We start from the raw sequence: 57,671 nt of genomic DNA, 5'->3' as shown, positions 1-57,671 counted from the left end.
CGGAGGCTAAGATTTTTATAGATGATACAGCTGCGCTGAATATTTTCGAATTGCGCGCCAAATGCCGCCGTCTGAAAAACAAACACGACCTCGGATTGATTATCATCGACTACCTCCAGTTAATGAGCGGTGCCGGTGGCAATACCAACCGGGAACAGGAGATTTCCCAGATTTCCCGCTCGCTAAAACAACTGGCGAAAGAACTGGAAGTACCAATCATTGCTCTTTCACAGTTGAGCCGGGCGGTAGAAACCCGAAAGGAAGGAAATAAGATGCCGCAGTTGAGTGATCTCCGGGAATCAGGTGCTATCGAGCAGGATGCAGATATGGTAATGTTTATTTATCGTCCTGAATATTATGATCTCAATGCGAATGAAAACGGTGAGAGTGTGAAAGGTGAAACCCATGTGCGGATTGCGAAACACCGGAACGGTTCACTGGAAACGATTAAACTACGCGCCATGTTGCATATTCAGAAATTTGTGGATGAGGGCATTGAAGGCGGAGATGGCGCACCTGCTGGTCAGTTACCGACCGGCTGGAAACCCATTGGTTCTGCCGGTGGTGGAGGTGCAATGGGGGCAGGCCCGGATATGGGAAGCGGTTATCGCCAGATCGGCAGCCGTATGAACGATGTTCCCTTTGATGACGATGAAACACCGTTCTAATGGCGCTTCCCTTTTTTTATCTCAGCACGTATGATGGGGCTACACAGTTTCAGCTGGATGAAAGCAATTCACGGCATGCGATCGCAGTATTGCGTATGCAGGAAGGAGAAGAATTGCTGTTAACCAATGGAAAAGGACTTGTTTTACGGTGTCGTATAACCGAAGCACATAAAAAGAGAGCGGGTGTTGAGGTTCTTCATGCAGATCAGGAGCCTGATCAGCGACTCAATGTAACCATTGCTATTTCTCCTGTAAAAAATAGTACGCGTTTTGAATGGTTCCTGGAGAAAGTAACGGAGATTGGTATACGAAGAATCATTCCAGTTATTGCACATCGAACAGAAAAGCAGCAATTCCGGCAGGAACGAATGCAGCAAATCCTGATAAGCGCGATGCTGCAGAGCCAACAGGCATGGATACCCGAACTTACCCAGTCTTTCCGCTATAATGACCTGCTTCAACTGGATGGTTACAATCGGAAATGGATTGCACATTGCCTTGAAACAGAGCGAACATCGCTGCGTTCAGCTGCTGTATCCGGAGATAGCCAGCTCCTGTTGATTGGCCCGGAAGGAGATTTTACGCCGGAAGAAATTGAATTGGCATTGCAATCCGGTTTTGTTCCTGTAACATTGGGTAAGACCCGGCTCCGAACGGAAACCGCCGGAGTGGTTGGCGCCACCCTGCTTTGTATTACCTAGTATTACCTCGCCATATCGGAATAATCATCAGCAGTCCCTTTATCAGTTGGCAATTTGGGCTCACGAAGGGAAACCGGCGCCAATTTGGTCTTTTTCCGCATTGCCATGTTCAGCATTTCAACTCCCACAGAAAACGCCATTCCGAAATAGATATAGTTTTTTAGATGCAGCTCATGGGCTGCTTCACTATCCCATCCTTCGATAACAAGGCTAAGGCCAATCATCACCAGGAAGGATAATGCCAGCATTTTTAAAGTTGGGTGTTTGTGTATGAAACCCGAAATATTGGGACTAAACCGGAACATCACAAACATAGCGATAACCACTGCAGCAATCATGATCTCGATGTGTTTGGCAGTACCTCCTGCTGTAAGGATACTATCAAAGGAAAACACGGCATCCAGAATAATAATTTGTGCCATTGCCTGTGCAAATCCTAGTCCGGCTTTTTTTTCAGCTTTCTCTGTGGGATCATCTCCCTCCAGTTTGTGGTGTATTTCCTTTACGGATTTATAAATCAGGAACAGGCCCCCAAACAGCATTACCAGGCTGGCCAGGTCAAATCCTTTACTGCCAATGGAAAAAAGGTTTTTGCCTTTCTGCCCCAATAACCAGGTCAAACCAAACAAAAGGGCGCTGCGCATGATGATACCAACGATCATCCAGTATCTTCTCGCTTTTTTCTGGTCTTTTTCCTCCGGCAATCGGTTCATGATGATACTTACAAAGATCACATTGTCGATTCCGAGTACTACTTCCAAAACAACCAGTATGATAAAACTGATGATGCTTTCGGTGGTTAACAGGTGTTCCATATCTGGGTTGAATAATTATTTAAATTGATTTACAGATCTGCTTTGCAATAGTTGGGCCTGCATAGATAAAACCAGTCCATACCTGTACCAGGCAGGCGCCTGCCTGGATTTTCTCAAGGGCATCTGCTCCTGAAAAAATACCTCCACTGGCAATTACGGGAATTTCATTCTCGGATTGCTGGCAAATATAACGCACCAATTCAGTAGCCCGCTCTCGTATGGGTGCACCGCTCAATCCACCCGCGCCGATGTTTTCCAGTTCCTTCGGATTGGTTTGCAAACCATCTCTGGATATGGTCGTATTGCTCACTACTAAACCATCCAGTTGGATTTCCCTGGCCAGGTCCACCACATCATCCACCTGCTCGCGCGTTAAATCAGGAGCAATTTTCAGGAAAAGGGGTTTGGGGTGCGGCTGTTGTGCATTGATGGTTTGCAGATGAGATAAGATTTTGTGCAACGCGTCTTTCTCCTGCAGCGCTCTTAAGCCGGGAGTGTTGGGAGAACTTACATTCACCACAAAATAATCAACCACATCAAATAATTCCCGGAAACAGATTTCATAATCTTTCCAGGCATCTTCATTCGGGGTGACTTTATTTTTGCCAATATTACCACCTACAATCAGCCGGGATATTCCTTCTTTGGTAAAGGACTGAGCTAATTTCCAGTTCTTCAACCGCTCAGCTACTACTTTTACGCCGTCGTTATTAAATCCCATGCGGTTGATGAGTGCCTTGTCTTTAGGCAGGCGAAAGAGGCGGGGTTTGGGATTTCCTTCCTGAGGTTGTGGGGTAACTGTTCCGATCTCCACAAATCCGAAACCCAGTAATTCCAATTCTCTCAGGTATCTGGCATTTTTATCAAAGCCAGCCGCGAGTCCAACTCCATTTCTGAATTCCAGCCCGAATGCTTTAACCGGTTTGGCCAGCTCATAAGAAAAGTTCCGTCGTACCAGGCTGCGGACAAACGGTATCCCACAGAAAAATTGCAGGCTGTTCATCGAGAAATAATGTGCTGTTTCAGCAGGTAGCCAGAAAAGAAGGGTGCGTATAAAAGAATACATAAATCAAAAAAAAACCATTGCAGGGGGATTGCAAAAAAATCTTTTCCATCTACGCGGATTCTCCTAAATTTGATGAAGAAGGTTGTCTATGCAACCAATTTGAAGGTAGAAGTATGAATTCTGAAGTATGAATTGATACTTCTTCCTGATTCACAATTTCTAATTCCTAATTTCATGCAAGACGCTTACATCGTAGCTGGCTTTCGCACAGCAGTGACAAAATCCAAACGGGGAGGCTTTCGGTTTTACAGGCCGGATGACCTGGCGGTTGATCTGATCAAAGGGTTAATGGCCAGTGTGCCGCAACTGGATCCCAAGCGGGTGGATGATCTGATTGTTGGAAATGCTGTACCGGAAGCTGAACAGGGTTTACAGGTGGGCAGAATGATTTCGGTTCGTGCCCTGGGTATTGAAGTTCCGGGTATGACCGTCAACCGCTATTGTGCAAGTGGATTGGAAACCATCGCTATAGCAACGGCAAAGATCCGGTCGGGGCAAGCTTCCTGCATTATTGCGGGAGGTACAGAGAGTATGAGTATGGTTCCAACAGCAGGCTGGAAAACAGTTCCGGCGTATAGTGTGGCAACTGAAAATCCCGATTATTATCTGAGCATGGGCTTAACGGCAGAAGCAGTGGCCAAAGAATTTTCAGTGAGCCGGGAAGCGCAGGATGAATTCTCTTATAACAGCCATCGCAAAGCCATTCACGCGATAGAAAACGGCTTTTTCAAACCAGGTATTCTGCCCATGAAAGTGGAACAGGTTTACCTGGATGCCAAAGGCAAAAAACAGAAAAAAGAATACGTGGTGGATACGGATGAAGGCCCACGTGCTGATACCAGCCTGGAAGCACTTGCCAAACTCAAACCTGCTTTCGCTGCAGGTGGAGTTGTTACGGCCGGTAATTCCTCTCAAACCAGTGATGGTGCAGCATTTGTGGTAGTTATGAGTGAATCCATGGTGAAGGAACTGGGGTTACAACCACTAGCCAGACTGGTAAGTTGTGCAAGTGCCGGTGTGCATCCCCGAATTATGGGAATCGGTCCGGTTGCTGCTATTCCTAAAGCAGTTCAGCAGGCAGGCCTGTCACTTTCCCAGGTAGATCTCGTCGAATTAAACGAAGCATTCGCCAGTCAGGCGCTGGCAGTTATTCGTGAAGCCGGTCTGGATCCTGAGAAAGTTAATATCAATGGCGGAGCTATTGCCCTCGGGCATCCGTTGGGTTGCACGGGTGCTAAATTAAGTATTCAATTAATTCATGATATGAAGCGCCTCAATAAAAAATATGGAATGGTAACGGCCTGTGTAGGTGGAGGGCAGGGAATAGCCGGGATCATTGAAAATTTGTAAACAGGTAAGGCTGTCCAGGTAGCTTTTTATTGAAAACGTCGGATTCTATCCGGCGTTTTCGTTTTAAGTAAGGGTAAAATATAGTTTCTTTGTAATAGGTGACTTATCTGTAAAGCAATATTTATTAAACATATTTTCAAGCATGACCAGGGTTTTTATAGTAGATGATCATGAGATGTATCTGGAGGGACTTTCCCTGTTATTAGCGAAACAACCGACCCTGCAGGTAGTAGGATCCTGTCAGCTTGCCAGCCAGCTGCTGCAGCAGCTTCCGAATTTATCAACGGAGGATATACTGTTACTGGATGTCAACCTGCCGGATATGGAAGAAGATGTACTATTGCGTGAGATAAGAAAGATTCGGCCTGAGCAAAAAATTTTGTACCTGACACTGATGCGGGGAACGCGGTATGTTCATCGTTTATCCAAATTCAATATCCAGGGTTACATTCTGAAAAACGCTTCTATTGAAGAGTTGTTGCTGGCTTTGAAAACTGTACAGGAAGGCGGAACTTATTTTAGTAAGGAAGTCGATATTTTGGGAGGAGAAAATTTTCGCAATACCCTGACTATTGAGGATCGCAAAGTAGATGAAATATTATCCAGGCGGGAAATTGAAGTGTTGCGACTCGTATGCAGGGAATACAGCAACGCTGAAATTGCGCAGCAACTTTTTTTGAGTGTCAGCACTATTGAAACCCATCGTAAAAATCTGATTTCCAAACTGGGGGTACAGAATACGGTGGGACTTGTAAAATTTGCACTGAGGAATAATCTCATTGATTAGCTACCGGTTCATATTAGCAGTTCTGTTATCCGTTTATGGTGGACTTTTACAGGCGCAGCAGCCTGACACCAATGCCATCAAAAATTTGTACGATCTTTCTCTTGATTTTCCAGATGACCGCGTAACTGATTTAAGGGGGAATGCAGATAAAATCGAAACGCAATCATCTAAGACAGGATTCACTAAGGGGCGTTTGCTAGCCAATCGCCTGAGAGGTCTGGCAGAGGAATATTCCGGAAATTACGAAGCTGCCATTGCATTCTACTTACAAACTTTGAATGATGCAAGAGCCGGTAAATGGATTGAATATGAAATTGCGGCCTTAAGTGATCTTGCTATTGCATACAGTGAAGTCAAACAATATGAAAAAGCAAGGGATGTATACAAACAATCCCTTCAATTGTCCTTAGACAGGGGCGAAGTATCCAGCATTATATCTGGATTAGGTAACCTGGGGGCGATTTACAATCTGTTGGATAAACCTGATAGTGCCCGGCTCTTTCTGGAAGAGGGTCTTCGACTTTCGAACGAATACAATACCAGCCAGTCTCTGTCCAGTATTTACAATAACCTGGGTAATGTTTTTTTTAAAAAAAGGGATTACCAAAAAGCGTTGAATTATTTCATTACCAATAAAGCGCTGCACCAGGGAGAAGGGCAGGAGACACTCCTCTGGACGGATTATCTGAACCTGGGTGACGTTTACATTGAACTGGGACGAATGGATTCAGCACGGTTTTATTGCGGGGAGGCATTACGACTGGCAAAGCTTTTGAATTCCAGAAGTAAGGAGGCCGATTCCTACGCACTGTTGGCCAAACTGTATGAGCGATTGGGGCGATACCGCGAAGCGTATAAGTTCCAGCAAAACTGGTACCAGCTGGACACAGCGCTTGTCAACCAGGAGACTGCTGCTTCCATTGCAGAAATGCAGGAACGATTCAATGCCCGCGACCGCGAAAAACAAAACCAGTTGCTACAGGCCGCCATTGAAAAAGAAAAATTGCAGAACCGGAACCTCCGATCACTCAGTCTTGCCGCATTTTTGATCCTGGTGTTGAGTGTCGTTCTGCTTATAGTTTACCGCAAATCCAACCGCCAACTGGTAAAAGTTAATGCTGTTATTAATCGCCAGAAAGAGGCTTTGTCAGAATTGAACCAGGAGAAAAACAACCTGATGAGTATTGTATCGCATGACCTGAGTACACCTTTCTCGAGCATTCATTTGTGGAGCCGGTTGCTGGAAACGGATGAGCACATGAATGAGGAGCAGAAAAAAGCCACACAGAATATCCGGAAAGCAGCAGAAAATGGCGAACGGTTGATACGGCAGATACTGGAAGTGGAAAGAGCCGGCACAACTCAGGAAAAACTGGAACTGGAGGAAATTAATCTTACTGCTTTTCTGCATCATGTTGTGGACCAGTTTCAGCCGGTTGCAAATGAGAAAAAGATCCGGCTATATGGCCCGTCCAGCGAATCGGAGGTCTACCTGCTGACAGATCAGCAGCTCCTGCAGCGTATTGTAGAGAATTTGCTCTCGAATGCCATTAAATTCAGTGAGCCGGGTCAGCCAGTAAGGGTTTTAATTGAGGCCGGACCTGTTTTTACTGATCTTATTGTGGAAGATAATGGTCCTGGTATTAGTAAGCAGGAGCAGCAGCAGCTGTTTAGCCGATATGGTCGCCTTTCTCCAAAACCCACAGCCGGTGAAGCCTCTACCGGCCTCGGTTTGTCCATTGTAAAACGATTGGCCAACGAACTCAGTGCCACCCTTCACTATGTGGGAGAACCAGGCAAAGGCAGCCGGTTTTTGGTCCGGTTTAAAAAATAAAAAAGAAACATTGTTGCAAATTTTCAGAATTCCCTAGTTTTGTTCTCACAACAGAACATGGTGGTTGCAATACGAAGAATTTTAGGAATCCTGCTATTGGGGCTGGTTGTCAACAGCAGCCAGGCACAATGTATTTTACGTTTCAGCGGTGTAGTAACTGATTCGGATACCCGCGAACGCTTATCTGGAGCAACCGTGCGTATCAAGGATATCCGGCTCGAAGTGAAAACAGATGAGCAGGGCAGGTTTCTGTTTGAAGGTCTTTGTCCGGGTAGTTATAATATACTTATTACACATATAGGATGTCAGCCAGTGGAATCACATATCCACCTGAAAGATGATCTGACCCAGGATTTTGTATTACCGCATACCCACAGTGAACTGGAAGAAGTTGTGGTAGTGGGAGCGACCCACAAACATGGTACGGCTATAACTGAAGAACTAAAGGGCAGACAATTGGCTGCTACCAGAGGAGCCAGCCTTGGTGAATCCCTTCGTAGTATTAGTGGCGTGAATGTGTTACAGACAGGTGCTACGATATTCAAACCCGTAATTCATGGCCTTCACAGTAACCGGGTTTTAATATTGAACAATGGGATCCGGCAGGAATCACAGCAATGGGGAAGTGAACATGCACCGGAAGTGGATCCGTATATTGCAAATCGCTTAACGGTGATCAAAGGGGCTAGCAGCATCCGGTATGGAAGTGATGCCATTGGTGGAGTGGTATTGGTGGAGCCTCGTTTGTTACCGGCAGCACCCGGTCTGTATGGTGAAATCAATACTGCCTTCTTTACCAATAACCGGCAGGGCGTCTTATCCGGTATCATCGAAAACAATTCAGCTAAACATCCGGCATTTGCCTGGCGATTGCAGGGTACCCTGAAAAAAGGCGGCAATTCCCGGACGCCTGATTATTGGCTGATGAATACCGGTATCGAAGAATATAATTTTTCTGCAGCAGCAGGCTGGCAGCAATCACACCGGGGACTTGAACTTTTCTATAGCAATTTCAATACCCGTCTTGGTATCTTCAGAGGGGCGCATATCGGAAATGTAACCGACCTGGAAACTGCTATTGAACGGGGAGAGCCATCTGAAGAAATCAAATCTGCTCCCTTCAGCTATACAATCGATCGTCCTTATCAGCAGGTACACCATCATTTATTTAAACTGAAAGCGCATCATACCACGGGTACAGCAGGAAAGTTAAATCTGGTGTTGTCAGGTCAGTACAATAACCGGATGGAATTTGATGTAAAACGATTTGCTTCCAGTTCAGATGCACCTCAGCTGGATCTTAGCATCAGCACGGTTGGAACCGATCTTGTTTGGGATCATAACAACTGGAATAATTTTCGTGGAACCATTGGTGTTAGTGGCTCCTTTCAATTGAACGACAGTTACAAGCAGCGGGTTTTTATTCCGAATTACCGGGCATGGAACGGAGCGGTTTTCTGGATTGAAAAGTGGACAAAAGGGAAATGGATGCTCGAAGGTGGATTGCGGTACGACTGGCGGAAATTATTCGACATAGAAAATAACAATAGTGAGCGATTTGCGGATCAGCAATTCAGCAGTGTGAGTGGTTCATTGGGCGGAACTTACAGATGGAGTCCGGAGTTGACAACCACCCTGAATTTTTCATCGGCCTGGAGAGCACCACAGATTAATGAATTGTACAGTGATGGCCTGCACCATAGTTCAGCCCGGATTGAAACGGGTAATCCCTCGCTGGTTCCGGAAAGAGCAAACAGCTGGATGCTGAATATGGATTACCAGCCATTCCGCTGGCGATTTGATATCGGATTTTATTATAAGGATATTTCCAATTTCATATACCTGGCGCCTGATTATCCTCCGGTGTTAACAATCCGGGGTGCTTTTCCTTCTTTTTCATTTCGGCAAACTGATGCCCGCTTGCACGGACTGGATGCTACAGTTGGGTATGTGCTTACCGCACACTGGAAAGCAGAAGCAAAGGCGTCCATCTTAAGAGCATGGGATAAAACAGCCGATGACTGGTTGATCCAGATGCCGGCCGATCGGTATGAACTCGGATTGCAATATGAATTTGGAAATGCAAAACACTGGCAGGATAGTTATGTAAAACTGAGTGGACAGCAGGTGATGAGGCAAACAAGGGTACCTGTTACGGGAAATATTGAAAAACCACAACCAGATGGTTCTATCCGAATGGAGTCCGATTATGCACCACCTCCACCAGCGTATTTTTTGCTGAACCTGGAAGCTGGTACCAAACTGTTCTGGGGAAAGCAGCCCATTCAGTTGAGCCTGACGGCTACGAATTTGCTGAACACTGCCTATCGCGATTACATGAATGCATTCCGGTATTTTGCCTGGGAAACTGGCAGAAATATTGGCCTGCGTATTATGCTGCCACTGGGCAAACAACATTGAGTTTTTACTACTTAAAATAGATACTATGAAACAAAAATGGGTGAAATTGTTAAGCGGTTTTGGTCTTCTTGCACTTACGCTGGCTGGTTGTTCGAAAGACAAAGATGAAGTAAGTAATGAAGAGGAGTTGATAACTACTGTATCGCTTCGGTTTCAGGAAATTGGAACAGCAAATGTTTTTGTTGCAACTTTTCGCGACACAGATGGTGAAGGAGGAAATCCGCCTTCCATCGATGAAATTGTATTGAAACCCAATGCAAACTATTCCTGTTCTGTCGAGCTCTTAAACGAAAGTGTTTCCCCTGCAGAAGATATTACGGAAGAGGTGCAGGAAGAGGCAGATGATCATGAACTATATTTCATTCCCGCTGGTGCCAATATTACTATTAATAGGGTTGATCTGGACAGTAAAAGTCTTCCCGTTGGTTTGAGTTCAACCTGGCAAACCGGAGCCGCTTCTACCGGAACTGTTCGTGTTGTTTTAAAACATAAGCCTGGTACCAAAGCAGCTGGTGATCCGGTTACCAAAGGCGAAACCGATATTGATCTGAACTTTACGACGAAGCTTCAGTAAGAGTGGGTGAAGCAGTAGCTTTTCTTTCTCCGATCTGCTGCCTCCACATGGCATAGTAGAGACCTTTATCTTCCAGTAATTGCTGATGGGTACCGGTCTCTGCTATTTCTCCTTTCTCCAGCACATATATTTTATCGGCATGCATAATCGTACTTAACCGGTGTGCAATTAGTACAGTAATCTGTGAGCGTAAGGCGGAAATTTTCCGAATGGTAGAAGTAATCTCTTCTTCAGTCAATGAATCCAGCGCAGAAGTGGCTTCGTCGAAGATCAGTAATTTAGGTTGGCGTAATAGAGATCTGGCTATGGAGAGGCGCTGTTTTTCACCCCCACTTAATTTTAACCCACTTTCACCAATCAGTGTGTCCAATCCTTTATCCGCTTTTTGCAAAAGGGTCTGGCAGCTTGCTTTTTGAAGCGCATCGAGTAATTCTTCCTCTGTGCCATCCGGTTTTACGAATAGCAAATTTTCCCGTATAGTTCCGGCGAACAGTTGAGTGTCCTGTGTAACAAAGCCGATCTGTTTGCGAAGCTCATCATAGTCTACTTCATTTTCATTGGTTTCATTGTAGGATATACTGCCTTCCTGTGGCCGGTATAACCCAACCAATAATTTCACGAGCGTTGTTTTACCGGATCCGGATGGCCCAACAAACGCGATGGTTTCTCCTTTACTTACTTCAAAACTGATGCCTTGTAATGCATGCTGCTGTGCCGTTTTATGTTTGAAATGAACATTATCAAACCGGAGTCGCTCTATTGCATCCAATACTACCGGATGTTCCGGTCGGGGCTCCGGTTTCTTCTGCATCAGGTTTTTGAAATTATTCAGGGAGGCTTCTGCTTCCCGATAACTTAAAATGATATTCCCGATATCCTGTAAGGGACCAAAAATGAAAAAGGAAAAAAATTGCATGGTTACCAGTTGCTCAGGACCCATATGCTCCCGGTAGATCAACCACATCAGGATAAAGAGGATTGCCTGCCTTAGCGTGTTCACAAAAGTTCCCTGAATAAAACTCAGACTGCGAATCCGCTTTACCTTGGTAAGTTCAAGTCCCAATATTTTGTAGGTATTCTTATTCAACCGGTCTACTTCCTGGTTGGTGAGCCCTAAACTTTTGATCAGCTCAATGTTTCTCAGGGATTCAGTGGTACTGCCCGCCAGTGAAGTTGTTTGGCTCACAATATTCCGCTGTATGGTTTTGATTCGTTTACTTAAAGCATTGGTAAGCAGGGTAAGCAGTATGATACCGCCAAAATAGGTGAGGGGTAATGACCAGTGAATCTGGAAGGCATAAATGGATACAAACAATATGCCTACAAACACTCCAAATAATACGTTGATGAAGTTGGATATGAATTTTTCCGTATCGGTTTCAACCTTCTGCAAAATGCTAAGGGTTTCTCCGCTTCGCTGGTCTTCAAACTCATGGTAGGGGAGCTTCATCGCATGCTGTAATCCATCGGTAAAAACCTTTGCTCCAAACTTTTGCGTAATTACGTTGAAGAAATAATCCTGGAAGGCTTTGGCAATCCGGCTCACCATGGCCACGCTGATAGATGCCAATAACAGCCAGCCGATGGATTGTGCAAATTTGGGCCAGCTCTCATACTTTTTATAAGTAAAAGCGGCTTTTGTAATCTTTCCGAATATTATGGGGTCCAACAGGGAAAAACCACTGTTGATACCGGCTAATAACAAGGTGAGAAGTACCAGCCATTTATAAGGCTTGAGGTACTGAAGTAGTAATTGCATAAAATAATGGTAGAACACTAAATTAAGACAATCCCTACTTCCAGCCCCAATTATCCCGATCCAGGCTGCGGAACTGGATAGCTTCAGCGATATGTTCCGGTAAAATCAATTCGTTTTGAGAGAGGTCGGCAATGGTTCTGGCCATTTTGAGGATGCGGTCATAGGCCCGGGCGGATAATTTGAGTCGCTCCATGGCAGTTTTTAACAACTGGCACGAGGAGGTGCCAAGCGCACAAGTTTGTTCCAGCAACCGACTGCTCATTTGGGCATTACAATAGATTCCCTTGATTTCTTTATATCGCCTGGCCTGAACTTGCCTGGCTTGTATGACTCTTTTCCGGATTTCACGGGAGGATTCAGTACGGGAGGTGCTACTCAGGTTTTGAAACGGTACCGGTGTTACTTCAAGCTGCAGATCAATCCTGTCCAGCAGTGGCCCTGAGATTTTCTGCAGGTATTTCTGAACGGCACCAGGGGGACAACTGCATTCTTTTTCTGGATGGTTGTAGTAGCCACAGGGGCAGGGGTTCATGGAGGCCACCAACATAAAGGCGGCTGGAAATTCTACACTTATTCGTGCCCGTGAGATAGTGAGTTTTCGTTCTTCCATGGGTTGTCGCATCACTTCGAGCACAGATCGGTTGAATTCAGGTAATTCATCCAGGAAAAGTACGCCGTTGTGAGCCAGGGATATTTCTCCTGGTAAAGGATTGCTGCCACCGCCTGCCATGGCCATATGAGATGTCGTATGATGCGGTTGCCGGAAAGGTCGTTGTTGTACCAATGCTGTTCCGGTTGTCAACTTGCCAGCTACACTGTGAATACGGGTTGTTTCCAGTGCCTCGTCCAGTGTCAGGGGGGGCAGAATACCTGGCAATCTTCTTGCCAGCATAGTTTTGCCGGCACCAGGCGGACCAATCAATAATAGATTATGCCCGCCTGCCGCCGCGATCTCCATAGCCCGTTTGATATTTTCCTGTCCCTTTACGTCCGAAAAATCTCCTGTTTCTAAACCAGGTGGTTCATTGAACCATTGTTCAATGCCTGATTCGTGTGGTTTCGCTCGTAGAGGATCTTCAACTAATTGAATGGCTTCTGTTAATGAGCGTATGCCCATTACCGGTAGGCTGTCTACCACTGCAGCTTCAGCAGCATTCTGAATAGGAACCACAATGCCACTAAACTTTTCTTTTCTCGCTGTTAGTGCCATGGGAAGAGCTCCCCGAATCGGCTGAAGGCTGCCGTCCAGGCCAAGTTCCCCACAGAATATCCAATTTTGAAGGGGTTCCAGGTTAATGAGCTGTTCTGTAGCAGCCAGTATACCGATCGCAATGGGCAAATCAAATGCAGTACCTGTTTTGCGAATATCTGCCGGTGCCATATTGATTACTACCCGGGTTCTGGGCATGAAGTAACCAATAGCTTTAATCGCGGTTTCTACGCGCAGCATACTTTCCTTCACTGCATTGTCTGGTAACCCTACCAGGAAGGTTTGTGTTCCGTTGGTGACATTGACCTCAATGGAAATGGTGATAGCTTCCACTCCGTTTACTGCTGAACCATATGTTTTCACTAACATAGAACCAAGGTAAAGCAGCGAAGCTGGCAGGTCAACCGTTCTTTAACCCATTTGAATCAGGGATTTGCTCCAGTAATTCCACCACTTTTTCGCGCTTCAGGATGAGGTAACCTAACCGGTCGTTACTGATGCCCTCCTTAAGCTGGTAACTGAATACTAACTGATCTTCTGTTACCTCTGTTTCGAAATAGCGGAAAATGATATTCGGAAAGACTTTGAGTGCTTCTCCGATTTCATAAAGGTGGGTGGAGAGAATGAATAAGGAATGGTTTATTTTAATTAGACCTTCAATCACAGTGGAAGAACATTTCATGGCATCCTGCACATTGGTGCCTTTAAACAATTCATCAATTAATACCAGCCATTTGCGACCGTCATTAATCTTAAGGATCGTGTTTTTGATGCGTTGTACTTCATTGAAAAAATAGCTCTCGCCTTTGACAATATTGTCAGTCAGGTTGATATTGCTTAGAATACCTTCGAATAAAGACAATCGTAAGTGTTTGGCCGGTACGCCCATACCCAGGTGGGCCAGGTAAACGGCGGCCCCTACAGATTTGATAAAGGTGCTTTTCCCAGCCATATTTGCTCCGGTAAGAAAGAGGAAATTATGTTGTTGATCGAGGTTGATGGAATAGTCAACGGGGTTAGGTAATAATACATGAAATAATTCCTCCGCCTCAATAAAGGGTTGTTCTGACTCTGCAAATTCAGGAAATTTCAGTTTAAAATGCCGCATGGCTGCGGCCATCCCATACCATCCATCCAGCTGGCCATAGATCTCCGTTAGTTCTGTGGTTGCGTTCCTGAATTTGTAGCGGATGTAATGACCAAAATAAAGTATTTGTTTGGGTGTTAATTCATCTGCCCGCTTTTTATCAGCCAGGGTTTTCAGGTGTATATCGCTGGTAAGTTTTCCGGCTCTTTCCAGGATTCTCTCCAGGTTGGGCGGAACTACTTTTCCTTCAAAGAGTAGAATGATTTTTTGTATCCCCCTGACAAAATCTCCGAAATGTTGCAGGCTGAAGCGGATAATCGCATAATCGGGACCGTGAAACAATTTGTAGAGCTGCGCATTCACCCAATTATTGTCTACCGGAATGCTGTCGAGCTGGGTGCCGAAAAACTTTTCCATCACCATAAGGGTTCCGTTGGTGATATCCTCCGGCCAGTTATCCAGTTCATCCAGCATTAACTGCAAAATTTGCTGGGTTTGGAGAATTGATTTCAGATCATGAAAGGGTTGCTGAAAACGCAGGCGGAGCCATTCCTTTCCTTCTACGGTACGGGTGAAGTTGAGCCGGTGAAAGATAGAATATTCCTCTTCCGGGTGGAATATATTCAGGTCCAGCAGGGAGGTTTTATCTATATCCATAGGCTGTTAATTTAGTTAATCCGCCTCAATCAGCGATCAAATTCCAGTCGCATACCATTCTGTGATTCATCAAACCCCTCTTTTCCATAAACAAGATGCCCATTCACGAAAGTGTGAGTAACCGAAGATGGGAAAGTTGTTCCTTCCAGCGGGCTCCATCCGCACTTGTAGTAGATATTCTCCTTGGAAACTGTGGTCGGTTTGTTCAGGTCTACCAGTACCAGGTCTGCATAATAACCTTCCCGGATATAACCCCGCTGGCGAATCTGGAAGCAATCTGCCGGTGCATGGCTCATCTTCTCAACCACTTTTTCCAGCCGGATTGCCCCTTCTTTAACATAGTGTAACATCAGGGGCAGGGAGTGCTGAACTAAGGGAAGACCAGCATGTGCGTGTAGATAATCTTCCTGTTTTTCGGCCCAGGTATGAGGTGCATGATCGGTAGCGATAATATCCAGCCGGTCGTCCAGCAGGGCTTTCCAGAGGGCAGTTCGGTTATTTGGCGCTTTGATGGCCGGATTACATTTGATCTGGTTACCCAGCTGCGCATAATCGTCACTGGTGAAGTGAAGATGATGTACACAAACTTCGGAGGTGATGCGCTTTTCTTTTAACGGTAACATATTGCCGAAAAGTGTCAGTTCCTTTTCCGTTGATATATGCAGAATATGTAAGCGGGTATTGAATTTCTTGGCCAGTTGAATAGCATAAAAAGAAGATTCGAAACAGGCTTCTTCGTTCCGGATAATGGGATGGTCTGCCGCAGTCAGGGGTCTTCCACTGGCTTTGGCAGCTTCGAGGTTTTTGCGAATGATCCGTTCATCTTCGCAATGGGTGGCAATTAAAAGCTCGGTACCCTCGAATATATGTTCGAGTGAGAGCGGGTTGTCTACCAACAATCCACCAGTAGAAGAGCCCATGAAGATTTTCACTCCGCAAACCCTGTCTTTTTTCTCATTGGTGCGCAGCACTTCGTCCAGGTTCTCATTGGAGGTTCCCATGAAAAAGGAATAGTTGGCCAGGGAACTGGCAGCACCGATTGCATATTTATCTTCCAGTAACTCCTGCGTAAAAACCGGGGGCTGGGTATTGGGCATTTCCATGAAACTGGTTACCCCACCCGCAACAGCAGCTTTTGATTCAGTATAAATGGTAGCTTTATGTGTAAGCCCGGGTTCTCGGAAATGGACCTGGTCGTCAATTACACCAGGTAATAAATGTTTTCCTTCTGCGTTTATTTCGATAGCCCCATTTGTGGCACTGATTTGGCTATTGATTTTTTCAATCCGTCCCCGCGAAAGCAAAACGTCCGCTGTGCGAATCGTTCCTTCGTTGACAATTTGCGCGTTCTTTATGAGATATTTTTGCATATTAGCTATTCATTCCTGTTTAAAAACCATTGAATGCAAGTTATAAAAAGACTGCTTTACACCGCCTGCTTAAGTTTTCCGGTTGTTGGATTTTCCCAGTCGACGCTTTTACCCCAGGGGTATAAACACCAGCCCCTGATGGACCGACTGGAGATTATGTACCGTGATAGTGCCATCTCCCTGCAGCATATCAAACCCTACGATCGTAAAGGTTGGGTAAAATTCCTGGAAACTATTCCGGAAGAAGAACTGAGTCGGGTAGATGCGCATAACCGCAGGAGTGCGCTGATGAACAACCTGGAGTGGGTGAGTGGCGACAAATCAGCCTTTCTGAGCAAAAAGCCGATACTGAAGAGTTTTTACCAGTACCCGTCTGATTTTGCGTTGGTGGATGTAAAAGATTTTTTTCTGAGCATTAATCCGGTAGTACAGTTCACGGTAATGAAAGAGTCTGATAATGATGAATCACTGTTTCAGAACACAAAAGGAGCACGCGGCAGAGGTATGATTGCCAACCGGATTGGATTCGACTTTTATGTGACTGATAACCAGGAAAGACCACCTTCCTTTGTGAAGGATTTTGTTGCAGCAAACAGGGCAGTACCCGGAGCCGGTTATTACAAGTCCTTTAAAAGTACCGCTTATGATTATTTCGATGCCCGTGGTTCCATCTTTTTTAATGTAACCGATTATATCAATATCCAATTCGGATACGACCGGAATTTTATCGGTAATGGTTACCGAAGCATGTTCCTGAGCGACTTTGGGAATAGTAATCTATTCCTGAAAATCAATACCAGGATATGGAAGCTGAATTATCAAAACCTCTTCATGGAACTAAACCCCTCGCATATACGAAGAGGCGATAACCTGCTGGATAAAAAATACGTAACCATGCACCACCTTAGCTGGCAGGCGACCCGCTGGCTGAATATCGGATTTTTTGAAGCGGTTGTATTCGGACGTCCGAACCGGTATGATTTCAGTTATCTCAACCCAATCATCTTCTATCGTTCCATTGAGCAGCAGAACGGGAGTCCGGATAATGCCAATGTAGGGATGGATTTCAAAGCCAATATTGCCAAACGGGTTCAGTTATACGGACAACTCCTGTTGGATGAATTCAAGCTGAGTGAAGTTCGGGGAGGCAATGGCTGGTGGGGAAATAAATATGGCCTGCAACTGGGCGGAAAATATGTTGATGTGGCGGGTATAAAGAACCTGGATATCCAAGGAGAATTGAACATTGTTCGACCGTTCACCTACAGTTTCCGCGATTCGGTCGCGAATTACATGCATTACAATCAGCCGCTGGCGCATCCACGAGGTGCCAATTTCATAGAAGCGGTAGGGATTGCCCGGTACCAGCCTCATCCCAAACTCACGCTTCAGGGAAAGCTGATAGTCTGGAAACAGGGACTGGATTCAGCCGGTATCAATTTTGGCAACCGGCCTGCTAGCCTGTACACAACCCGGCCATTTGATTATGGATGGGATATTGGTGAAGGCAGGGCTTCCAGTGGTGTAAATGCATCCCTCTGGGCAGGTTATGAACTGAAAGAAAATCTATTCATTGATGCCAGCCTGCTATTGCGGAACCTGGATGTGCCGGATGATGCCCGTTTAACAAGGAATAGTACTATATTCAGTCTCGGCTTGCGTATGAATATGTTCCGCCGGGAATATGATTATTAAATCTTCCACCATACAATTACTCCGGTTCCCCTTTTCTTTTTTTCTGTTGCCGGTGTTCTTATTTGGAATCAGCCAACCACTTGAAACCAATTGGGTCAGAGTGGCACTGCTGTTCTTTATTCTTCATTTTCTTGTTTATCCCAGCAGCAATGGGTATAACAGTTATATGGACAGGGATGAGGCTCCAATCGGGGGGTTAGAGCATCCGCCTCTGCCTGAACGGGAGCTGTGGACGATTACACTTGTAATGGATCTCTTAGCTGTTGGATTGAGTTTTTTACTTTCATATCCAGCTGCAATAGCTGTGTCGTTTTATATTCTTGCGTCGAGGGCTTACAGCAGCAGGAAAATCCGCCTGAAAAAATTCGCTTTTTTGGGTTTTTTGGTGGTTATCTGCTGCCAGGGTGGATTGATTTTCTGGCTTAGCTATCATGTATCACATGCAAGTCTCAGTATGCATGTACCCGTTACGGGAATACTGGCGAGTACACTCTTATTGGCCGGAGCATACCCGCTCACACAGATTTATCAGCACCGGCAGGATGCTGCCGACGGGGTAACAACCATCAGTATGCGAATGGGGATCCGGGGAACTTTCCGGCTCTCGGGATTGTTATTTATACTGGCTTTCCTGGTGCTTGGACTTCATTTTGGATTACAACTGGAACTGGACAGGTTTTTGGTATTATTGATTTTTTTTCTTCCGGTATCCGTATATTTCTCATGGTGGGCGATCCTGGTATGGAAGGATCCGGCTAAAGCCGATTTTCGGCACCTTATGCAAATGAATATTATTTCGGCCATTTGTTCAACAGCCGCATTTGGATCACTATTAATCTGGAAATGAATTGACAGCAATATTATCCATCGGAACATCTCTTCCTGCTTTCCGGCATGCTCAAACGGAGATTTTGAATTTCATGCAGCGGGTATATGCATTGGATGCAACCGAAGCAAGAAAACTGAAGTTCTTGTACCACCAAAGTGGAATACAGCAACGGTATTCCTGCATTCCTGACTATAGCAAATCCATGCGGGACTGGAAGTTTTATCCGGCAGAAGAATCGTTGGAACCATTCCCTAACCTGGAACTGCGGATGGCCTGGTATCAGAAACATGCAGCGGCTCTTTCGGTAGATGCCATACGTGATTGCATACAACACAGGCCAGGCGGCAGGGCCGATATCAGTCACCTGATTACAGTGAGTTGTACCGGCATGAGCGCGCCAGGACTCGATCTGCAGGTAATGGAAATGATGGAACTGCCCAGGCAATTGCATCGAACTTCTATTAATTTCATGGGTTGCTATGCGGCATTACATGCCTTGAAAATGGCCGACAGCATCTGCCGGGCTGATCCTTCCGCGTTGGTGCTGATTGTTTGCACGGAATTATGTACCCTGCATTTCCAAAAAATTCCAACACCGGATAACCTCGCAGCTTCCCTGCTTTTTGGCGATGGTTCGGCAGCTGTTTTGGTGGGTTCTGAAACGCAGGGCAAATCACTTGCAACCATTCAGGGATTTTATGCGGAAGTAGTACCCAAAGGAAAACGGGATATGAGTTGGGAGTTATCATCTTCGGGTTTTTTAATGACACTAAGCGGATATATCCCTGAATTGATATCCACGGATTTCAAGCCATTGTTGGAAAGAGCCATGCAGGCATATCAAGCAAAGCTTACTGATGTTCAACATTGGTGCATACATCCAGGAGGTAAACGGATCTTGCAGGCCGTTCAAAAATCGTTGGAACTGGAAGAGCATAAATTGGAAGCCTCCGCTTCCGTATTGCGTGAATATGGAAATATGTCCTCTCCCTCTGTATTGTTTGTACTGAAGCGATTGATGGAAGCGGGTAAAAAAGGAGTATCATTGGCGGCGGCTTTTGGTCCGGGACTCACCATGGAAACCTGTCTGCTTGATATAAACTAATAAAATGCAGCAACGTATTTATCAGAAAGAACTATTGGATGATCTGACTGTTCCTTTTGAGGAAATACAACTCAACATGCGGGAGTTAGATGTTATTAACCGATGGTTGGGTGGACACAAGACAACGGTGGAGGGTATACGAAAATTAGTGCCGACGACTGCGGCATCCAATTGCCTGATCCTTGAAATCGGGTGTGGGGGTGGTGATAACTTAAAAGCGTTGAAGGATTCAAATGACTTACCAAAGGAGGGCGTACGATACATGGGAGTGGATATTAATCCTGCCTGTATATCCTATGCCAGAAGCGCTTTTCCCCAGGCGGAGTACCTGGAATCGGATTACCGCCTGGTGGATATGTCAGTTCATCCCGCCATTATTTTCTCCTCCCTTTTTTGTCATCATTTTACCGATGAAGAACTGGTAGCTCAACTGAGATGGATGTACGAAAACTCCCAACTCGGATTTGTTATCAATGATCTGCATCGGCATCCGCTTGCCTATTGGAGTATCCGTCTGCTTACTTCCTTATTTTCCCAATCACGACTGGTTCGTCATGATGCACCCTTGTCAGTCAGAAGAGGGTTTAAACGAAAAGATTGGCAGCGCTTGTTTCAACTGGCAGGTATAACCGAAGTTGAGATCCATTGGCGTTGGGCATTCAGATGGTTGATCATTGTTAAAAAAAACGGCTATGCAGGATCCAAATCGCTATGATGTAATTGTAGCCGGTGGCGGGCTTGCCGGTTTGTCGGCTGCCATTCAGTTGGCTGAAAAGGGGTATAGGGTGGCACTCATTGAAAAAAACTATTATCCTTTTCACCGGGTTTGCGGTGAATATATCAGCGAGGAAAGCCGGCCTTTTCTGGAGCGTTTGGGAATACCCATTAGTTCCCTGCAATTGCCTGAAATCCGGCGCCTTCGCGTAACTGCACCGGATGGGAGTTCTCTGATTTCAGACCTGGACCCCGGAGGTTTTGGTATTAGTCGCTACCGGCTGGATGCCCTGTTGGCAAGTCAGGCCAAACTCGCGGGAGCCACCGTAATGGAGGGGGTAAAAGTGCAGGACATCCGGTACAGGAATGGCTGGATGGAAGTTCAGGTAAACGGATTGTTGCTGGAATCCAGGCTTGTACTGGGTTGTTTTGGTAAAAGATCCTCCCTGGATCTGAAAATGAATCGCTCGTTCGCGCTCGAAAAACCTGGTAAGCTCAACAATTTCATAGGTATTAAATACCATATTGAATGGGATGATCCGGAAGATTTGATCAGTCTTCACAATTTTAAAGATGGGTATTGTGGCATCAGCCGTATAGAAGATGCTCAGTATTGTCTTTGTTATTTAACAACGGCTAATAACCTTGGACTCAGTAATAATTCCATTGAACAGATGGAAAAAACAATCTTATCGGTTAATCCTTTTCTAGAAAAGTTATTTAGGGATGCAAAAAAAATAAGGCAGGAGCCATTGAGTATTGCCCAGGTTTCATTTGCATCTAAATCGCAGGTGGAGAATCATGTGCTGATGGTGGGAGATGCTGCTGGGCTGATCACCCCCCTTTGTGGCAATGGAATGAGTATGGCTTTGCATGCCAGTTGCCTGGCTGTTCAGGCTGCTTTGCCTTTTCTGGAAGGCGTCTGCTCCAGAACTGAAATGGAAACCCTCTATGCAAAAAACTGGCGGCATTCTTTTTCATCCAGGTTACGTGCTGGCAGAATGATCCAGTCTTTTTTTGGTGACCCCTGGTTATCAAAAGGTCTTATTTTCGCAGGAAACAAATTTCCGGGATTAACGAGGTGGCTTATTGGAAAAACTCACGGAAAAAATTATGTATGAGCAGGACGTCCGTAGCTATGAAACATACAATACTTATGGTTGCATTGGCTGCAGGTTTTTTCAAAGCTTCGGCTCAGGATTATCACGCGATCATCGGATCCAATTATGCAGGTGCACTCAGTGTACATAACAACCCGGCATCTATAGTAAATATTCCATATCCCTGGGATGTAACGCTGGCAGGCTTGCAGGCTAAATACCAGACCAATGTCATTAAGGTGGTAAATTATTCACTCCTGTCTTCTCCGACAGCTTCTGAATTTTTTATAACAAGTGGTGAGTATGCGCGGAAGGGAAATGAGCAATTGAATCTGAACCTGCTGAATACCCGAATTGCACTTGGGAAAAAGACAGTAGTTGCATTTGGCGCCAACCTGAGATCCTTCGCCAATATCCGTACGTCGCCTTACAATTTTGTGGATAGTATTGAAACAGCCAATGAGCTTTTTGCCCTGAATCCGGGAAATGCGCCGTTGGAAGCCAGCGTCCGCACCAGCAATTGGATAGAGTTATATGGTGCTGTCGGCAGAACCTTATTTGATGAACCTGGCTTTCGAATCAATGCGGGACTAACAATGAAGGTTAACCGGGGAATCGGGGGGGGTAGGATGGAATTGGATGGCATGTTTCGGGAACGTACCATTATAAACGGGGAACCTCAGTATGCGCTTCGGGAGGGGCAGTTTGCTTATGGTTATTCATCCAATATTGATCGCTGGAATTCCAATCGTTCAACAATCGCAAATCTCAGAGAAGTACTAACGGCAACGCGTATGGGATTAACGCTGGATGCCGGACTGGAACTTCTCATCAAACCGGCAGGTGATCCGGGCTTTATGGAAGATGAAGAGACCTATTATGATTACGACTGGAAAATCGGTGCATCTGTTCTTGATCTTGGGTACGCTTTTTACCGGTATAGCAACAATAGCAGAACCGGAAGAATTCCTGTAACTGGTTTGAATGCAGACCGTATCGACCAGGCATTTGTAGAAGGAATTCCTAACATTGAAGCATTTACAGATTCGGTGGATGCGGTTTTTGATGCGCGTACCTTATCCGGAGATTTCCGGATCTGGACTCCAACCCGACTCGTTTTAAATGTGGATCGCTTTATCAGCAGTGCTTTCTATGTAAATGCTGAATTGAGTGTAAACGTTATCAATCTATTGGGGGATCAGCGCCTCTATGTCAGAAATATGAATGCCATACGGCTGACACCCCGTTGGGAAACCCGTAGGTTGGGTGCTTATTTGCCGTTCCTTTACAATGCGCAGAACCAGTTTTGGGTAGGAGCAGCCCTAAAGGTGGGGCCACTGCTGCTGGGGGTGCATAACCTGGGTAATGTACTTGGAAAAAAATCCATGGCAAATGGAGGGGGATATATCACGATAAATATTCGTCCGGGTAAACGTGTAACTGGTGAGAAAAAAGATCGTGGACTTGATTGTCCGCCTTATTAGTTAAATCTTTCAATAACTATTGAAAGATTAGAAGGATTCGGTAAATTGCGGTATGAAACTGGAAGCAGCGAAAGCGCAATTTATTCAGACCTGGGGTTCTCTGGCCACGCAATGGGGCATCAACAAAACCATGGCCCAGATCCATGCGCTGCTCCTGGTAACATCGGATCCTATCAGCCAGGATGATCTGATGGAAGAGCTAAGTATCAGCAGGGGCAGTGCGAACATGAATATCCGGGAACTGATTGACTGGGGATTAGTGGACCGGGTGATTATTCCTGGCGAGCGTAAGGAATTTTTCCTGGCAGAAAAAGACATCTGGAAAGTCTTCCGGCAGATTGTAAAAGAGCGAAAAAAGCGGGAATTGGAACCACTTTTAAAAGTGTTGCAGCAGTTGCAGGCGGTCGAAGGGGATAAGAAAAACCGGGAAGCAAAAGCATTCACGGATACAATTGAAAACATTCAGAAATTTGTGGGTCAGGCAGATAAATCATTGGACTCCCTTGTTAAGGCGGACGAGAGCTGGTTCTGGGGTAACCTGATCAAATTGATAAAATAACAAAGCATGTCGGATCCTAAGAAAACATTGGTGTTGGGCGCTTCGGAAAATCCATCCCGGTATAGTTACCTTGCCATACAGAGTTTGGTAAGCCACCATCATCCGGTAGTGGCCATTGGCCGCCGGCCTGGTATGGTAAATGATGTTCCCATCCAAACCGACCTTCCGACGCTGGAAGAAATTGATACTGTAACACTCTACCTGTCCAAAGAAAACCAGGCCGAATACATTCCCTATATACTATCGTTGAAGCCTAAGCGCATCATCTTCAATCCAGGTGCAGAAAACCCGGATCTGGTGCGGCTTGCAAGGGAAAACCAGATCTATCCACAGGAAGCCTGCACCCTTGTTTTACTAAGTACCGGTCAGTATTGAGTTAATTTTTATATAACATAAACAATCTCTATATATAATTGGGTTTTTTGGTAAATTAGGCAAACCCATTTATATGTTATGGAGAAAATTTAACGGCGACACGATCGATCTTCCGATTCGTGAAGCTGTAGAAAGAGCCATCCGGCGAGAAACTGAACAAGGCTACCGGCTCAAGGTTTGCATTGGCACTGATTCCCAGGTAAAAGGATCCGAAACAGAATTTGCTACCGTAATCGTTTTTTTACGGGAAGGTCATGGTGGATTTATGTTTATCCAAAATGAAAAAACCCGGCAGAAGTATTCAATCAAGGAACGAATGCTGGTAGAAGTGGCCCGCAGCATAGAAATTGCTTATGAGCTTTGCGGATTGTTCACCGATTACAATGTGGATATGGAAGTGCATGCCGATATCAACACCAATCCGCATTTTAAAAGCAACGATGCACTGAAAGAAGCCATGGGTTATATTCTTGGGATGGGCTTTGCCTTCAAAGCCAAGCCGGAAGCATTTGCCAGCAGCAGCTGTGCAAATAAAGTAGTAAACTGATTGGTCCTGCTCATTTACCCTGTTAAAAGTGGTGTCTGCACACTGCTAAGGGCATTATCTCCTCTCTTCAAAGCTGCTGTTCGATTCAGCAATCATATCCAGAATTTGTTTTCTGCCTGTTCCTTTAATAGCACTGGTAACTACATGAGCCGGTAAAAACTGCCAGGTTTCCCGCATGGCATCCAGGAAGTCGCGCACATTCTTTGATACTACCCGTTGAATTTCCTTGTCAGACTTGGTAAAGATGAGGGTAAAGGGAACTTCCCATTCCCCCAACTGGTTAACAAATTCGAGATCGATGGCCTGAGGGCTGTGCCGGCTGTCTATCAAAACGAAAACCATTCCCAGGTTCTCTCTTTTTCGTAGATAATTTTCAATCATTTTCTCCCACTGACGCCGCTGATTGATGGAGACTTTCGCAAAACCATATCCGGGAAGGTCTACCAGGTACCAGCGGGTAGTTTCTTTGGAGCCTTCTGCTGGGCTGGATAAAATATTGAAGTGATTGATCAGCTGCGTTTTTCCCGGGGAACCGGAGGTTTTGGCCAGTTTTTGGTTCCGGCAGATCATATTGATAAGGGAAGATTTACCTACGTTGGACCGGCCAATAAATGCGTATTCGGGCCGGTCGGGAGCCGGGCATTTTTCCACTTCGGGACTGCTGATCAGGTAAACCGCTTGTTGGATGTGCATGCCGCAAAGATAGGGAGTCGGACTTCCGTCTTTTTCCTTAATTTCGGCCTCTCATAAGCAAACGAAAACTAAATATTTCATTCAGATGGCAGAAGTGATATTGATGCCCCGTTTGAGCGATACCATGACCGAAGGCGTTATCGCAGCCTGGCACAAAAAGGTAGGAGATGCTGTGAAGAAGGGGGAACTACTGGCGGAAGTAGAAACCGATAAGGCTACTATGGACCTGGAAAGTTATAAAGACGGGACCTTATTACATATTGGAATTGAACCAGGAGGAAAACTGCAGGTAAATGATCTGCTGGCAATCATTGGAGAGCCTGGTGAAAATATTGCAGATCTGGTTAAATCAGGGGGAAGCCCTGCTACCCCTGCTGCAAAAAAGGAGGCAGCACCTGCTTCCAAAGAAACCGCAGCACCTGCTGCTCCTGCACCCGCTGCGGGCGTTGATCTCTCGAAAATTGAAGAAGTAATCCTGATGCCTCGTTTGAGTGATACCATGACCGAAGGGGTAATTGCAGACTGGCATAAGAAAGTGGGTGAAAAGGTAAGCAAAGGCGATTTGTTGGCCGAAGTGGAAACCGATAAGGCTACCATGGAATTGGAAAGTTATAAGAACGGTACTCTGCTATACATCGGTGCGCAAAAGGGCGATAAAGTTCCTGTGAATTCCTTGCTTTGTGTAATTGGAGAACCTGGTTCCGTTGACCTGGAAGCAATTAAAGCTGCTGCCAATGGCGGACCTGTAGTTGCTGCTTCAGCGTCTCCGGCTGCAGAGCAGGCTTCCGTTTCAGGTTCGACCGAAGCGGCTTCTGCTACGCAAGATTCTACCAGCAACGGAAGATTAAAAGCATCTCCGCTGGCCCGTAAACTGGCTGCTGAAAAAGGGATCAATCTACAACAGGTGCAAGGGTCCGGAGATGGCGGAAGAATTGTAAAATCGGATATTGAAAGTTTCCAGCCTGGTAAAGCTGCACCGGCTGCTGCTGCCACAGCTGCTGCACCGGTAGCGAGCACTCCGGCACAACCGGCAACTACCACTACAAGTGGAGGAACCGGCCTGGTTAGCTACGAGGATCGCCCTGTTTCCCAGATGCGTAAAGTGATTGCGCGCCGACTTGCTGAAAGCAAGTTCACTGCTCCCCATTTTTACCTGACCATGTCTATCGATATGGATAAGGCAGTTGCGAGCCGTGCTCAACTCAATGAACTCGCTCCCGTTAAGATTTCTTTCAACGATATGGTGCTGAAGGCAGTGGCAATAGCTCTCAAGCAGCACCCGGTGGTAAACAGCAGCTGGTTGGGAGATACCATTCGTACCAATCATCATGTAAATATTGGTGTGGCTGTGGCTGTTGACGAAGGACTGCTGGTGCCGGTAGTACGTAATGCCGATACTAAGGGTCTTTCTCAGATCGCTACAGAAGTGAAAGACTTTGCCGGTAAAGCCAAAGCAAAAAAATTGCAACCCTCCGATTGGGAAGGAAGTACGTTTACCATCAGCAACCTGGGTATGTTTGGAATTGATGAATTTACTGCCATCATCAATCCGCCGGATAGCTGTATTCTCGCTGTTGGTGCGATTCAGCAGGTTCCGGTAGTGAAAAACGGAGCAGTAGTTCCCGGGAATGTAATGAAAGTGACCCTGAGTTGCGACCACCGGGTTGTGGATGGAGCATCAGGAGCGGCTTTTCTTCTAACTGTTAAAGGACTGTTGGAAGAACCTCTCAGAATGTTGATCTGATAAATCAGTACCAGATATTAACAACCCGCCCTAACCGGCGGGTTTTTTCTTGCCCAACTCCAGCTGGAATATACCAGGAATCCCAGTGCAGCAACAAAGAGTGTTGGTAATACCAGGGTCGCAGGCCTGGCTGGATTGGGCAATCCCTGCCAGGAAGGCTGGTTATCAAGTCCCGGAATCAGTTCCAGCAGATCCGTCAGATCTTCCGATTGAAAAAAGTATCCAATGCCTGCATTTTGTAAACAGGGATGATCGCGTCGACTGGCGCTCACATAAATGATATTGGAAGGTGGGAGCTGATAACGGTCGTGGATATGCGCAAATAAATGTTCTTTTCCATACTGCTCTCCATCAAGGAAAAAAGGAGCAATTTCCAGTTCCCCGGTAATAATACCGTCTTGCAGCATCAACTCATTGCTTAATACAAAGTCAATCCCGAGTTTGTTTTTTATGTGACTTGCTACGCAGGTAAATAGTTCTGAGACCAGGCCGATCTTGTATCCTTTCTTTTTTAATTCTGAAATCACCTTTGTAATACCCTTAACCAGGGGCATATCATCAGCGATTTCGAGTAATTCGGGCATGCTTACTCCTTTGAATTGAGCGGCTATTGATTTTAGCTTTTCATGGGCTGGTAAAGCACTCGAAACAATAGGGAGCAATTCTTCGGTTAGGCCTAGCTGTTGGGATACTGCAGCAAGATAACGTCCGTCAAGCACCACTCCATCCATTTCCAGCAGCACCATTTTATCAATCTGATCAACTGATTCCAATACAGAGTTTTCCAGTTGACGGCTGATGATATTGATCTCTCCAATAGTTGCCAGGCTTTGCAGGCCTTCTGCACTGGCTTTTTGCAAAATGGTTCTGGATACCTGTTTTGACATTTTTCCCAATTGTTCCAGGTTCTGCATCGCATTCTGTACCCTTCCGATGTTTACTTCTTCAATCCGCGCACCGAGTTTATGTACATCAATCAGCAAACCAATATCTACACCATAATCCTTTTCAAAACCAACTTGTAGCAATAAGTCTTTTTTGGCTGCGATCATCCCACTCAAGGGCTGATCAAGATGACTCAATTCGGGGAATAAAATACTCAATAAAGGTTTCGCTACCAGTTGTGTTACCCGTCCGGCTTGTCTTGTGAAACAGGATTTTACAAAATCTGCCCTCCCTTCCAGGATCGGAGCAGCCAACAGGTCAACAATATTGGGCGGATAGGTGGTAATGTCTCCATCCAGGTAAAGGATGGTGTTGTATTTTGATGCCAGCAGTCCTTCGCGCATGGAAAGTCCCTTTCCACGCTGGCTGCTGGTAAGTATCCTGACCGATTCCTTCAGCGCTTCGGTTATCGTATTGTCGGTGGAATTGTCATCAACAACAATGATCTCATGCGGAAGGCTGGTTTTACGAATGGTTTTAACCACTTTTCGAATCGTTGCTCCTTCATTCAGAACAGGTATTATAACTGAGACCATAGCTAAGGTTTTTGATTCTTCCGGTTGATAAAGTTATCGCCAATAAAAGCGATTCACCTGCCTTAAAGAGTAAGGTGCCCGGATTTAATCGAATTTTCATGCCAGAAACCAGAGTTTGATTTGGGATGCCTGATATGTTGTAATTTGTATAGAATAAAAAAAGAATATATGAATTGTTGGCGGATTCTATATGTCCTGCTCGCTATCCTGGTAGCAGGTTGTGGTGGTTCGGGCCGGTTAAATAAATACTATACAGAAGAAGATCGCGCCGTACTTGATCTCATTGCACAGGTCAAAAAAGAACCCAATGACAAGTCAAGTATCCGTTTGTTATCAGATGCATATGAAGCCGCTTTTCAGAAAAGAGCCAGGATGGCGCAGCCTTATGCTGGCAGCCAGGCCGGTGATCAGTATATGCAACAGGTAAAGGAATGGCAGGTAGTGGGGCAAATGTATGAGCAGATCCAGGCCATTCCGCAGGTGGTTAAAGAATTTCCCGGCTTGCCGGATCCCCGGCCACAGGAACAGCAGGCGCGCCAGCAGGCAGCCGAACAATACTACCAGGCAGGTCGAGCCTATTTGGGGTACAATACCCGTCTGCAGGCACAGCAGGCCTATGATTTTTTTGAGAAAGCGAACAAAGCCTGGCCTGGTTACAAAGATGTTAACCAGCAACTTCAACTGGCAGCAGAAAAAGCACTTACACGGGTATTGGTTAATCCGGTTAACTATAACCGTTATGGATTTGGTTATTGGGGATTTCAAAACGACTGGTTACAGCAGCAGATGGTTAGGGACCTGAATGCCCGAGCGTTTCGAAATGTTCGCTTTTTTACAGAGTGGGAATTAAGAGCACAACAATTGGTGCCGGATAAAATTGTGGACCTGGATTTTGTAGAACTTTTCGTTGACCGGGTGCATGCAGAACGCCGCCAATATGAAAGAGTGAAAAATATCAAAACAGGTGAAACCAAATCGAAACCGCCTCAGCCTGTTTATACCACTGTCAGGGCTACCGTTTTTGTAGAACGACAGTATATGACCAGTTATGCCACGCTGGAATGCCGGATTTATGACCGCCTCAGCAACCAAAACAGCTTATACGATCGTTTTCCTGAACGAATCAACTGGACACAGGAGCGTGCCCGTTTTACAGGAGATCGCAGGGCCCTGGAACCTGCTGATATTGCGTTGCTGAACAATCGATGGAATGATTACCCCCCTAAGCGGGAACAAATCGCGGATCAGTTGATAAGGGCTACTTATCAGCAGTTATTAAGCAGGATCAATAGTGGGGTAAGTTTTTAATCCGACACTTATCTTCTACGGTAAACCCACTGCTGTTGGGTTGGCTTTGGTGGCAACGGTTTACCCCGGTCGAAGAATTTGATCAGTAAAAATCCGGCTGCGAATCCACCGATATGTGCAGCATAAGCCACCCCATCAGACTGGCCGGATAAACTGCCGAAGCCACTCACCAACTGCAGACCGATCCACATGCCCAATGCAATCCAGGATGGGATGGCAATGATAAACCAGCCAACCAATGCATTTACCCTTCTGTTTGGATACAGGAGTAAATAGCCGCCCATAACGCCCGAAATGGCACCGGATGCACCCAGGCTTGGAATCATTGGGTCAGCACCGGCAAACTGGGTGAATAATACATGAGACAGCGAAGCGATAATTCCGGTTAACAAGTAAAAGAGCAGGTAACGGCCATGGCCTAGCCGATTTTCCAGGTTATCTCCAAAGATCCACAGATACAGCATATTACCTGCAATATGCGCAATACCACCGTGCATGAACATGGAGGTGATCAAAGTCAGGTAAACCGGAATGGGAGTTGGCTGCAGGCCGGGCACCTGGAAAGTTTGACCACTGGCCGTATCCCGTATCAATTTGCCTTCTGTTATGAGATCGTTATTGGTAAGTATCTCTGCCGGTACGGTAGAGAACGCATAGGTAAATCCGATATTGGATCCCAATCCCTGTAAGAATACAAAGACAAAAATATTCAGCGCGATCAAGCCCCAGGTTATGAAAGGAGTAATATGCCGGTCGCTGTTATCGTCAGAAATTGGGAAAAGCATGAAATGGCTTGATAGGTTAAAAAAAGAACCGTTGGTTGGGCCAACGGTTTGATTCTCTATTTAGATACCTGCTATACCAGTAAAATTTTGTACCAGTAAATTAAGGTATTTAAAGCAGTAAAAAAAATCTGCGGATATCAGCCTTCGAAGATTAATGAAAAGACAATCTGGCGGCTCTGGATGCGGTCAATCACATTCGAAAATTTAAGATCCGGGTCACGTGCATGCACATTGCTGATCCCATTACTAATTTTGATCTCCGGTGAAAAAATAAACATTTTGTTATAGAAATTAAATCCAATGCCGGCTTCAATACCCATGTCGGCTTTTTTCAATTTGACAAAATTTTCCGCGTTTCGACTATTGGCTTTGGAAGTAAGGTCCGTTTCGAATTTCACCCCACCCATCATGTATACCCGAAAATTGCCAATCCGGTCGGATTTGAGTTTTAACTGGATAGGCACCCCCAATAGAATGGATTCAACCTGCTGATTCATTACCGGCGCCTCGTCATTGCTGGTGTTGGGATATTTCAGGTTGTAGTTGATCGACTTGTTTACAAACAATAACTGCGGGAAAACAACTCTCGCTTCGAATCGGTGATTGATCCGAAACGTATGCATACCACCAATCCCGAAACCGAAACTGTTGTTCGGGTTACTGACCATTACACTATCGTATTGGAGAAAACGGGGATGCTGGTTGAACTGGAACCGGTTGGAGGTTCCCATGATCACAATCCCGATATGATACCACTTGTCGTCATTGTCGGGCAGGTTAATGGTATTTCGCAATTGAGCGTGACCATCTCTTGCCTGAAACAGCAGCATCAAACAGAAAAACAGGGAAAAACAAACACCCGGCATCCTGAACGGGCTAACCTTCATATCTGCATACATACGTAAAAATCGAACTATAGGCTGGTGTTTGGCTTCAATAATCAAATAAACGGCCAAAAATTGGTTCTATTGTCGGCTCCGCTGATTATAACATTGCCTTAGTACCTGCATAAATCGTGCTAATGCCCATTGTCAGCGGTTTACGGTAAGTTGTTTCAAATCCGGTTGCGCTTAAAATTTTCAAAAAATCATCCCCTTCCGGGAATGCCTGCACGGAATCGTTGAGGTATTGGTAGGCAGATTTATTTTTTGCGATCAGTTTGCCGATACCAGGAGTTACCAGGTTCATGTAAAACTTGTAGAGGGATTTGAAACCAACTGTTTTCGGTTTGGAAAACTCCAGCACCACCAGTTTGCCCCCGGGTTTTAACACCCGCAGCATTTCAGCCAGGCCCCTGTGCAGGTTTTGAAAATTCCGAACTCCGAATGCTACGGTAATAGCATCAAACTGATTATCAGAAAATGGAAGCGCCTCACTGTCTGCCTGCTGAAGAGTAATGATTTTTTCCAGTCCCAGCCGGGCTATTTTTTGGCGACCAATATCCAGCATCCCATTCGATATATCAATACCAGTAATATGATCCGGCTGCAGGTATTTGTAAGTCATCAACGCCACATCTGCTGTTCCGGTAGCAACATCTAGTACTGTTTTGGGCTGGATGGATTGTAATTCCCTGATGGCCTTTTTTCTCCACCGTACATCAATGCCTCCACTCAGAAACCGGTTCAGGAAATCATACCGAAACGCGATCTGGTCGAACATTTCCGCAACCTGCTCTTTTTTACTTTTGTTCTCATCGCCAAAGGGCACAATGGTATCGTGTGGAAGTGGACTATTCATTGGCGCAAAGGTAACTGGTTTTGGTGCGAAGGCGCCAGGTGTTTTAAATTCCGGAAACTATTTTTATCTTATCCGCTTAAACAAAGTACCCCGCATGCTTAAACCTCATCCTGACTTCCAGCGGTCTGCCCGGCAGGTCGTTGTACAGATCCTCTTTTTTATCCTAACCTATTTTGTATTGGTCCTGGCGGGCGCAGCATTAGCAACCGCCTGCGTACTGGGAGGACTTGCGCTGATGATGGCGATCCCCAATTTTTTCATCCTGCTGGTAGGGGTGGGTATCATCGGACTTGGCTTGATGGTACTTTTTTTCCTGCTGAAATTCCTCTTTCATGTAAACAGGCAGGACAGATCCGGATATATCCGGATTATGGAGGGAGAACAACCCGAACTTTTTCAAACAATCCGTTCACTTTCTACCGAAATTGGTGCGCCATTCCCCAAACATGTATACCTGGCACCCGATGTGAATGCCAGTGTGTTTTATGATTCAGGATTCTGGAGCATGTTTTTCCCGGTTCGAAAAAACCTGGTTATCGGATTGGGACTCATCAATTCGCTGAACAAGGGAGAGCTGAAAGCAGTGCTGGCACATGAATTCGGACACTTTTCCCAAAGTTCCATGAAACTGGGAAGTTATGTTTACCAGGTGAACAAAGTGATTTATAACATGCTCTATGATAATGAAGGTTTTGGAAAAGCCCTGAATGCCTGGGCCAGCGTGAGCAGCACATTCGCGGTTTTTGCGGAGATAACCGTAAGCATTGTGAAGGGTATTCAATCCATTCAGAAGAAAATGTATGCCCAGGTTAATAAATCCTACATGGGCCTTTCCAGGGAAATGGAGTTTCATGCAGATGCGGTTGCTGCGGAGGTAGCGGGCGCCAATAATCTGATTACAGCTCTTACCAAACTCGAATTGGGGGATGCTTCCTACCAATGGGTGCTCAGCAGTTGTAATGGCTGGCTGAAAGACCAGCAGATTGCACGAAATTTTTATACTGCACAGCAGTACCTGCTAACGCGTCAGACTGGAACAGAAAACTGGACAGCAACCTTCAATCGTATCAACTGTAAGGACCAATGGGCTTCTCATCCTCCGATGGAGGAACGAATCAAAGCACTTGAGGCGCTGAACAGGGATAAGCCTGCAGATACTGGTGTTGCTTGGGAACTACTTCAACAGACCGAATCTGTACAGGAATCCATGACCTCCCTGGTTTATAAGAATGGAGGAGTCGACACAACGAATACCAGTTATATTGATTTATCCGAATTCAGGAGGCGCTATGATTATGAACAGGATCAGTATACTTTACCTGCAGCATATGCCGGATGTTATGATGGCCGTCCTTTCAGTGAACTGACAATGGAAGCGATACTGGCGGCTCCGCCGGAGAAAGATAATTGGGAAGAACGTTGCTCGGCTGAACAGGCAACGCTCTATCGCAGGATTATTGCCGCAGAGCAGGATATTCAATTGTTGCAGGCCATTCTGGACAAGCAGGTGGAGATTACCAGTTTTGATTTTGAAGGAAAAAAATACCAGGAAGTTGATGCGGCCCAAATAATGTCAAAGATTGAAGCGGATCGGGATGAGTGGAAAGCTGCGTTGGTTGATTTTGATTTGCAAATGGCAAGAATCGCGCTTCAAAAAGCAAGGGAAATTCAGCGGGAGGAGGAATTGGTCAAGTCTTTTACCGCATTCCTATCTGCGAAAGATCAGTTTTCAAATTTTGAAAAAGATGCTTCTTTTATGTTTCAATTGTTGGAGCCCATTTTTAAGGGAGAAAGTATCACTATTGAACTGATTACTTCCATGATGGTGGAGCATACAACCAATCGTGAACCTGCATACAAACAATTCCTGAAATCCTTTATGGAAGAAGGATTATATACAGGCAAGCCGGAATTGAGTCAAAAGGTTCAAAACTACCTCAACGCCAATTTTGTCTATTTCGCGAACAACCAGTTTTTTGAATCGGAATTCAATACCCTGATCGAATTGTACCGGACAACAGCTGATTTAAAACAGGAAGCGGTTTTTGAGCAATTCAAACAACTGCTGGTGCTGCAAATGGACATGCTTAGTAGTCGAGTTCCAGCTTCAGCCGGTCTTTCAGGTCCTTTATCAGCGGAAACTGTTCAGCCAGTTGCTGGAACCGTTCCCTTGAATTGAGTGGAGCTTCAATTTTAATGCTGAGGTCCTCCCGCTGTTCCACCACCACCTGGTAGGATAGGCGGCGGTTATGGAATCGCTGTTGAAGGTAATCAGTCAGTGCAATCCGTTCTCCGTCAATGAATTTTTGCTGTAGATTATTGGGGGTTATCACTGTAAACTGTTCTTCATTCACGACTCTTAGTTCTGCCAGTTCAAAACTCTGAACAGCAGGATTACGGTTGACTTTCAGTTGTTCAATAAATTCCTGCCAGGCGGCCTGCAGCAATTCTGCCGTTATAAAAATGACAGATCGTTCCTTGTTGTTTTGGGTGGTTGAGCTGATCTGCTGTCTTAACTTCTGCAAGGATCCAAGTTTGCCGGAAGCTGTTTTTTTCTCTGCAATCAGTTGATCTTCGATGATCAATTTTGGACCTGATGCAGCTTTTGTTACTGGTTGAATCACGGGGGGCTGTTGTATAGTCTGAGCCGGTTTAATTTGAGCCGGATCTATTCCCTCCACCGGATTTGATGAGACTGTATCAGCTGCTCTAACAGGCTGGATTACCCGAAAATTTAGTGGCCTCAGGTCCGTTTGTTTTTTTTTATCAGCATCTGCCACTACACTTAGTGCCTGTTGCAGATAGCAGAGTTTAATGAGGGCCAGCTCAACATGCAGTCTTTTGTTGCGTGCCGATTTAAAATTGATTTCTGCTTCCGCCAATATATTTAAGGCGCTTACAAGATAACCCGTGCTGCAGGTTGCCGACATTTGCTGATAACGCTGCCGGAAACTTTCCACTACTTCAACCAGGCTGGCCACTTTTTCATCTTTACTAAGTAGCAGGTTGCGGATGAATTCCGCAAAGCCATTGAGCACGAGATCTCCTTCAAACCCTTTCCGGTTGATATTTTCAAACAATAATAAAGCTCCTGAAAGATCCTGCTTCAACATGCAGTCCATCAATTTGAAATAATAATCTGCATCCAGTATGTTCAGGTGCTCCAATGTGTTTTTATACGTTAGCTCCCCATTGGTGAAGCTGACAATTTTATCAAGTATACTGAGTGAATCCCGCATACAGCCTTCACTCTTTTGTGCGATTACCTGCAAGGCGGGTAATTCTGCCTTGATCTCTTCTTTCTGGCATATCTCTGCCAGGTGATCCACTGTATCCTGTGTCGTGATCCGTTTGAAATCGAAAATCTGACAGCGGGAGAGAATGGTTGGCAGTATCTTGTGTTTTTCAGTGGTTGCCAGAATGAAGATGGCATAGGGAGGCGGTTCTTCCAGGGTCTTCAGAAAGGCATTGAAGGCGCTGGTACTGAGCATGTGCACCTCATCCACGATATAAACTTTGTATTTCCCAGCCTGCGGAGCAAAACGTACCTGCTCCACCAGCGACCGGATATCATCCACCGAGTTGTTGCTGGCGGCATCAAGTTCATGAATATTCAGTGAGCTTCCTTCATTAAAAGAAACGCAGGACTGGCAGGTATTGCAGGCTTCACCTTCCGGGGTGGGGTGTTCACAGTTGATGGTCTTGGCCAGAATTCTGGCGCAGGTGGTTTTTCCAACCCCTCTCGGACCGCAAAACAGAAAGGCATGCGCCAGTTGCTGGTTTCGGATCGCATTTTTCAGGGTAGTGGTGATATGTGCCTGTCCAACTACTGTTGAAAAGTTCTGGGGACGATACTTTCTCGCTGATACTATAAACTGCTCCATACGGCGGCTAAATTACAGAATTCCCCCCACCCGACGGTTACCCTTCGGTTACCCGACGGGGGGATGGCGGTGAAAGGCTTTGGTGCGATCGAACAAGTAGCGGTAGGTGGTGAGGATACGGCTTCTTTCGTTCGTGAGATTTTCTGCAACAGCAATCATTTTGGGGTTAAAATCACCGATCCATTGCATTTCATACTCATCGTAGGGTAGTTTATGCTGAATCACTTTGGCTGATTCAACAATGATAAAGCTGTCCACACCCTTGCCCTGGTATTCCGGTACCACGCCAAATACCAGTCCCACAAAACGCCGGTTGGGTTTGGTCGCCTTTATCCATAAAAATTTCAGCTTTGCCAGCAGATTAAATTGTCCGTTCAGGTATTTGAACCATTGGTTGAGATCCGGCAGGTTGATAAAAATGGCTATAGGATCCTCCTTGTAGTAGGCAAACCAGACAATCTTTTCATCCATCACCGGTTTCATCTGCTCAAATAATTTAAGACATTGACCAGGACTCAGTTGTTTGTTACCCGCATGACCCGCCCAGGCTTTATTGTATACCGTACAAAAATCGGTAGCGTATTTTTTCAGATTTGATTTGCGTATGTGCCTGGCCGTGAAATTAGGATCAACTTCCAGTTTGGCATGCCGTTCGTAGAACTTGGCTTGCAAAGGTTCATGGGGATGCATGCCAAAGCAGATCTGGTTATAAAAGGGTTGAAATCCATACTGTTCAAAAAGTTCAATATAATAAGGCGGATTAAAATTCATGCAATAGAGCGGTGGCTGGTAACCTTGCGTAACCAGTCCCCACCATTTATCACGTTCACCAAAATTGATTGGTCCGTCCATGGCTTCCACGCCTTGTTCCATCAGCCAGTTGCGTGCCGTATCAAAAAGCAGGTTCGCTGCCTCCTGCTGATGGATGCACTCAAAAAAGCCAACCCCACCAACAGGAATCTCATCCCCCTTGTTTCGATATTTTTTATTATAAAATGCTGCGATTCTTCCTATGACCTGCCGTTGATCGTTGTACAGGATCCATCGGATAATATGTCCATTCCGGAATGCCTTGTTTTTTTTCTGGTCAAAAACAGCTTCAATATCCTTGTCCAGAGGGCGGATCCAGTTCGGATGCCCTGCATAGATTCGGAGAGGCAATTGCAGAAATTCTTTAATCTGAATGGCGGATTGAACTATTTCGATCTTCATCGGTCGGTTCCGGGATGGTTTGGGTTAGTTTAAAAAAGGATGACGTTGGAAGGAATGGTTGGGATCCAGCATATACCGCCAGGTGATCAGTCGCCTGCTTTCAGTAGCGCCCAGATTTCGGGAGATGTTCAACATTTTCTGGTTGAAATCGCCCTGCCATAACAATTCCAGTTCTTTATAACGCCCTTGTTTCTTAATTACTTTTTCTGCTTCAACAATCATGTAATAATCGATACCGGTTCCCTGGAAAGCAGGCACGATTCCATAGATGATTCCTATGAAGCGATTACAGGTTCCGGTTTTTAAATGGTAGATGAGCCGCAGTTTATTCAACCAGTTTAATTCGCCTTTGAAAAAGCGAAAAATCTGGTTGAGGTCCGGGATATTGATCCACATGGCAACCGGTTCATTGTTGTGATAGGTCACCCAGGCTATTTTCTCATCCATAATAGCCTGCATACTTTTGAATAATGCAATGGCCTGCCGCTCGGGCATTTCTTTATTGCCTTCGTGTTTAGCCCAGGCCTCATTGTAAATTTTACAAAAATCGACAGCATATTTTTCCAGGTTTTTTTTCTCGACCATCCTTGCCTGGAAAGCCGGATCTGCAGCAAATTTCCGATGTGCTTCATAAAATTTAGGCTGCAACTGCGTGGCACTGCCGGCTACGTCCATACGAAAACAAAGCTGGTTGTAAAAAACCTGAAATCCGTAGTTTTCAAATAATGTTTTATAATAAGGCGGATTATAATTCATGCCATAGGGAGGAGGTTGATAACCTTCTGCCAGCATTCCCCAGAATTTGTCACGTTCGCCGAAATTAATGGGGCCATCCATTGCAATCATTCCATTCTCTCTCAGCCAGCCTGCTGCTGTGTTAAACAGTAGGTTGGCAGCTTCCTGGTCATCAATGCAATCGAAAAATCCAAATCCGCCAACCGCGCCCGTATCACCTTTCGATTTATACTTTGGATTGATAAAGGCAGCAATTCTGCCAGCAAATTTTCCATTCTCCAATTGAAGCAGCCATCTCCGGGCCTGACCCTGGCGAAACAATTTATTCTTTTCCGGATTGAACACGGCCTCCACATCCTGGTTCAGGGGCTGTACAAAATCCGGATTCTGCTGATTAACCTGCAGGTGTACCTGCAGGAACGCTTTTTCGTGTGCTGGATCGTCTACCGGTACTATTTTCATGCTATTCATTTATGATCCTTGCCTAAAAATGGCAAGTTAAAACGAACAGGCCTATTTTTCTTTCTTTTTACTACTGGTGTGGTTTGCTGATACTCCCAATAATAAATTTTTAACAATATGAGGAAATAGGAAATCAGGAGCGGACCAAAAATGAGGCCGGGTAACTGAAAGAATTTTAATCCCATTATTACCCCTAATACCGTTACGATAGGATGGGTATCTGCCATACGTTTGGCCAGCAGGAAACGCACCACATTATCCACACTGCCCATGATAATGGCCCCCCATCCGACCAGGAAAAACCCTTGTCCGATATGACCTGTAGCCATCAGGTAAATGGCCGCGGGAATCCATACAATGGCACAACCTACAATAGGAATAATGGAGGCAAAACCGGTGATTATGGCCCAAAAACCGGCTTCCGGCAGGTGAATCACCTTATAAGCTGCGTATCCGGTAAGGCCCTGTGCTATTGCGATCATCGGTATACCCACGGAATTGCTAAAAGTTTGTGCCACTAGTTCACGTCCGAAGAGTTCAATTTTCTGACGGGGAAAAGGCAGGTAAAAAATAATGGCTGCCTCCATCCTGTTTACATTCATGATCATGAAGTACAGGAAAAAGTACATCATGGTAATGGTGCTGAAAAAATTCAGACTGTTGTTCAGCACTGCCGTCATGAGATTGGTTGCATTGGTCTGGATTTTCTCCATATTGGAAGGGGATAGCAACTGAACGCCGAACTGTTTGGAAACCTGTGTATCGAATTTTTTGAGGGTTTGAAAAATAAGGTCCGGATTTTCAAGAAAGCCTCCGATTTTTTTATAAACCATCGTTATAAAAAGAGTCATAGGACCCATGATGATGATCAGGGTCATCAGAATGATGAACACAGCGGTGATGGATTTACCCCATCCTTTTTTCTTGGTCAGGTATTCAACTGTGGGCTTGCTTAAAACATAAAACATGACTGCTCCAAGAAAGGCGGTAAAAAACTGGATCAGGCTATACAGGAGCATCAGGCCAAATACAAGTATGATGGCCAGAAAAAAATACCGGTTGATTTTGTGGTCCTGCCTTATTTCCATGTTGGGTTTATTTGTCCGTTCGGAAGTTGTAATTTTAAACAAGTTAGTTCTATAAAATAGTATGCCATGAGTGACCAGTCAAAATTTATTGCCGGATTATTGCTAGGCGCCGCTGCCGGTGCTGCCCTGGCTTACCTGCTAACAAGTGATAAGGGAAAGGAAATTGTAGAAGAAATCAAAACAGCAGCTGCAGAAGCCGGAGAGGAAGTGAAAACCGCAGCCGGAAAGATAGAAGCGGAATTGAATGAAGCGCTGGAAAAAGGTAAACAATGGGCAAGCGATTTACAATCGCGTACTGATTCCTTCACCTCCTGAATATTATTGTATGAGCGAAGCACAGGAACCCGGGTATTTCGAAAAGCTGGAAAACCAATTCCAGGACTATATCAACAACCGAATCTGGCTGGTTAAACTGGAGGCTACCGAAAAGGCGGCCCGTTTAACCTCGCTGGCGCTGATTATGCTTGTAGTTGCTGGCCTTGCTTTTTTTGTGCTTTTATTCATCAGCCTGATGGCTGGATATTATTTTGCGGAACTAACCGGTAGTTTATTTTATGGCTTCAGTATTGTTACCGGGATTTATATTCTCCTGCTGGTGCTGGTGCTGGTTTTTCGTAAAAACTATATCGGTCCTTTCCTGATCAATACGCTTATCCGACTTTTTTTAGAGAAAAAAAATGACGACGATGAAAGAGAACCGGGCACGCCCTAAAGATTATTCTCATATCAGCAATCTTGCCGAATTGACTGCGCATACCCGTGAATTGCGGGCTTCTGTCCGGCACCAGGAACGTGTTTTGCGGGAGCAGGTAAAAGCCCTTCCGTCAGAAGCATTTAAAGCAGGTACGAGCCGGCTTTTTTCGAGTAAACCAGGAGGAGGAATTGGTTGGCAGGGAGCGCTCACGGGGGTTGCGGTAACAGCCGGAACTGCACTGCTGGGCTCCTTTTTGACAAAGAAAGCAACGGCGGCTGTTGCAGGTAAGGCAGGTATGGGGCTGGCCAAATCCGGGCTGGTTGCCTTAGCACCTGTGTTACTAAAATTACTGACACGTAAAAAGCGGACTACTTAAACATCTTAGCCATCATTTTTTTGTCGTGACCATAGATATCGTCACGGAAATTAAGCCTGCCTTCCCGATCAACCCATGCGGTGAAGTATCCTATAAAAACTGGCACTTCCTTTTTTAAGGTCACAAATCTTTCCTTGCCGGCATTCATCGCTTTGTCAATCGCAGTTTCCGTCCAGGTGCTGTCTGAACGTAACAACCAGTTTGCCATCCATACGGGTTCGGAAATCCGGATACAGCCATGACTGAAAGCGCGCTTATCCTGCTTGAATAGATTTTTGCTGGGTGTATCATGCAGGTAAATACTGAAATTGTTTGGGAAAAGGAATTTTACCAGTCCCAGTGAGTTCTGCGGACCAGGTTTTTGGCGAACCTGGCCGTTCCCGTACTGCTCCATATTATTCCGCCTGAGGTAGGAGGGGTCCCTGGCGATAGCAGGCAGTACTTCTTTTTTGAGAATGCCTGGTGGCACATTCCAATAGGGACTGAATACCACGTATTTCAGATTGCCGGTAAAGATTACCGTGTTATTGGTGGCGGTGCCGACAACAACATTCATGTTATGTGCATACTGCCCATTTTCATATACATGCAGCTTGAATTCAGGAATATTTACCAGTATATAATCCGAGGCTGGTTCACGGGGAACCCAACGGATTCGTTCCATATTAACCAGGATTTGCCGGATGCGGTAATCAAGGGGCTGGCTCAACTCGCGCAGTGTACTGCCGCCAATCACACCGTCTTCTTTAAGGCCGTATCTCGATTGGAATCTTTTTATTGCCAGTTCCAGGCTTTCGTCGAAGATATTTCCAGAATCGGCAACGGGTAAATCGCCCAATAGAGAAAGTTTATTTTTCAATTGAATAACGGCTTTTCCGGTGTCTCCCTTAACCAGTTTTTTGGCAGTTATATCGAGTGGGGTCCAGGAACTAAGCCGCTCTATTTCATAATATTTTTTTAGTTGATCCCGTAGCAGTGCATATTGGCGGTTTACTGGTTCATAGCGGTTGATATCTTTTCCTTTTTCCTTCACCAGGGTATCAAGCATAGAAAGTATATCTACCCGCTTACGGGGAATAAACCAACTCAGATCACGGGCATTTAGCTGACGGTCGCCCATATAGGCCTTAGCAGCATATCGAAAAAACTGCAGTGTGAGTTGCCATTCTACCCGCTGCCGGGCTGAATCGGGAACAGCTGTCATGCCGTTGACCTGTACTGAATCTGCCCAGGCTTGCAGGTAAGGATTATAAATGGAGCTATCCCGGCTGTATTCCAGGTAATTCGCCTGCAGGTTCCAGAAATGGAGGGCCTGTTCAGCCACACCCGAACTGTCGAACCAGGCAAACTGATAATTTCGCTGGTTGTAAAAATTGCGGACCAATTGCCGGGCTGTATCGGGCATGGAGCGTTCATCCAGGAATTTTTCCAGTGATGCGCTATCGAAAAACAGGGTGGAGAAAGCATTCTGGCCGGTGATGCCTGTATCGCGGATAACAGGAGACTGGCCATTGGCTGAAGGCTCCAGGCAGGCTGAAAGCAGGCTTAAAAAAAAGACTGAAATCAAAAAAAAGAAAGGCCAGCACGAGCTGGAAAGGTATCTTTGGCGCCGATTCATAAAAGGATTAAGTCAATGGTTTGGGGTAAAGGTAGGAATCCTTCAAATTCCTTTAGGAAATGATGGATTTTAGCTGCCAACCCTTACCTTTGCGGCAAAATTCGAAAACCTCACCTAAAAAGGTCTTCATATATGTCAACGAAAGGAAAGATCAAACAAATCATCGGGGCCGTACTGGACGTGCAGTTCGATGGCAAACTGCCAGAAATTCTCAATGCCCTTGAAATCAAGCGTCCGAATGCGGATCCGCTGGTGCTGGAAGTACAGCAACACCTTGGAGAAGACAGCGTACGCTGTATCGCGATGGATGGTACCGAAGGTCTGGTACGTGGAATGGAAGTTGTTGACACTGGTAAGCCGATCGCAATGCCGGTTGGAGATGGAATCTATGGTCGTCTGTTTAATGTAACCGGTGATCCAATTGATGGATTGCCTGCAATTGATAAAACAAATGGTCGCCCGATCCACGCTAAACCACCATTGTTCGAAAACCTGAGTACTTCAACTGAAATCCTTTACACTGGTATTAAGGTTATTGACCTGATTGAGCCTTATGCTAAAGGTGGTAAAATCGGTCTGTTCGGTGGTGCGGGTGTAGGTAAAACCGTTTTGATCCAGGAATTGATCAACAATATCGCAAAAGGGCACGGTGGTTTATCCGTATTTGCGGGAGTTGGTGAGCGTACCCGTGAGGGAAATGACCTGATGCGTGAAATGATCGAAGCAGGTATCATGAAATATGGTGAAGCCTTTAAGCATAGCATGGAAGAAGGCGGATGGGACCTTGAAAAAGTAAACCTCGAAGAACTGAAAGAATCCAAAGCGACTTTCGTATTCGGACAGATGAACGAACCTCCCGGGGCTCGTGCACGTGTGGCATTGAGCGGACTGACGATTGCGGAATACTTCCGTGATGGTGATGGTACCGGAAAAGGAAAAGACATCCTGTTCTTCGTTGACAATATCTTCCGTTTCACCCAGGCAGGTTCTGAAGTATCGGCGCTGTTGGGACGTATGCCATCTGCGGTGGGATACCAGCCTACCCTGGCAACAGAAATGGGATTGATGCAGGAACGAATCACATCTACTAAAAATGGTTCTATTACCTCCGTACAGGCGGTATACGTACCTGCGGATGACTTGACGGATCCCGCTCCGGCAACTACCTTCGCCCACCTGGATGCAACTACGGTATTGAGCCGTAAAATCGCTGACCTTGGTATCTATCCTGCGGTGGATCCCCTGGATTCAACCAGCCGTATCCTGACTCCCCTGATTGTTGGTGATGCGCACTATAATACTGCTAACCGCGTGAAGTTGATCCTTCAGCGTTATAAGGAACTTCAGGATATCATTGCGATCCTCGGTATGGATGAATTGAGCGATGAAGATAAAATGACCGTACAGCGCGCCCGTAAAGTGCAGCGTTTCCTTAGCCAGCCCTTCTTCGTGGCTGAGCAGTTCACTGGTCTGAAAGGAGTATTTGTAAGCATCGAGGATACAATTCGTGGATTTAACATGATCATGGATGGTGAAGTGGATGAGTATCCGGAAGCTGCTTTCAACCTGGTAGGTACCATTGAAGACGCGATCGAAAAAGGTAAGAAGCTCCTGGCACAGGCACAGGGATAAGACAGGAATTGTTCCGAATCATTGAAACGAACGTATGAACTTAGAAATATTGACCCCAGAACGCAAGCTCTATTCAGGTGATGTGTACGGAGTACAGTTGCCTGGTGTGGACGGATTGTTTGAGGTTCTCGAAAAACACGCACCTATGGTAAGTGCGCTCAAGGCAGGTAAGCTGAAAGTGTTGAAAGACAAGCAGCAAGCTGATACCGAGCAGTATTCCATCCAGGGTGGCTTTGTGGAAGTTTTTCAGAACAAGGTGACCGTTTTAGTGGAAGGGGCCATACCTATGAATGATTAACACCAAGTGTCTTTTGGAATAACTAATCCCGCAGTTAACAGCTGCGGGATTTTTTTTCGGTTACTGGTTGCAGCTATATTTTCATTTTTTTGCTCTTGTAAGAAAAGGCCGTATGAAGAAACACCTGCTTTTGCCTTTCCTTATCCTTTGGGGCTTCAACAGTTATACACAACCGAAACGGGTAACTGCGGATACTAAAATTGAATCCGTAACCGTCTTTCTGAAAGGAGCGGAGGTTAAAAGAATCGGAACAGTTGCAGTACCACTTGGTAAATCAGAACTGGTATTGCAGGGAATCTCTACAGATATTGAATCGCCCAGTGTTCAGGTAAAACTGGAAGGAGATCTTACCATTCTTTCAGTTGGCGTTCGAAAGAATTTTTTGCAGGAAGAAAAGATACGTGAGGAAGTAAAGCAATTGCAGGACCAGATTGATGGCATTGAAGATAAGCAATCGCGCCAGCGCAAAATGCTGGAAGTATTGAAGCAGGAAGAAGCCATGCTGGTGAGAAACCAGGAATTAAAATCAGGAACAGTTGCTGTTAAGCCGGCTGATCTGAAAGCCGCCCTGGATTTCCAACGAGAGCGGTTGGAAGAGTTGTATAACAAGCAACTGGAAATTGAAAAAAGCCAGGTGAAACTGGAAAAGGACAAACAGTCTTTGCGGAACCAGGCCAATGAGATGAACAGTATACGAAATCTGGCGGTAAATGAAATTTATGCGGTAGTCGAATGCCGCCGTGCAGGGCTGGTACCATTGTCGACAACTTACCTGGTAAATAAAGCGGGATGGCATCCTTCCTATTCCATCGCGGTGAAAGATATCAGCGCACCTCTGGAGATACAGTTTGTGGCAAATGTATACCAGTCGAGCGGAGAGGTGTGGAAGGATATTAAGCTGGCATTGTCTAGTGGAAATCCGTCCCAGAATAATGAGAAGCCACAGCTGGAACCCTGGTATTTGAGGTATTGGACGCCGCCACAACGGGTTTTATCGGGACGACCAATAAGTGATCAATTAGCAGGCAGAGTTGCAGGTTTGCAAATCCAAAATAATGAATTGAATGAAGTGGTGGTAGTGGGATATGGCCAGGAAAACAAAAAGGCAATGACCGCAAAACCTCTCGAAATAACCACTGCCTACCAGCCCACCACTACCAAATACGAAATCAAGGAAATTTATACCATCCCCAATGATGGTAAAGTAGCTACCATTGATGTGAAGAAATCTTCGCTGCCTGCGGTATATGAATATTATGCCGCACCCAAACTGGAGGAGGCGGCCTATCTGACAGCCCGGATCACGAACTGGCAGGAGTTGGAATTGATGGCCGGCGAAGCCAACCTGTTTTTTGAGGGCACGTTTCTGGGCAAGAGTTTTATAGATCCTGCTCTGGCGGAAGATACGCTCTTTCTGTCGCTCGGACGGGATGCGAATGTAATAGTGAAGCGCACGCTGGTAAAGGATTTCAGCTCGAAACGATTCATGGGTGGAAACAAATCTGAAAGCAAACAATTTGAACTGAGTGTACGCAATAATAAAAAACAACCCATTACAATTTTACTGGAGGATCAATTTCCGATTTCCACTATGAAAGAGATTGAAGTGGAGCGGGATGGGCATGATGGCGGTCGGCTGAATAGTGAAACCGGATTGGTAAGTTGGAACCTTGCGGTAGTGCCGGGAGCAGAACAGAAGAAAACCATTCGGTTTACAGTAAAATATCCAAAAGAAAAACGTCTGAAACTGGATTGATTTCGTAGGTATACTAAAACCGTTCAAACACGTCTGAATAAACCGTTTTATCACGCTGGCAGTTGATTCGTTCCCTTTGTACTTTCACTCCGGGAACCAGCCAAAGACGAAGAGTGAATACGTGAGAAGGAAATTGGCTGGAGGGGTAGTAAGTGGAACAAAAAACCGGACTTCAATGAAGTGCCGGTTTTTTGTTTAGTTTAATTGCGGATCGATGGGATAATTGATCAGCTGCTCGTATTCTCCTCCCAGGTCTTTCAGGGCTTCTTTCCAGACGGCATTCTGATCTATCTCAAAAACCAATCGTTGGTTGCCTTTGGAGGTGATCCAGGACTTTTCTTTCAATTCATTTAGTAATTGTCCTTCAGACCAACCGGAATACCCAATAAAAAAGCGGATACCCCGGGGTGTTATTTCGTTATCGCGTAAAAGCTGTACGGCAGTTTCGAAATCTCCTCCCCAATAAATACCCTCCGCCACTTCAAAACCTCCTGGAATCAGATCCGGATACTGATGCAAAAAATGGATGGTATCAACCTGTACTGGTCCGCCGTAATAAACCGGTAAGGGCATGCCCTCTGCACTGGCCATCAACTGATCCAGTGTGAAATCATACAAACGGTTTAAAACAAACCCGAAACTGCCCTCTTCCTGGTGTTCACAAAGAAAAACCACCGTACGCATGAAATTAGGGTCCTTCAGAAAAGGATCCGCTATTAAAAGGGTTCCTGCAGCAGGTAAGATTTGTGTCATACAGTTAATTTATGGAATATTGGGAAATAGAACAATATTTGTTCAGGATCGCCTATAAACAACTGTTAATTCACAGCAGGAATACAGGGGCAGATAGGCCAAATCATTAACCAACGCTATTTTTGTCGGAATGAAGCGAATTTTTCCTTTGATCATTTTACTGGTGGCTCTTTCCCTGGTTGGCATCATTGTCATCCAGATATCCTGGTTCCGGAGTATGCTGGTCGTGAAGGAAGAACAGCTGGCGGATAATATCGTCAAAGCAATGGGGCAAACGGGAGAGGAGCTAATGGCTCAGAAAGGAACCCTGCCATCGCTGAAAAACAGGAGGCTTCGACCCAATCTGAGCTGGCCTTCTGATCAGTTGATGATGGAGTTGATGAAGCCATCCACCATTTCCGAGAAATTCACGCCCTTCGAAGTGCAGGAGAAGTTGAGAAAAAATTTCAATGCCTTTGGTTTGAAGGATACCCGTTTTGAATTCCTGATCACTTCAGATGCTGGTTTTCTGACGTATGATGAACTTCGCTCGCCGGGATTCGACAAAGTATTTGAAGATACTGTACGAAACCGCCGGTTTATTTATCCCTTACTAATACCGGGTGGGAGCAATATGGAAGGACTGGTTCCGGAGGAAGCGATGGTAGTAGTGGTGCCCAATGTAAAAAATATTGTATTTAAGGAGCTGCGATGGATGCTGAGTGGCGCCATCCTGTTCACTCTTATTTTACTGGCGGCATTTTATGTTACAGTTAGTGCCCTGTTGCGTCAGAAAAAACTCAGCGAAATCAAAAACGATTTCATTAACAACATGACGCATGAATTCAAAACACCACTCGCAACGATCTCGCTGGCAGTAGATGCCTTGCGAACAGAAAAGGTTTCCAACGATAAAGAGAAGATGCAATATTTCACTGGCATCATCAAGGAAGAAAACAAACGCATGAACAAACAGGTGGAAACCATTCTGCAGGCTGCGCTTATGGACCGGCAGGAAATCAATCTGAATAAAAAGCCGGTACATGTGCATGCAGTGATTGAACAGGTATTAGAGAATTTTGATCTGCAGTTACAGCATAAGAATGGGTATGCAGACCTGCACCTGAATGCGAAGAATGATCTGATCATGGCAGATGAAGTTCATTTCACTAACCTGATCAATAACCTGGTTGACAATGCAGTAAAATATTCCAAAGACAACCTGGTGTTAAAACTCTACACCAGTTCCAATGCAAGGGGTATTGTGATTCGCATTGAGGACAATGGCATTGGAATGAGCAAGGAAAGTGTGAAGCGGATTTTCGAAAAATTCTACCGCGTTCATACCGGCAATCTGCACAATGTAAAAGGATTTGGACTCGGACTCAGTTATGTGAAAACCATTGTGGATGCCCACCAGGGTAAAATCAAAGTGGATAGCACCCTTGGAAAAGGAACCGCTTTCACCATCGAAATGCCCTATAGCAAAGAATCCTGATTATTGTTTACACCAGAGCAGTGAACCGTCGCCATAACTAAGGAAACGGAATTCATGATCAAGTGCATATTGATAGATTTTTTTCCAATCCTCTCCAACAACAGCAGCAATCAGCAATAATAATGTAGATTGAGGTTGGTGAAAATTTGTGATAAGTCCCTTTATCATACGGATAGTATAACCGGGTGTGATGAGGATTTGTGTTTTGCAGATAAGACAATCCAATTGGCGGTTATCCATCCAGGTTAGTAAGGATTGTATTGCCTCTTTTGCAGGCAACGACTTTTGCATCCACTCATCATATACTTCCCACTGGTTAATACTGAGTTCTCCGATTGTAGCCTCGGGCATATAATGTGCCTTTACTCCCATCCAATAAAGGGTTTCCAGTGTTCTGAGCGAAGTGGTTCCAACTGCTATTAGTTGATCAGCCTGTTGCTGAAGGTTTTTAATGGAGTCCCGGCTAACATCAATGTACTCGGCATGCATATCATGCCCCTGCATGGTATCGGATTTTACCGGTTGAAAAGTTCCGGCACCAACGTGCAGGGTAACCATTTCTTTACATATGTTCTTTTCCGTTAGTTGATCCAGAAGTGATTGGGTAAAATGAAGTCCTGCCGTTGGTGCCGCTACAGATCCTTCTGTTTCTGCGTATACGGTTTGATACCGTTGTTCGTCAGTACTGTCGGCCGCTCTTTTGATATAGGGGGGGATTGGCACTTTCCCGGCGAGGTGTAATACTTCTGCAAAACTTAGCGCGGCTTGGTTCCAGGAGAACCGGATCAGGTATTCACCGGATCGTTTTTCAGCGAGCCTGGCTTCCAGTTTCAGGCCGGATTCCGATTCCAGTTCCAATACCTGTCCATCTTTCCATTTGGCTGCTCCTCCCACCAGGCAAACCCAGTATACATCCCCTTTCTGTAACATCGCAGTGGTAATATCGGGGTATCGTTTATCCGGCTCCAGGCAGAACAATTCCAGTGCTCCTCCTGTAGGTTTACGGAATGCAAGGCGGGCCTGTACAACCTTGGTGTTGTTAAATACCAGGGTGTAGCCGGATGGGATCATTACCGGTAGTTCCCGATAGGTATATTCAGATAGTTTGCCAGCCTTATATACCAGCAGTTTCGAGGCATCTCTTTCTGCCAGTGGATACAAGGCTATCCGCTCTTCAGGCAGATCATATCGGAACGCTTCAATTCGAATAGAACGGGGGGTTTCTGAAATAGCCATGAGGGCGCAAATTTCTGCAAAATAGTCGAATATTCAGCTTATCCACAGCTATTCACACTCAATTCACAGTCAGCTCAGGGGTTTACCCACATTTTCCGCGGAAACGTAGATCTACTAAGGGTTTGACGTAAATCTCCCATGTGGATAAAATAAAGCATCCAAAATTTCTCCCGTAAGTGGGAAAAAGTGTTATTTTGTGGTAATAAATGTCAAAATCAGGGCATATAGCGATAAATGAAAGGTTTTCTGGGCGAATACGAAGCAACGCTGGACGCCAAAGGGCGCTTCCTCCTCCCGGCCGGGCTGAAAAAGCAACTGCCGGAGAACGCGATGCCATTCGTCATTAACCGTGGGTTTGAAAAATGCCTCACCTTATATCCCCAGACCAGCTGGGAACCGATATATGCGCAGATCAGCAAGCTGAATGATTTTGACCCCAAAGTACGGGAATTCAGAAGGTTTTTCATGAACGGGGCCACAGAGGTGGAGCCCGATACAGCCGGAAGGTTACTATTGCCTCCCAATCTGAAAGAGTATGCAGGGCTATCCAAAGACATCGTACTGGTGTCGGCGGTTGACAAAATTGAGATTTGGGACAGTGCGACCTACAAGAAGTTCTTTGAATCGTTTTCAGCTGACAGTTTCAGCAGCCTGGCACAACAGGTAATGGGTGGTGGAAACGGAAACGGGGTTTGATATGCAGGAGGAAGCTTACCATATACCGGTACTGCTTGCCGAATGCCTGGATGCCCTGCAGATTGATCCGGCTGGTACCTATGTGGATTGCACCTTCGGTGGAGGCGGGCATTCCAGGGCCATACTGGAGAACCTGGGTCCGGATGGCCGATTGGTTGCCTTTGACCAGGATGCGGATGCCGCACAAAACCTGCCGGATGATCCGAGGGTCTTGTTTGTGCCGCATAATTTCCGGCACCTGCAACGGTTTCTGCGCCTGCATAAAATTGGCAGTGTGAACGGGGTGCTGGCGGATCTGGGGGTGAGCAGTCACCAGTTTGATGAAGCCGAACGTGGTTTTTCCATTCGCTTTGATGCCGACCTGGACATGCGCATGGATGCCCGTTCTGAACGAACTGCTGCGCAGCTTTTACAAACTTACTCTGAACAGCAACTGCATAAATTATTTGAGCAGTACGGAGAAGTAACAAATGCCAGAACGCTTGCAAAAACCATTGTTACCCTCAGGGCTACGATGCCGATGCAAACGATCCAGCAGTTCAAAGCTGCCATTCAGGGTGTGGTGAAAGGCAATCCGAATAAATACCTCGCGCAGGTTTTCCAGGCGCTGCGGATTGAGGTGAATGATGAGATGGGGGCGCTGAAAGAATTACTGGAGCAATTGCCTGAAGTATTGGTGCAGGGTGGGAGAGCGGCAATCATCACCTTTCATTCCCTGGAAGATCGACTGGTGAAACAGTTTTTCAAACAGGGAAGTTTTGAACCGGAGGAAGATCATCCTTTTGAAAACAAAAAACAGTTGAGTCTGCTGAAAGTGATAACGAAAAAGCCCATTGTACCAACAATGGAAGAACAAAAAAGAAACAGCCGATCCCGGAGTGCAAAACTCAGGGTGGCAGAAAGAATATAAAGACGGTCTATATCGTAGTAGTGAAATGTTAATGTCCTATTGATCAACCAGCCAGTCGTATGAAAAAACAAAACGACAAAAAAGAAAAAAGATTCCGGATCAACTACCAGGCGGTAGTGCAAAACCTGCCTTTTTTTCTTTTCTTGAGTGCACTGGCCGTGGTGTATATCTACAACGGACACTATTCTGATAAGATTATCAAATCCATCAGCAGAACCAATAAGGAATTAAAGGAACTGCAGTTTGAATATAAAACGATTAAAAGTGAGGTGATGTTTCGCAGCAAGCAAACGGAGGTTGCGAAGGCGGTAGCTCCACTTGGATTAATGGAATTAACAACGCCTCCGGTGGTCATTAAAAAAGATGCCGGACAATAATAAAAACAGAAACCTAATCGACCGGCGCTGTGGAAGTAAAACGCGACATACTGTGGAGAGTGTACCTGTGTTTTATCGGTATGGTAGTGTTTGCATTTCTGGTGATTGGGAAAGCTCTTTACATACAACAGGCTGAAGGCGCCTACTGGAGAAGCAAAAGCGACAGTTTGCATACGCGGATCATCAATTTGGATGCAGATAGGGGTACCATCTACAGTGAAGACGGGAGCATGCTGAGTACTTCGATACCCTATTTCAATATTTATATTGATTTCGGTGCCGAAGGTTTGAGAGATAAAAACGGAAAACGGTTTCGTGAACATCTCGATTCACTCAGTTATTCGCTGGCCGGTCTTTTTCAGGACAAATCTGCGGATGGTTACAAAAAACTGCTGCAAGCCGGCTACCGGAAAAAAGATCGCTATTTTCTACTGAAGAAAAATATCGATTTCGAGCAGTACAAACAACTGCGGGAATTTCCACTGGTACGACTTGGCAGAAATAAAAGCGGATTTATTGCAGAGGTAAAAAGCAGGCGATTGAATCCCTTTGGTATGCTGGCGAACAGGACGATCGGACTGGCGAGAGAAAATGCGCAGAATGTTGGTCTCGAAAGAACCTATGATAGTCTGCTTAAAGGAGAAACAGGAAAAAGGCTGGTTCGTTTCATCGCAGGAGGTGTGGCAGTTCCGGTAGAAGGTTACGAAGTAGAGCCGGAAAATGGAAAGGATCTGATCACCACACTGAATGTAAATATCCAGGACATCGCTCAACAGGCCTTGCTCAAAATGATGATTGAGAATGAAGCGGTAAATGGTACCTGCATTGTGATGGAAGTCGCCACAGGAAAAATCAAAGCGATTGCCAACCTGGGAAAAAGAGGAGAAGGTGAATACTGGGAGGATCTGAATTATGCGATCCGTGCTTCTGAACCTGGTTCTACGTTCAAACTGGCAACCATGCTGGCGGTTCTGGAAGATGGCAAGGCGAATCTTGGATCACAGGTAAACCTCGAAAATGGCGTATGGCAGGTAAACCGGAGAACGGTGTACGACAGTGAACGTCACAAACGGACCAATGTATCGCTTCAGCAGGCTTTTGAGTTGAGCAGTAATGTGGGAATGGCAAAAATGGTGATGCAGCATTACAGCGGTAATCCGGAGAAGTTCATCGGTCATTTGAAGCGGTTACGCTTACATGAAGTTTCAGGGATTGATCTGGTGGGTGAAACACAGCCCATCATTAAGACCCCGAAATCCAAAACATGGAGTGCTACTTCGCTGCCCTGGATGTCGTTTGGGTATGAAGTGCTGGTGAGTCCGCTGCAAACCCTGATGTTATACAACGCGGTGGCAAATAACGGTAAGATGATGCGGCCTTACCTGGTGCAGGAAGTACAGCAGGATGGCAGGACGATTTGGAACAGGGAGCCGGAAGTGATGGTGGAATCGATTTGCAAGGAAACAACACTGAAACAACTGAAGACGAGCCTGGAAGGTGTGGTGTTGAACGGTACTGCAAAATCACTTTCTACACCGTATTACAGCATCGCGGGAAAAACAGGAACAGCCCTGGTAGCGAACGGAAGCAGAGGATACGCAGATCATATTTATCAGTCATCGTTTGCTGGTTATTTTCCGGCGGACAACCCAAGATATAGTTGCATTGTGGTAATTAAAAACAAACCCTTTGCTGCAAAATATTACGGCGGAACGGTAGCCGGACCGGTATTCCGGGAAATTGCCGATAAGCTCTTTGCATTGGAGGCACAGCAGCTACCTGTTCAGACAGTGTCTTTGCCAAAGCCCGACAGCAGTAAGTTTCGTTATGCCGGAGCAAATGAAAAAATGAAGACGGTTATGCAAACGCTGAGCTTGCCGTACAAAGACAGTGCTGCTCAAACGGATTGGGCAGTGCTCGAAGCAGATGAAAATTATCGCTCGGTTGTAAAAGCATTGGATGCAAAAAACTCCGGACAAATGCCGGATCTGAAGGGAATGGGATTAAGAGATGCGCTTTTCCTGCTGGAAGAAAGAAAACTGAAAGTGCAGGTAAAGGGTAAAGGAAAAGTGATCAGCCAGTCGCTGGCTCCGGGAAGCATGATTCAACCAAAACAAACGATTACGATTGAATTGAATTGATGACCAGTTTGCAGGATATATTATATGGGGTTTCGATCCGCTCGGTGCAGGGAAACCTGCTTACGGAGCCGAAGGATCTGCAGATTGATTCGAGAAAAATAGTATCCGGTTCCTGTTTTATAGCCATTAAAGGAGTGCAGGCGGATGGTCACCAGTTCATTGAAAAAGCGGTTGCAGCAGGTGCGGGTTCGGTAATTGCGGAAGTGCTGCCGGCTGAATTGAAAGAAGGAGTGGTGTATGTGCAGGTGGCAGATAGTTCAGTAGCAGCAGGTGTGATGGCCTCCAATTTTTACGGGCAGCCATCCAGTAAGTTAAAACTGGTTGGTGTAACCGGTACCAATGGAAAAACAACGGTTGCGACCCTCTTGTACAAGCTCTTTACTTCATTGGGATATGATTGCGGATTGATCAGTACGGTGAATAATGTAATCGCTGGTGAAGTGATCGAAGCAACTCATACAACACCGGATGCGATCCAGCTGCAGGCTTTGCTGAAGCGGATGGTTGACAAAGGTTGCCAGTATGCATTCATGGAAGTAAGTTCTCATGCCATTCATCAGAACCGAATTGCAGGATTGGAATTTGCGGGCGGAATGTTCACCAATATCACACATGATCACCTGGATTATCATAAAACCTTTGATGAATATATCAGGGTGAAGAAAAAGTTCTTTGATGAGTTGCCTGCTTCGGCTTTTGCGATCAGCAACCTGGATGATAAACGTGGAATGGTAATGCTGCAAAATACGCTTGCCAGCAAGCAGTTCTACAGTTTGCGTTCGATGGCTGAATTCAAAGGGAAGATACTTGAGAATGGACTCACCGGATTGCTGATGACAATCAATGACCAGGAAGTTCATTTCAGGTTGATTGGAGAGTTTAATGCGTACAATCTGCTGGCTGTATATGGTGCTGCCATTAACCTGGGAGAAAATAAACAGGAAGTATTGGAATGTTTGAGCAAATTATCGGGAGCAGAAGGAAGGTTTGATTACCAGGTGTCGCCGGTTGATAAGATCATTGGCATTGTGGACTATGCGCACACACCGGATGCCTTGCTGAATGTGTTGAAAACGATAAAACAACTGAAACAGGGAGAAGAGAAAGTGATTACGGTTGTTGGTTGCGGTGGTGATCGGGATAAAACCAAACGCCCGATCATGGGGCAGGTAGCCTGTGAGTTTAGCGATAAAGCGATTTTCACTTCCGACAATCCGAGATCAGAAGATCCTGATACGATTTTGCGAGATATGGAAGCGGATTTGAACTCGGCAGCAAGGAGAAAATTCATTTCGATCGCCGATCGGAGGCAAGCTATCAAAACAGCGTTTAGCCTGGCAGGGCCAGGTGATATCATACTGGTGGCAGGTAAAGGACACGAGCATTACCAGGAAATAAAAGGAGTGAAACATCACTTTAATGATAAGGAGGAGATGGAGCTTGTGATAAGGGAGCTTGGGAGATAGGGAGCATGGAAGATGGAGGAAAGGAAGAAGGGAAGAAAGGAGTAAAGGAAGATAAAACAAAGGAAACATTATAAAGATATTTTGAGTTTGAAAAGGGTAATTCATACTTCCCAATTCATACTTCCAAATTCTTAGGACGGTTACATTCAATCACAGTCATCGGCTGGACACCGGTGACACCAGTAACAAAACCATCATGCTGTACCACTTAATTGATTGGTTAAAGGAAATGGACATCCGAATCCCGGGAAGTGCGCTCTTGCAGTTTATCACTTCCCGGGTGTTACTGGCTGTGATTTTGTCGCTCGTCATCACAACGGTATTTGGAAAAAAGCTGATTAATTTTTTGCGGAACAAACAGGTGGGCGAGTCTGTCAGGGATCTTGGTTTAGCGGGGGAAGAGCAAAAGAAGGGAACGCCGACAATGGGCGGACTCATTATCATTCTTGCAATACTGCTACCCACGCTCTTGCTGGCTGATTTGAATAAAGCCTATGTGCGACTAATGATTTTTTCAACCATCTGGCTTGGTATTATCGGATTTGTGGACGACTACCTGAAACTGCGTGCTAAACAAATCGCACAGAAACAGGGTGTGGCATATAAGAAAGGGGATAAGGATGGATTGGCAGGCTGGTTTAAAATACTGGGACAGGTAGGGTTGGGCTTGATTATCGGTCTGACGCTTTTATTCAATGAAAATACAAAGGTTTGGAGAGAGTATAAAGGGGTGCCGGGTTCGGATGCCAATGTGAAAGTAGTGAAGCAGCAGAATACAGACCGGTATTTTGTAGAGGCAAATGAACCCATTACGACTATTCCGTTTGTAGCCGGACATGAATTCAATTATGCCAAATTGCTTCCGGAAGCAATAAGAGGATTCACCTCTGTCCTATATGTGTTAATTGTAATTTTTATAGTGACAGCTGTTTCTAACGGTGCAAATATCACGGATGGAATTGATGGCTTAGCAACAGGTGTCAGTGCTATAATTGGTGTTTGTTTAGGCGTATTTGCCTATGCGAGTGGTAATCTTTTACTGGCCGATTACCTGAACATAATGTATATCCCCAATCTTGGTGAACTATCGATTTTTATTGGAGCGATGACGGGGGCCTGTGTCGGATTTCTTTGGTACAATGCGTATCCTGCTCAGGTTTTCATGGGAGATACAGGAAGTTTAACGTTGGGAGGAATAATCGCAGCGCTGGCTATCATAGTGAGAAAAGAATTACTTATTCCCATCTTTTGCGGTGTATTCCTGGTGGAGAATCTGAGTGTAATGTTACAGGTGAGTTATTTCAAATACACCAAAAAGAAATACGGTGAAGGACGACGGATCTTTTTAATGAGTCCGCTTCATCACCATTATCAAAAGCTTGGTTATCACGAAAGCAAGATCGTAACACGGTTTTGGATCGTAACTATATTTTGCGTGATTTTCTCGATTGTAACCTTGAAAATCCGCTAGGAGAGTAGCGAAAAACCACCCGCCTGAGAAATTGATATTGTGGTGCAGTGAATCCTATGTTTATGAAAAGCCCCCGAATTGTGGGTAGCATGAATCAGCGAATGAATCAGTTTGTAGTCATATTGGGTGCCGGTGAAAGCGGTGTAGGTGCTGCCATTCTTGCTAAAAGAATGGGTTTCACCTGCCTGGTGAGTGATGCCGGAAAATTGCAGCCCCCTCATCGCGAAGAACTGAAGCAATTTGATATTGAATGGGAAGAAGGACATCATAATGAAGAACGCATACTCACGGCTGATATTGTGATTAAGAGTCCAGGTATTCCTGAAAAAAATTCCCTGGTAAAAAAAATCCGCGAGAAAGGTATTGAACTGATCAGTGAAATTGAATGGGCCTGGCGATACATAGGTGACAGTAAAGTAATCGCGATTACAGGAAGCAATGGAAAAACGACTACTACGGCATTGACCTATCATATCTGTAAACATGCGGGATTGGATTGTGCACTGGTTGGAAATATTGGTTACAGCTTTGCGAGGCAGATTGCACTGGATCCAAAGCCCTGGTATGTGGCAGAGGTGAGCAGTTTTCAACTGGATGACATAAAAGAGTTCAGGCCACATGTTGCAGTGCTAACAAATATTACAGAAGACCATTTAGACCGGTACGATTATCAGTTTATCAATTATATCCGGAGCAAATTCCGGATTACCATGAACCAGAGACCATCCGATTATTTCATCTACTGCGAGGATGATGAGGTAACGATGCAACATATAAATGAATTCCAACTACTATCTAACCCATTACCTATTAGTATGAGAAAAGAATTACTGCAGGGCGCTTTTATCAAAGAACAGGAAATGAACATTGCGACAAAAGATGAAAAATTCCAGATGAGCATTTATGATTTCGCGCTCAAAGGCAAACACAA

General features: G+C 45.5%; 51 protein-coding genes (2 of these 51 running past the window's edge). 33 read left to right on the top strand and 18 right to left on the bottom strand.

The annotated features are described in order from the left end of the window. Positions 1 to 668: the end of a replicative DNA helicase gene (gene dnaB, locus MD536_RS14620; RefSeq protein ID WP_239601418.1), read on the top strand. It extends 916 nt beyond the left edge of the window; 668 of the gene's 1,584 nt are visible here — the last part of the coding sequence; the start codon falls outside the window, past its left edge; its stop codon occupies positions 666 to 668. After that, on the top strand, positions 668 to 1,369 hold the full coding sequence (locus MD536_RS14615) for an RsmE family RNA methyltransferase (RefSeq protein ID WP_239601417.1): 702 nt from the start codon (positions 668 to 670) through the stop codon (positions 1,367 to 1,369). Before dnaB ends, MD536_RS14615 begins: the two co-directional genes overlap by 1 nt. Before the next feature lie 2 nt (positions 1,370 to 1,371). Here MD536_RS14615 and MD536_RS14610 read toward each other — a convergent pair whose 3' ends face one another. Further along, positions 1,372 to 2,184 carry a TerC family protein gene (locus MD536_RS14610; protein ID WP_239601415.1) on the bottom strand — a complete coding sequence of 271 codons (813 nt, stop codon included), beginning with the start codon at positions 2,182 to 2,184 and terminating at the stop codon, positions 1,372 to 1,374. Positions 2,185 to 2,203: 19 nt separating this feature from the next. Next, positions 2,204 to 3,250, bottom strand: a complete 1,047-nt coding sequence (locus MD536_RS14605; protein ID WP_239601413.1) for a quinone-dependent dihydroorotate dehydrogenase — start codon at positions 3,248 to 3,250, stop codon at positions 2,204 to 2,206. Positions 3,251 to 3,424: 174 nt separating this feature from the next. Between MD536_RS14605 and MD536_RS14600 the strand changes: the two genes are divergently transcribed. The 5 genes from MD536_RS14600 to MD536_RS14580 all read left to right on the top strand — a co-directional run bounded on the left by MD536_RS14600 (position 3,425) and on the right by MD536_RS14580 (position 10,216). Next, entirely contained in the window at positions 3,425 to 4,600 is a 1,176-nt protein-coding gene (locus tag MD536_RS14600) for a thiolase family protein (protein ID WP_234867048.1), read from the top strand. A 142-nt stretch (positions 4,601 to 4,742) separates the two neighbouring features. After that, entirely contained in the window at positions 4,743 to 5,387 is a 645-nt protein-coding gene (locus MD536_RS14595; RefSeq protein WP_239601412.1) for a LuxR C-terminal-related transcriptional regulator, read from the top strand. Beyond that, the gene (locus tag MD536_RS14590) at positions 5,380 to 7,221 is read left to right on the top strand and encodes a tetratricopeptide repeat protein (RefSeq protein ID WP_239601410.1); all 1,842 of its coding nucleotides are present in this window, start codon (positions 5,380 to 5,382) and stop codon (positions 7,219 to 7,221) included. Before MD536_RS14595 ends, MD536_RS14590 begins: the two co-directional genes overlap by 8 nt. A 57-nt stretch (positions 7,222 to 7,278) precedes the next feature. Then, positions 7,279 to 9,642 (top strand): TonB-dependent receptor, encoded by a 2,364-nt coding sequence (locus MD536_RS14585; RefSeq protein WP_239601409.1) that lies wholly within the window; start codon positions 7,279 to 7,281, stop codon positions 9,640 to 9,642. A gap of 25 nt (positions 9,643 to 9,667) precedes the next feature. After that, entirely contained in the window at positions 9,668 to 10,216 is a 549-nt protein-coding gene (locus MD536_RS14580; RefSeq protein WP_239601407.1) for a hypothetical protein, read from the top strand. Here the strand turns inward: MD536_RS14580 and MD536_RS14575 are convergent. The 4 genes from MD536_RS14575 to MD536_RS14560 are packed head-to-tail and all read right to left on the bottom strand — an operon-like array spanning position 10,197 to position 16,299. Next, positions 10,197 to 11,975, bottom strand: a complete 1,779-nt coding sequence (locus MD536_RS14575) for an ABC transporter ATP-binding protein (RefSeq protein ID WP_239601405.1) — start codon at positions 11,973 to 11,975, stop codon at positions 10,197 to 10,199. The genes MD536_RS14580 and MD536_RS14575 overlap by 20 nt on opposite strands. A 34-nt stretch (positions 11,976 to 12,009) precedes the next feature. Beyond that, on the bottom strand, positions 12,010 to 13,554 hold the full coding sequence (locus MD536_RS14570; RefSeq protein WP_239601404.1) for a YifB family Mg chelatase-like AAA ATPase: 1,545 nt from the start codon (positions 13,552 to 13,554) through the stop codon (positions 12,010 to 12,012). A 31-nt stretch (positions 13,555 to 13,585) separates the two neighbouring features. Then, positions 13,586 to 14,929, bottom strand: a complete 1,344-nt coding sequence (locus tag MD536_RS14565) for a MutS-related protein (protein ID WP_239601401.1) — start codon at positions 14,927 to 14,929, stop codon at positions 13,586 to 13,588. Between the two features lie 29 nt (positions 14,930 to 14,958). Continuing rightward, positions 14,959 to 16,299: a dihydroorotase gene (locus tag MD536_RS14560; RefSeq protein ID WP_239601399.1), complete on the bottom strand. Its 1,341-nt coding sequence runs from the start codon at positions 16,297 to 16,299 to the stop codon at positions 14,959 to 14,961. A 33-nt stretch (positions 16,300 to 16,332) separates the two neighbouring features. Between MD536_RS14560 and MD536_RS14555 the strand changes: the two genes are divergently transcribed. The 9 genes from MD536_RS14555 (at position 16,333) to MD536_RS14515 (ending at position 24,707) form a co-directional block, all read left to right on the top strand. Continuing rightward, a complete protein-coding gene (locus MD536_RS14555) occupies positions 16,333 to 17,994 on the top strand; it encodes a hypothetical protein (RefSeq protein ID WP_239601398.1) in 1,662 nt (553 codons plus the stop codon). Further along, positions 17,984 to 18,841 carry a UbiA family prenyltransferase gene (locus MD536_RS14550; protein ID WP_239601396.1) on the top strand — a complete coding sequence of 286 codons (858 nt, stop codon included), beginning with the start codon at positions 17,984 to 17,986 and terminating at the stop codon, positions 18,839 to 18,841. Before MD536_RS14555 ends, MD536_RS14550 begins: the two co-directional genes overlap by 11 nt. Position 18,842: 1 nt before the next feature. Further along, positions 18,843 to 19,928: a type III polyketide synthase gene (locus MD536_RS14545; protein ID WP_239601394.1), complete on the top strand. Its 1,086-nt coding sequence runs from the start codon at positions 18,843 to 18,845 to the stop codon at positions 19,926 to 19,928. Between the two features lie 4 nt (positions 19,929 to 19,932). After that, positions 19,933 to 20,643 carry a methyltransferase domain-containing protein gene (locus tag MD536_RS14540; protein WP_239601393.1) on the top strand — a complete coding sequence of 237 codons (711 nt, stop codon included), beginning with the start codon at positions 19,933 to 19,935 and terminating at the stop codon, positions 20,641 to 20,643. Continuing rightward, on the top strand, positions 20,621 to 21,763 hold the full coding sequence (locus tag MD536_RS14535; protein ID WP_239601391.1) for an NAD(P)/FAD-dependent oxidoreductase: 1,143 nt from the start codon (positions 20,621 to 20,623) through the stop codon (positions 21,761 to 21,763). Before MD536_RS14540 ends, MD536_RS14535 begins: the two co-directional genes overlap by 23 nt. Next, on the top strand, positions 21,760 to 23,226 hold the full coding sequence (locus tag MD536_RS14530; protein ID WP_239601390.1) for a DUF5723 family protein: 1,467 nt from the start codon (positions 21,760 to 21,762) through the stop codon (positions 23,224 to 23,226). The genes MD536_RS14535 and MD536_RS14530 overlap by 4 nt, the downstream gene beginning before the upstream one ends. Before the next feature lie 52 nt (positions 23,227 to 23,278). Continuing rightward, positions 23,279 to 23,785, top strand: coding sequence for a GbsR/MarR family transcriptional regulator (locus tag MD536_RS14525; protein WP_239601389.1), 507 nt, complete (start codon positions 23,279 to 23,281; stop codon positions 23,783 to 23,785). 6 nt (positions 23,786 to 23,791) lie between these two features. Beyond that, entirely contained in the window at positions 23,792 to 24,160 is a 369-nt protein-coding gene (locus tag MD536_RS14520; RefSeq protein ID WP_239601388.1) for a CoA-binding protein, read from the top strand. 73 nt (positions 24,161 to 24,233) lie between these two features. Continuing rightward, a complete protein-coding gene (locus tag MD536_RS14515) occupies positions 24,234 to 24,707 on the top strand; it encodes a ribonuclease H-like YkuK family protein (RefSeq protein WP_234867031.1) in 474 nt (157 codons plus the stop codon). 54 nt (positions 24,708 to 24,761) lie between these two features. On the opposite strand, the gene yihA is transcribed toward MD536_RS14515, so the two are convergent. Further along, positions 24,762 to 25,400: a ribosome biogenesis GTP-binding protein YihA/YsxC gene (yihA, locus tag MD536_RS14510; protein ID WP_239601387.1), complete on the bottom strand. Its 639-nt coding sequence runs from the start codon at positions 25,398 to 25,400 to the stop codon at positions 24,762 to 24,764. 85 nt (positions 25,401 to 25,485) lie between these two features. Here yihA and MD536_RS14505 point away from each other — a divergent pair, with 85 nt between their 5' ends. Next, a complete protein-coding gene (locus tag MD536_RS14505; RefSeq protein WP_239601386.1) occupies positions 25,486 to 27,144 on the top strand; it encodes a pyruvate dehydrogenase complex dihydrolipoamide acetyltransferase in 1,659 nt (552 codons plus the stop codon). A gap of 17 nt (positions 27,145 to 27,161) precedes the next feature. Here MD536_RS14505 and MD536_RS14500 read toward each other — a convergent pair whose 3' ends face one another. Continuing rightward, the gene (locus tag MD536_RS14500) at positions 27,162 to 28,625 is read right to left on the bottom strand and encodes a glycosyltransferase (protein ID WP_239601385.1); all 1,464 of its coding nucleotides are present in this window, start codon (positions 28,623 to 28,625) and stop codon (positions 27,162 to 27,164) included. A 168-nt stretch (positions 28,626 to 28,793) separates the two neighbouring features. Between MD536_RS14500 and MD536_RS14495 the strand changes: the two genes are divergently transcribed. Then, positions 28,794 to 29,933, top strand: coding sequence for a hypothetical protein (locus tag MD536_RS14495; RefSeq protein ID WP_239601383.1), 1,140 nt, complete (start codon positions 28,794 to 28,796; stop codon positions 29,931 to 29,933). Positions 29,934 to 29,941: 8 nt separating this feature from the next. Here MD536_RS14495 and MD536_RS14490 read toward each other — a convergent pair whose 3' ends face one another. The 3 genes from MD536_RS14490 to ubiE all read right to left on the bottom strand — a co-directional run bounded on the left by MD536_RS14490 (position 29,942) and on the right by ubiE (position 32,458). Further along, positions 29,942 to 30,718, bottom strand: a complete 777-nt coding sequence (locus MD536_RS14490; RefSeq protein ID WP_239601381.1) for a rhomboid family intramembrane serine protease — start codon at positions 30,716 to 30,718, stop codon at positions 29,942 to 29,944. Positions 30,719 to 30,855: 137 nt separating this feature from the next. Then, on the bottom strand, positions 30,856 to 31,674 hold the full coding sequence (gene porT / locus MD536_RS14485; RefSeq protein ID WP_239601374.1) for a type IX secretion/gliding motility protein PorT/SprT: 819 nt from the start codon (positions 31,672 to 31,674) through the stop codon (positions 30,856 to 30,858). 28 nt (positions 31,675 to 31,702) lie between these two features. Continuing rightward, entirely contained in the window at positions 31,703 to 32,458 is a 756-nt protein-coding gene (ubiE, locus tag MD536_RS14480) for a bifunctional demethylmenaquinone methyltransferase/2-methoxy-6-polyprenyl-1,4-benzoquinol methylase UbiE (RefSeq protein WP_239601373.1), read from the bottom strand. 94 nt (positions 32,459 to 32,552) lie between these two features. On the opposite strand from ubiE, the gene MD536_RS14475 reads away from it, so the two are divergent. Further along, positions 32,553 to 34,637: a M48 family metalloprotease gene (locus MD536_RS14475; protein ID WP_239601371.1), complete on the top strand. Its 2,085-nt coding sequence runs from the start codon at positions 32,553 to 32,555 to the stop codon at positions 34,635 to 34,637. Here the strand turns inward: MD536_RS14475 and MD536_RS14470 are convergent. Genes MD536_RS14470 through MD536_RS14455 form a run of 4 tightly spaced genes read right to left on the bottom strand, consistent with a single transcriptional unit; the run spans position 34,546 to position 39,839 of the window. Continuing rightward, complete coding sequence (locus MD536_RS14470; protein WP_239601369.1) at positions 34,546 to 36,342, bottom strand: DNA polymerase III subunit gamma/tau; 1,797 nt, start codon at positions 36,340 to 36,342, stop codon at positions 34,546 to 34,548. The two genes, MD536_RS14475 and MD536_RS14470, sit on opposite strands and share 92 nt — an antisense overlap. Before the next feature lie 48 nt (positions 36,343 to 36,390). Beyond that, the gene (locus tag MD536_RS14465) at positions 36,391 to 37,554 is read right to left on the bottom strand and encodes a hypothetical protein (RefSeq protein WP_239601368.1); all 1,164 of its coding nucleotides are present in this window, start codon (positions 37,552 to 37,554) and stop codon (positions 36,391 to 36,393) included. Between the two features lie 24 nt (positions 37,555 to 37,578). Continuing rightward, a complete protein-coding gene (locus MD536_RS14460) occupies positions 37,579 to 38,751 on the bottom strand; it encodes a hypothetical protein (protein WP_239601367.1) in 1,173 nt (390 codons plus the stop codon). A 5-nt stretch (positions 38,752 to 38,756) separates the two neighbouring features. Next, positions 38,757 to 39,839, bottom strand: a complete 1,083-nt coding sequence (locus MD536_RS14455; protein WP_239601365.1) for an AI-2E family transporter — start codon at positions 39,837 to 39,839, stop codon at positions 38,757 to 38,759. A 66-nt stretch (positions 39,840 to 39,905) separates the two neighbouring features. Here MD536_RS14455 and MD536_RS14450 point away from each other — a divergent pair, with 66 nt between their 5' ends. The 3 genes from MD536_RS14450 to MD536_RS14440 are packed head-to-tail and all read left to right on the top strand — an operon-like array spanning position 39,906 to position 40,909. Continuing rightward, positions 39,906 to 40,154: a YtxH domain-containing protein gene (locus tag MD536_RS14450; protein ID WP_239601363.1), complete on the top strand. Its 249-nt coding sequence runs from the start codon at positions 39,906 to 39,908 to the stop codon at positions 40,152 to 40,154. A 10-nt stretch (positions 40,155 to 40,164) separates the two neighbouring features. Continuing rightward, a complete protein-coding gene (locus tag MD536_RS14445) occupies positions 40,165 to 40,551 on the top strand; it encodes a phage holin family protein (RefSeq protein WP_239601361.1) in 387 nt (128 codons plus the stop codon). Then, entirely contained in the window at positions 40,526 to 40,909 is a 384-nt protein-coding gene (locus MD536_RS14440) for a hypothetical protein (protein ID WP_239601360.1), read from the top strand. The genes MD536_RS14445 and MD536_RS14440 overlap by 26 nt, the downstream gene beginning before the upstream one ends. On the opposite strand, the gene MD536_RS14435 is transcribed toward MD536_RS14440, so the two are convergent. After that, a complete protein-coding gene (locus MD536_RS14435) occupies positions 40,902 to 42,476 on the bottom strand; it encodes a L,D-transpeptidase family protein (protein WP_239601358.1) in 1,575 nt (524 codons plus the stop codon). The two genes, MD536_RS14440 and MD536_RS14435, sit on opposite strands and share 8 nt — an antisense overlap. 183 nt (positions 42,477 to 42,659) lie before the next feature. On the opposite strand from MD536_RS14435, the gene atpD reads away from it, so the two are divergent. From atpD to MD536_RS14420, 3 genes are all read left to right on the top strand, one after another. Further along, positions 42,660 to 44,159, top strand: a complete 1,500-nt coding sequence (gene atpD, locus MD536_RS14430) for a F0F1 ATP synthase subunit beta (protein ID WP_239601357.1) — start codon at positions 42,660 to 42,662, stop codon at positions 44,157 to 44,159. A 34-nt stretch (positions 44,160 to 44,193) separates the two neighbouring features. Next, entirely contained in the window at positions 44,194 to 44,457 is a 264-nt protein-coding gene (atpC, locus tag MD536_RS14425; protein WP_239601355.1) for an ATP synthase F1 subunit epsilon, read from the top strand. Positions 44,458 to 44,569: 112 nt separating this feature from the next. Beyond that, complete coding sequence (locus MD536_RS14420; protein ID WP_239601354.1) at positions 44,570 to 46,213, top strand: DUF4139 domain-containing protein; 1,644 nt, start codon at positions 44,570 to 44,572, stop codon at positions 46,211 to 46,213. Positions 46,214 to 46,408: 195 nt separating this feature from the next. On the opposite strand, the gene MD536_RS14415 is transcribed toward MD536_RS14420, so the two are convergent. Then, positions 46,409 to 46,966 (bottom strand): YqgE/AlgH family protein, encoded by a 558-nt coding sequence (locus tag MD536_RS14415; protein WP_239601352.1) that lies wholly within the window; start codon positions 46,964 to 46,966, stop codon positions 46,409 to 46,411. 130 nt (positions 46,967 to 47,096) lie between these two features. Here MD536_RS14415 and MD536_RS14410 point away from each other — a divergent pair, with 130 nt between their 5' ends. Further along, positions 47,097 to 48,443 (top strand): sensor histidine kinase, encoded by a 1,347-nt coding sequence (locus tag MD536_RS14410; protein WP_239601351.1) that lies wholly within the window; start codon positions 47,097 to 47,099, stop codon positions 48,441 to 48,443. Here MD536_RS14410 and MD536_RS14405 read toward each other — a convergent pair whose 3' ends face one another. Next, a complete protein-coding gene (locus MD536_RS14405; RefSeq protein WP_239601350.1) occupies positions 48,444 to 49,679 on the bottom strand; it encodes an S-adenosylmethionine:tRNA ribosyltransferase-isomerase in 1,236 nt (411 codons plus the stop codon). Between the two features lie 234 nt (positions 49,680 to 49,913). Between MD536_RS14405 and mraZ the strand changes: the two genes are divergently transcribed. The 7 genes from mraZ to murD all read left to right on the top strand — a co-directional run. Continuing rightward, positions 49,914 to 50,375: a division/cell wall cluster transcriptional repressor MraZ gene (mraZ, locus tag MD536_RS14400; protein WP_239601349.1), complete on the top strand. Its 462-nt coding sequence runs from the start codon at positions 49,914 to 49,916 to the stop codon at positions 50,373 to 50,375. A 1-nt stretch (position 50,376) separates the two neighbouring features. Continuing rightward, positions 50,377 to 51,285 (top strand): 16S rRNA (cytosine(1402)-N(4))-methyltransferase RsmH, encoded by a 909-nt coding sequence (gene rsmH / locus MD536_RS14395; RefSeq protein ID WP_239601348.1) that lies wholly within the window; start codon positions 50,377 to 50,379, stop codon positions 51,283 to 51,285. 59 nt (positions 51,286 to 51,344) lie between these two features. Continuing rightward, positions 51,345 to 51,662: an FtsL-like putative cell division protein gene (locus MD536_RS14390; RefSeq protein ID WP_234867007.1), complete on the top strand. Its 318-nt coding sequence runs from the start codon at positions 51,345 to 51,347 to the stop codon at positions 51,660 to 51,662. A gap of 29 nt (positions 51,663 to 51,691) precedes the next feature. Next, complete coding sequence (locus MD536_RS14385; RefSeq protein ID WP_239601347.1) at positions 51,692 to 53,803, top strand: PASTA domain-containing penicillin-binding protein; 2,112 nt, start codon at positions 51,692 to 51,694, stop codon at positions 53,801 to 53,803. After that, a complete protein-coding gene (locus MD536_RS14380) occupies positions 53,803 to 55,269 on the top strand; it encodes a UDP-N-acetylmuramoyl-L-alanyl-D-glutamate--2,6-diaminopimelate ligase (RefSeq protein WP_239601346.1) in 1,467 nt (488 codons plus the stop codon). Before MD536_RS14385 ends, MD536_RS14380 begins: the two co-directional genes overlap by 1 nt. Positions 55,270 to 55,465: 196 nt before the next feature. Next, positions 55,466 to 56,740, top strand: a complete 1,275-nt coding sequence (mraY, locus tag MD536_RS14375) for a phospho-N-acetylmuramoyl-pentapeptide-transferase (RefSeq protein ID WP_239601345.1) — start codon at positions 55,466 to 55,468, stop codon at positions 56,738 to 56,740. 62 nt (positions 56,741 to 56,802) lie between these two features. After that, positions 56,803 to 57,671, top strand: the 5' portion of a protein-coding gene (gene murD, locus MD536_RS14370; RefSeq protein ID WP_239601344.1) for a UDP-N-acetylmuramoyl-L-alanine--D-glutamate ligase. The gene runs 511 nt beyond the window's last position; 869 of the gene's 1,380 nt are visible here — the first part of the coding sequence; it begins with the start codon at positions 56,803 to 56,805; its stop codon lies beyond the right edge, outside the window.

Origin of the sequence: Flavihumibacter cheonanensis, assembly GCF_022352215.1 — a bacterium.
GTDB lineage: Bacteria > Bacteroidota > Bacteroidia > Chitinophagales > Chitinophagaceae > Flavihumibacter > Flavihumibacter cheonanensis.
Note: the sequence above shows the minus strand (reverse complement) of the source record. Positions and strands in the feature narration are given on the sequence as shown.

Excerpts from the sequence above, each read along its gene's own strand:
- MD536_RS14615 (WP_239601417.1), top strand. The coding sequence starts at position 668 with ATGGCGCTTCCCTTTTTTTATCTCAGCACGTATGATGGGGCTACACAG.
- MD536_RS14610 (WP_239601415.1), bottom strand. The coding sequence starts at position 2,184 with ATGGAACACCTGTTAACCACCGAAAGCATCATCAGTTTTATCATACTG.
- MD536_RS14605 (WP_239601413.1), bottom strand. The coding sequence starts at position 3,250 with ATGTATTCTTTTATACGCACCCTTCTTTTCTGGCTACCTGCTGAAACA.
- MD536_RS14600 (WP_234867048.1), top strand. The coding sequence starts at position 3,425 with ATGCAAGACGCTTACATCGTAGCTGGCTTTCGCACAGCAGTGACAAAA.
- MD536_RS14595 (WP_239601412.1), top strand. The coding sequence starts at position 4,743 with ATGACCAGGGTTTTTATAGTAGATGATCATGAGATGTATCTGGAGGGA.
- MD536_RS14585 (WP_239601409.1), top strand. The coding sequence starts at position 7,279 with ATGGTGGTTGCAATACGAAGAATTTTAGGAATCCTGCTATTGGGGCTG.
- MD536_RS14580 (WP_239601407.1), top strand. The coding sequence starts at position 9,668 with ATGAAACAAAAATGGGTGAAATTGTTAAGCGGTTTTGGTCTTCTTGCA.
- MD536_RS14575 (WP_239601405.1), bottom strand. The coding sequence starts at position 11,975 with ATGCAATTACTACTTCAGTACCTCAAGCCTTATAAATGGCTGGTACTT.
- MD536_RS14570 (WP_239601404.1), bottom strand. The coding sequence starts at position 13,554 with ATGTTAGTGAAAACATATGGTTCAGCAGTAAACGGAGTGGAAGCTATC.
- MD536_RS14565 (WP_239601401.1), bottom strand. The coding sequence starts at position 14,929 with ATGGATATAGATAAAACCTCCCTGCTGGACCTGAATATATTCCACCCG.
- MD536_RS14560 (WP_239601399.1), bottom strand. The coding sequence starts at position 16,299 with ATGCAAAAATATCTCATAAAGAACGCGCAAATTGTCAACGAAGGAACG.
- MD536_RS14555 (WP_239601398.1), top strand. The coding sequence starts at position 16,333 with ATGCAAGTTATAAAAAGACTGCTTTACACCGCCTGCTTAAGTTTTCCG.
- MD536_RS14550 (WP_239601396.1), top strand. The coding sequence starts at position 17,984 with ATGATTATTAAATCTTCCACCATACAATTACTCCGGTTCCCCTTTTCT.
- MD536_RS14540 (WP_239601393.1), top strand. The coding sequence starts at position 19,933 with ATGCAGCAACGTATTTATCAGAAAGAACTATTGGATGATCTGACTGTT.
- MD536_RS14535 (WP_239601391.1), top strand. The coding sequence starts at position 20,621 with ATGCAGGATCCAAATCGCTATGATGTAATTGTAGCCGGTGGCGGGCTT.
- MD536_RS14530 (WP_239601390.1), top strand. The coding sequence starts at position 21,760 with ATGAGCAGGACGTCCGTAGCTATGAAACATACAATACTTATGGTTGCA.
- MD536_RS14525 (WP_239601389.1), top strand. The coding sequence starts at position 23,279 with ATGAAACTGGAAGCAGCGAAAGCGCAATTTATTCAGACCTGGGGTTCT.
- MD536_RS14520 (WP_239601388.1), top strand. The coding sequence starts at position 23,792 with ATGTCGGATCCTAAGAAAACATTGGTGTTGGGCGCTTCGGAAAATCCA.
- MD536_RS14515 (WP_234867031.1), top strand. The coding sequence starts at position 24,234 with ATGTTATGGAGAAAATTTAACGGCGACACGATCGATCTTCCGATTCGT.
- yihA (WP_239601387.1), bottom strand. The coding sequence starts at position 25,400 with ATGCACATCCAACAAGCGGTTTACCTGATCAGCAGTCCCGAAGTGGAA.
- MD536_RS14505 (WP_239601386.1), top strand. The coding sequence starts at position 25,486 with ATGGCAGAAGTGATATTGATGCCCCGTTTGAGCGATACCATGACCGAA.
- MD536_RS14500 (WP_239601385.1), bottom strand. The coding sequence starts at position 28,625 with ATGGTCTCAGTTATAATACCTGTTCTGAATGAAGGAGCAACGATTCGA.
- MD536_RS14495 (WP_239601383.1), top strand. The coding sequence starts at position 28,794 with ATGAATTGTTGGCGGATTCTATATGTCCTGCTCGCTATCCTGGTAGCA.
- MD536_RS14490 (WP_239601381.1), bottom strand. The coding sequence starts at position 30,718 with ATGCTTTTCCCAATTTCTGACGATAACAGCGACCGGCATATTACTCCT.
- ubiE (WP_239601373.1), bottom strand. The coding sequence starts at position 32,458 with ATGAATAGTCCACTTCCACACGATACCATTGTGCCCTTTGGCGATGAG.
- MD536_RS14475 (WP_239601371.1), top strand. The coding sequence starts at position 32,553 with ATGCTTAAACCTCATCCTGACTTCCAGCGGTCTGCCCGGCAGGTCGTT.
- MD536_RS14470 (WP_239601369.1), bottom strand. The coding sequence starts at position 36,342 with ATGGAGCAGTTTATAGTATCAGCGAGAAAGTATCGTCCCCAGAACTTT.
- MD536_RS14465 (WP_239601368.1), bottom strand. The coding sequence starts at position 37,554 with ATGAAGATCGAAATAGTTCAATCCGCCATTCAGATTAAAGAATTTCTG.
- MD536_RS14460 (WP_239601367.1), bottom strand. The coding sequence starts at position 38,751 with ATGAAAATAGTACCGGTAGACGATCCAGCACACGAAAAAGCGTTCCTG.
- MD536_RS14455 (WP_239601365.1), bottom strand. The coding sequence starts at position 39,839 with ATGGAAATAAGGCAGGACCACAAAATCAACCGGTATTTTTTTCTGGCC.
- MD536_RS14450 (WP_239601363.1), top strand. The coding sequence starts at position 39,906 with ATGAGTGACCAGTCAAAATTTATTGCCGGATTATTGCTAGGCGCCGCT.
- MD536_RS14445 (WP_239601361.1), top strand. The coding sequence starts at position 40,165 with ATGAGCGAAGCACAGGAACCCGGGTATTTCGAAAAGCTGGAAAACCAA.
- MD536_RS14440 (WP_239601360.1), top strand. The coding sequence starts at position 40,526 with ATGAAAGAGAACCGGGCACGCCCTAAAGATTATTCTCATATCAGCAAT.
- atpD (WP_239601357.1), top strand. The coding sequence starts at position 42,660 with ATGTCAACGAAAGGAAAGATCAAACAAATCATCGGGGCCGTACTGGAC.
- atpC (WP_239601355.1), top strand. The coding sequence starts at position 44,194 with ATGAACTTAGAAATATTGACCCCAGAACGCAAGCTCTATTCAGGTGAT.
- MD536_RS14420 (WP_239601354.1), top strand. The coding sequence starts at position 44,570 with ATGAAGAAACACCTGCTTTTGCCTTTCCTTATCCTTTGGGGCTTCAAC.
- MD536_RS14415 (WP_239601352.1), bottom strand. The coding sequence starts at position 46,966 with ATGACACAAATCTTACCTGCTGCAGGAACCCTTTTAATAGCGGATCCT.
- MD536_RS14410 (WP_239601351.1), top strand. The coding sequence starts at position 47,097 with ATGAAGCGAATTTTTCCTTTGATCATTTTACTGGTGGCTCTTTCCCTG.
- MD536_RS14405 (WP_239601350.1), bottom strand. The coding sequence starts at position 49,679 with ATGGCTATTTCAGAAACCCCCCGTTCTATTCGAATTGAAGCGTTCCGA.
- mraZ (WP_239601349.1), top strand. The coding sequence starts at position 49,914 with ATGAAAGGTTTTCTGGGCGAATACGAAGCAACGCTGGACGCCAAAGGG.
- rsmH (WP_239601348.1), top strand. The coding sequence starts at position 50,377 with ATGCAGGAGGAAGCTTACCATATACCGGTACTGCTTGCCGAATGCCTG.
- MD536_RS14390 (WP_234867007.1), top strand. The coding sequence starts at position 51,345 with ATGAAAAAACAAAACGACAAAAAAGAAAAAAGATTCCGGATCAACTAC.
- MD536_RS14380 (WP_239601346.1), top strand. The coding sequence starts at position 53,803 with ATGACCAGTTTGCAGGATATATTATATGGGGTTTCGATCCGCTCGGTG.
- mraY (WP_239601345.1), top strand. The coding sequence starts at position 55,466 with ATGCTGTACCACTTAATTGATTGGTTAAAGGAAATGGACATCCGAATC.